The organism is Bacteroides sp. AM07-18 (assembly GCF_003602695.1).
GTDB classification, from domain to species: Bacteria; Bacteroidota; Bacteroidia; order Bacteroidales; family Bacteroidaceae; genus Bacteroides; species Bacteroides uniformis.
This window is the reverse complement of record NZ_QTLM01000017.1, coordinates 32215-87101: the sequence shown is the minus strand read 5'-3', so window position 1 is coordinate 87101 and position 54887 is coordinate 32215. Positions and strand designations below refer to the sequence as shown.

Annotated in this window: 59 protein-coding genes; 11 read left to right on the top strand and 48 right to left on the bottom strand. The window is 42.5% G+C overall.

Annotated features, from left to right (window positions below):
* Positions 1 to 6: 6 nt before the first annotated feature.
* Entirely contained in the window at positions 7 to 405 is a 399-nt protein-coding gene (locus DW096_RS16815; protein WP_005868746.1) for a single-stranded DNA-binding protein, read from the top strand.
* Positions 406 to 547: 142 nt separating this feature from the next.
* Here the strand turns inward: DW096_RS16815 and DW096_RS19465 are convergent, their stop codons facing one another.
* Positions 548 to 745: a hypothetical protein gene (locus DW096_RS19465; protein ID WP_007564681.1), complete on the bottom strand. Its 198-nt coding sequence runs from the start codon at positions 743 to 745 to the stop codon at positions 548 to 550.
* A 602-nt stretch (positions 746 to 1347) separates the two neighbouring features.
* Here DW096_RS19465 and DW096_RS16795 point away from each other — a divergent pair.
* Both DW096_RS16795 and DW096_RS16790 read left to right on the top strand, forming a co-directional pair.
* Positions 1348 to 1758, top strand: a complete 411-nt coding sequence (locus DW096_RS16795; protein ID WP_005868911.1) for a PcfK-like family protein — start codon at positions 1348 to 1350, stop codon at positions 1756 to 1758.
* Position 1759: 1 nt separating this feature from the next.
* A complete protein-coding gene (locus DW096_RS16790) occupies positions 1760 to 3007 on the top strand; it encodes a PcfJ domain-containing protein (protein WP_005868910.1) in 1248 nt (415 codons plus the stop codon).
* A 99-nt stretch (positions 3008 to 3106) separates the two neighbouring features.
* Here DW096_RS16790 and DW096_RS16785 read toward each other — a convergent pair whose 3' ends face one another.
* From DW096_RS16785 to DW096_RS16665, 25 genes are all read right to left on the bottom strand, one after another.
* The gene (locus tag DW096_RS16785) at positions 3107 to 3592 is read right to left on the bottom strand and encodes a hypothetical protein (protein WP_005868909.1); all 486 of its coding nucleotides are present in this window, start codon (positions 3590 to 3592) and stop codon (positions 3107 to 3109) included.
* Positions 3593 to 3645: 53 nt separating this feature from the next.
* Positions 3646 to 4671, bottom strand: coding sequence for a toprim domain-containing protein (locus tag DW096_RS16780; protein WP_005868908.1), 1026 nt, complete (start codon positions 4669 to 4671; stop codon positions 3646 to 3648).
* Between the two features lie 135 nt (positions 4672 to 4806).
* Entirely contained in the window at positions 4807 to 5226 is a 420-nt protein-coding gene (locus tag DW096_RS16775) for a hypothetical protein (protein ID WP_005868906.1), read from the bottom strand.
* Positions 5227 to 5248: 22 nt separating this feature from the next.
* A complete protein-coding gene (locus DW096_RS16770) occupies positions 5249 to 7195 on the bottom strand; it encodes a type IV secretory system conjugative DNA transfer family protein (protein WP_005868904.1) in 1947 nt (648 codons plus the stop codon).
* An 11-nt stretch (positions 7196 to 7206) separates the two neighbouring features.
* Positions 7207 to 7590 carry a single-stranded DNA-binding protein gene (locus DW096_RS16765; protein WP_007564694.1) on the bottom strand — a complete coding sequence of 128 codons (384 nt, stop codon included), beginning with the start codon at positions 7588 to 7590 and terminating at the stop codon, positions 7207 to 7209.
* Entirely contained in the window at positions 7568 to 8761 is a 1194-nt protein-coding gene (locus DW096_RS16760) for an ArdC family protein (protein ID WP_005868899.1), read from the bottom strand. Before DW096_RS16760 ends, DW096_RS16765 begins: the two co-directional genes overlap by 23 nt.
* Positions 8762 to 8764: 3 nt before the next feature.
* Positions 8765 to 8950, bottom strand: a complete 186-nt coding sequence (locus tag DW096_RS16755; RefSeq protein ID WP_005868897.1) for a hypothetical protein — start codon at positions 8948 to 8950, stop codon at positions 8765 to 8767.
* 18 nt (positions 8951 to 8968) lie between these two features.
* Positions 8969 to 10441, bottom strand: a complete 1473-nt coding sequence (locus DW096_RS16750) for a DUF3945 domain-containing protein (protein ID WP_005868895.1) — start codon at positions 10439 to 10441, stop codon at positions 8969 to 8971.
* On the bottom strand, positions 10438 to 11550 hold the full coding sequence (locus DW096_RS16745) for a DUF4138 domain-containing protein (RefSeq protein WP_005868893.1): 1113 nt from the start codon (positions 11548 to 11550) through the stop codon (positions 10438 to 10440). The genes DW096_RS16750 and DW096_RS16745 overlap by 4 nt, the downstream gene beginning before the upstream one ends.
* Positions 11551 to 11562: 12 nt before the next feature.
* Positions 11563 to 11748 carry a hypothetical protein gene (locus DW096_RS16740; protein ID WP_007564699.1) on the bottom strand — a complete coding sequence of 62 codons (186 nt, stop codon included), beginning with the start codon at positions 11746 to 11748 and terminating at the stop codon, positions 11563 to 11565.
* Complete coding sequence (gene traM, locus DW096_RS16735; RefSeq protein WP_005868892.1) at positions 11745 to 13028, bottom strand: conjugative transposon protein TraM; 1284 nt, start codon at positions 13026 to 13028, stop codon at positions 11745 to 11747. The genes DW096_RS16740 and traM overlap by 4 nt, the downstream gene beginning before the upstream one ends.
* Positions 13015 to 13713 carry a hypothetical protein gene (locus DW096_RS16730; protein WP_005868891.1) on the bottom strand — a complete coding sequence of 233 codons (699 nt, stop codon included), beginning with the start codon at positions 13711 to 13713 and terminating at the stop codon, positions 13015 to 13017. The genes traM and DW096_RS16730 overlap by 14 nt, the downstream gene beginning before the upstream one ends.
* Positions 13714 to 13717: 4 nt before the next feature.
* Positions 13718 to 14773 (bottom strand): hypothetical protein, encoded by a 1056-nt coding sequence (locus tag DW096_RS16725; protein ID WP_005868890.1) that lies wholly within the window; start codon positions 14771 to 14773, stop codon positions 13718 to 13720.
* Positions 14774 to 14779: 6 nt separating this feature from the next.
* Entirely contained in the window at positions 14780 to 15376 is a 597-nt protein-coding gene (locus DW096_RS16720) for a hypothetical protein (protein WP_005868889.1), read from the bottom strand.
* 5 nt (positions 15377 to 15381) lie between these two features.
* Complete coding sequence (locus DW096_RS16715) at positions 15382 to 15603, bottom strand: hypothetical protein (RefSeq protein WP_005868888.1); 222 nt, start codon at positions 15601 to 15603, stop codon at positions 15382 to 15384.
* A complete protein-coding gene (locus tag DW096_RS16710) occupies positions 15596 to 18202 on the bottom strand; it encodes a TraG family conjugative transposon ATPase (RefSeq protein ID WP_005868887.1) in 2607 nt (868 codons plus the stop codon). Before DW096_RS16710 ends, DW096_RS16715 begins: the two co-directional genes overlap by 8 nt.
* The gene (locus tag DW096_RS16705) at positions 18199 to 18510 is read right to left on the bottom strand and encodes a hypothetical protein (RefSeq protein ID WP_005868885.1); all 312 of its coding nucleotides are present in this window, start codon (positions 18508 to 18510) and stop codon (positions 18199 to 18201) included. Before DW096_RS16705 ends, DW096_RS16710 begins: the two co-directional genes overlap by 4 nt.
* A gap of 12 nt (positions 18511 to 18522) precedes the next feature.
* On the bottom strand, positions 18523 to 18867 hold the full coding sequence (locus DW096_RS16700) for a hypothetical protein (protein WP_005868883.1): 345 nt from the start codon (positions 18865 to 18867) through the stop codon (positions 18523 to 18525).
* Positions 18868 to 18885: 18 nt separating this feature from the next.
* A complete protein-coding gene (locus tag DW096_RS16695) occupies positions 18886 to 19230 on the bottom strand; it encodes a hypothetical protein (protein WP_005868881.1) in 345 nt (114 codons plus the stop codon).
* Positions 19227 to 19439, bottom strand: coding sequence for a hypothetical protein (locus DW096_RS16690; protein ID WP_005868879.1), 213 nt, complete (start codon positions 19437 to 19439; stop codon positions 19227 to 19229). The genes DW096_RS16695 and DW096_RS16690 overlap by 4 nt, the downstream gene beginning before the upstream one ends.
* Positions 19440 to 19457: 18 nt before the next feature.
* Positions 19458 to 20036: a conjugal transfer protein TraO gene (locus DW096_RS16685; RefSeq protein WP_005868877.1), complete on the bottom strand. Its 579-nt coding sequence runs from the start codon at positions 20034 to 20036 to the stop codon at positions 19458 to 19460.
* A gap of 309 nt (positions 20037 to 20345) precedes the next feature.
* A complete protein-coding gene (locus tag DW096_RS16680) occupies positions 20346 to 20939 on the bottom strand; it encodes a Crp/Fnr family transcriptional regulator (protein WP_005868875.1) in 594 nt (197 codons plus the stop codon).
* Between the two features lie 244 nt (positions 20940 to 21183).
* A complete protein-coding gene (locus DW096_RS16675; RefSeq protein WP_005868874.1) occupies positions 21184 to 22314 on the bottom strand; it encodes a hypothetical protein in 1131 nt (376 codons plus the stop codon).
* A 692-nt stretch (positions 22315 to 23006) separates the two neighbouring features.
* Positions 23007 to 23489: a DUF3408 domain-containing protein gene (locus DW096_RS16670; protein WP_005868873.1), complete on the bottom strand. Its 483-nt coding sequence runs from the start codon at positions 23487 to 23489 to the stop codon at positions 23007 to 23009.
* Between the two features lie 4 nt (positions 23490 to 23493).
* Entirely contained in the window at positions 23494 to 24192 is a 699-nt protein-coding gene (locus tag DW096_RS16665; RefSeq protein ID WP_005868872.1) for a ParA family protein, read from the bottom strand.
* Between the two features lie 403 nt (positions 24193 to 24595).
* Here DW096_RS16665 and mobC point away from each other — a divergent pair, with 403 nt between their 5' ends.
* From mobC to DW096_RS16650, 3 genes are read left to right on the top strand one after another with little or no spacing between them, the layout of a single operon-like run.
* Entirely contained in the window at positions 24596 to 24934 is a 339-nt protein-coding gene (mobC, locus tag DW096_RS16660) for a plasmid mobilization relaxosome protein MobC (protein WP_008770294.1), read from the top strand.
* Positions 24931 to 26331 (top strand): relaxase/mobilization nuclease domain-containing protein, encoded by a 1401-nt coding sequence (locus DW096_RS16655; RefSeq protein WP_005868870.1) that lies wholly within the window; start codon positions 24931 to 24933, stop codon positions 26329 to 26331. Before mobC ends, DW096_RS16655 begins: the two co-directional genes overlap by 4 nt.
* 27 nt (positions 26332 to 26358) lie before the next feature.
* On the top strand, positions 26359 to 27342 hold the full coding sequence (locus DW096_RS16650) for a hypothetical protein (protein ID WP_005868869.1): 984 nt from the start codon (positions 26359 to 26361) through the stop codon (positions 27340 to 27342).
* 44 nt (positions 27343 to 27386) lie between these two features.
* On the opposite strand, the gene DW096_RS19460 is transcribed toward DW096_RS16650, so the two are convergent.
* From DW096_RS19460 to DW096_RS16530, 21 genes are all read right to left on the bottom strand, one after another.
* Positions 27387 to 27542 carry a hypothetical protein gene (locus tag DW096_RS19460; protein ID WP_005868867.1) on the bottom strand — a complete coding sequence of 52 codons (156 nt, stop codon included), beginning with the start codon at positions 27540 to 27542 and terminating at the stop codon, positions 27387 to 27389.
* A gap of 611 nt (positions 27543 to 28153) precedes the next feature.
* Positions 28154 to 28801, bottom strand: coding sequence for a hypothetical protein (locus DW096_RS16640; protein ID WP_005868866.1), 648 nt, complete (start codon positions 28799 to 28801; stop codon positions 28154 to 28156).
* A gap of 355 nt (positions 28802 to 29156) precedes the next feature.
* Complete coding sequence (locus DW096_RS16630; protein ID WP_005868865.1) at positions 29157 to 30497, bottom strand: sugar phosphate nucleotidyltransferase; 1341 nt, start codon at positions 30495 to 30497, stop codon at positions 29157 to 29159.
* 5 nt (positions 30498 to 30502) lie between these two features.
* Positions 30503 to 31639, bottom strand: coding sequence for a glycosyltransferase family 4 protein (locus DW096_RS16625; protein WP_005868864.1), 1137 nt, complete (start codon positions 31637 to 31639; stop codon positions 30503 to 30505).
* Positions 31636 to 32214: an acyltransferase gene (locus DW096_RS16620; protein ID WP_005868863.1), complete on the bottom strand. Its 579-nt coding sequence runs from the start codon at positions 32212 to 32214 to the stop codon at positions 31636 to 31638. Before DW096_RS16620 ends, DW096_RS16625 begins: the two co-directional genes overlap by 4 nt.
* Positions 32195 to 33109, bottom strand: coding sequence for a glycosyltransferase family 2 protein (locus tag DW096_RS16615; RefSeq protein WP_005868862.1), 915 nt, complete (start codon positions 33107 to 33109; stop codon positions 32195 to 32197). The genes DW096_RS16620 and DW096_RS16615 overlap by 20 nt, the downstream gene beginning before the upstream one ends.
* Positions 33110 to 33136: 27 nt before the next feature.
* Entirely contained in the window at positions 33137 to 34225 is a 1089-nt protein-coding gene (locus DW096_RS16610; RefSeq protein ID WP_005868861.1) for an EpsG family protein, read from the bottom strand.
* Positions 34222 to 35322, bottom strand: a complete 1101-nt coding sequence (locus DW096_RS16605) for a glycosyltransferase family 4 protein (RefSeq protein WP_005868860.1) — start codon at positions 35320 to 35322, stop codon at positions 34222 to 34224. The genes DW096_RS16610 and DW096_RS16605 overlap by 4 nt, the downstream gene beginning before the upstream one ends.
* On the bottom strand, positions 35309 to 36211 hold the full coding sequence (locus tag DW096_RS16600) for a glycosyltransferase family 2 protein (RefSeq protein WP_005868858.1): 903 nt from the start codon (positions 36209 to 36211) through the stop codon (positions 35309 to 35311). Before DW096_RS16600 ends, DW096_RS16605 begins: the two co-directional genes overlap by 14 nt.
* A 234-nt stretch (positions 36212 to 36445) precedes the next feature.
* The gene (locus DW096_RS16595; RefSeq protein WP_005868857.1) at positions 36446 to 37621 is read right to left on the bottom strand and encodes a glycosyltransferase family 4 protein; all 1176 of its coding nucleotides are present in this window, start codon (positions 37619 to 37621) and stop codon (positions 36446 to 36448) included.
* Positions 37622 to 37623: 2 nt separating this feature from the next.
* Entirely contained in the window at positions 37624 to 38958 is a 1335-nt protein-coding gene (locus tag DW096_RS16590) for a glycosyltransferase (RefSeq protein ID WP_005868855.1), read from the bottom strand.
* Positions 38955 to 40487 (bottom strand): lipopolysaccharide biosynthesis protein, encoded by a 1533-nt coding sequence (locus DW096_RS16585; RefSeq protein ID WP_005868853.1) that lies wholly within the window; start codon positions 40485 to 40487, stop codon positions 38955 to 38957. The genes DW096_RS16590 and DW096_RS16585 overlap by 4 nt, the downstream gene beginning before the upstream one ends.
* 564 nt (positions 40488 to 41051) lie before the next feature.
* Positions 41052 to 41357, bottom strand: a complete 306-nt coding sequence (locus tag DW096_RS19740; protein ID WP_233519614.1) for an acyltransferase family protein — start codon at positions 41355 to 41357, stop codon at positions 41052 to 41054.
* Between the two features lie 123 nt (positions 41358 to 41480).
* Complete coding sequence (locus DW096_RS16570; protein WP_005868845.1) at positions 41481 to 42749, bottom strand: nucleotide sugar dehydrogenase; 1269 nt, start codon at positions 42747 to 42749, stop codon at positions 41481 to 41483.
* Between the two features lie 22 nt (positions 42750 to 42771).
* Entirely contained in the window at positions 42772 to 43749 is a 978-nt protein-coding gene (locus tag DW096_RS16565; protein WP_005868843.1) for an SDR family oxidoreductase, read from the bottom strand.
* A gap of 238 nt (positions 43750 to 43987) precedes the next feature.
* On the bottom strand, positions 43988 to 44704 hold the full coding sequence (locus DW096_RS16555; RefSeq protein ID WP_005868841.1) for a tyrosine-protein phosphatase: 717 nt from the start codon (positions 44702 to 44704) through the stop codon (positions 43988 to 43990).
* A gap of 87 nt (positions 44705 to 44791) precedes the next feature.
* The gene (locus DW096_RS16550; RefSeq protein ID WP_008782414.1) at positions 44792 to 47182 is read right to left on the bottom strand and encodes a polysaccharide biosynthesis tyrosine autokinase; all 2391 of its coding nucleotides are present in this window, start codon (positions 47180 to 47182) and stop codon (positions 44792 to 44794) included.
* Positions 47183 to 47198: 16 nt separating this feature from the next.
* The gene (locus DW096_RS16545; protein ID WP_005868837.1) at positions 47199 to 47990 is read right to left on the bottom strand and encodes a polysaccharide biosynthesis/export family protein; all 792 of its coding nucleotides are present in this window, start codon (positions 47988 to 47990) and stop codon (positions 47199 to 47201) included.
* A 12-nt stretch (positions 47991 to 48002) separates the two neighbouring features.
* Positions 48003 to 49124, bottom strand: a complete 1122-nt coding sequence (locus DW096_RS16540) for an MraY family glycosyltransferase (protein ID WP_005868835.1) — start codon at positions 49122 to 49124, stop codon at positions 48003 to 48005.
* A 74-nt stretch (positions 49125 to 49198) separates the two neighbouring features.
* The gene (locus tag DW096_RS16535; protein WP_005868833.1) at positions 49199 to 49777 is read right to left on the bottom strand and encodes a UpxY family transcription antiterminator; all 579 of its coding nucleotides are present in this window, start codon (positions 49775 to 49777) and stop codon (positions 49199 to 49201) included.
* 870 nt (positions 49778 to 50647) lie between these two features.
* Complete coding sequence (locus DW096_RS16530; RefSeq protein WP_005868829.1) at positions 50648 to 51868, bottom strand: site-specific integrase; 1221 nt, start codon at positions 51866 to 51868, stop codon at positions 50648 to 50650.
* Between the two features lie 566 nt (positions 51869 to 52434).
* On the opposite strand from DW096_RS16530, the gene DW096_RS16520 reads away from it, so the two are divergent.
* From DW096_RS16520 to DW096_RS16500, 5 genes are all read left to right on the top strand, one after another.
* Entirely contained in the window at positions 52435 to 52746 is a 312-nt protein-coding gene (locus DW096_RS16520; RefSeq protein WP_005868826.1) for a DUF2958 domain-containing protein, read from the top strand.
* 73 nt (positions 52747 to 52819) lie between these two features.
* The gene (locus DW096_RS16515) at positions 52820 to 53056 is read left to right on the top strand and encodes a hypothetical protein (protein WP_005868824.1); all 237 of its coding nucleotides are present in this window, start codon (positions 52820 to 52822) and stop codon (positions 53054 to 53056) included.
* 13 nt (positions 53057 to 53069) lie between these two features.
* Complete coding sequence (locus DW096_RS16510; RefSeq protein ID WP_005868823.1) at positions 53070 to 53318, top strand: hypothetical protein; 249 nt, start codon at positions 53070 to 53072, stop codon at positions 53316 to 53318.
* Between the two features lie 43 nt (positions 53319 to 53361).
* Positions 53362 to 53799 (top strand): hypothetical protein, encoded by a 438-nt coding sequence (locus DW096_RS16505; RefSeq protein WP_005868821.1) that lies wholly within the window; start codon positions 53362 to 53364, stop codon positions 53797 to 53799.
* A gap of 267 nt (positions 53800 to 54066) precedes the next feature.
* Entirely contained in the window at positions 54067 to 54576 is a 510-nt protein-coding gene (locus DW096_RS16500) for a hypothetical protein (protein WP_118929326.1), read from the top strand.
* A gap of 15 nt (positions 54577 to 54591) precedes the next feature.
* On the opposite strand, the gene DW096_RS16495 is transcribed toward DW096_RS16500, so the two are convergent.
* Positions 54592 to 54887: hypothetical protein (locus tag DW096_RS16495; protein ID WP_233555727.1), on the bottom strand; the 296-nt coding region annotated here is incomplete at its 5' end.

The window sequence follows — 54887 nt, the reverse complement described above, 5'->3', positions numbered from 1 at the left end:
AGAGATATGAAAAAGATTGAAAATTCATTCGCAGTAACAGGTTTTATCGGTAAGGATGCAGAAATCCGTAGTTTTGAAACAGCAAGCGTAGCACGCTTTTCTATCGCGGTCAGCCGTGCAGACAAGACAGGTGAAGAAACCTCTTATGTTTCCGCTTTCATGGGGATTGAAGCCTGGAGAAAGAATGAAGCACTGGATTCCTTCGATGTATTGAAAAAAGGTGAGCTGATAACCGTTGAAGGCTACTTTAAGCCGGAAGAATGGACGGATTCTAAAAGTGGGGAGAAGCGTAACCGCATTGTGATGGTAGCCACCAAGTTTTATCCGGCTCCGGAAAAAGAAGAAGAAAAACCGGATCAGCCTAAACAGAAGGCTGTCTCTAAAAAGAAAAAAGCAAGCAAATGATTGAAGCGGCCTAGTGCCGCTTTTTTTTGCTACATATCCGAGAGTGTTTTTGCGTTCACGCAGTATTCTTCCCCACCCTCCCCTTCATCGGAATGACTGTTCTCATTCCCGGTTTGCCCGTAGTCATCCGCTATGCGGCTGATTATGGGCAAACCAGAAAAGAGAAGTTCCAAACGTGGGCGGGATTGCAATGGTCATCATCCGGAGCTTCGGCATTGCCGAAACAACCTCCTTCTTCCGTATTGCAGTTCCTTCCTTTTACCGTTTGTCCCGGCAGTCCGTTGCTAACCCGTTCCCCCCCTGTCACTTGTGGCAGGGAGATAGGAATACGGTTTTGCAAGCAAAACCGTATGGTTTGTTTTACTTTCCGTACTGCCCTTTTCCTTGTTTTCTGCCTCCCCTAATGTGCTTTTTTCATAGCTCCATCTGAGATCCTTTGTTTTTGAACGGCAAATTTATTTCGGTGGATGGATACGAAAGAGTTCCGGTCTTCGCCCCTTTGTCCCGAAAAAAATAACGCCGGACGGCTTCGCTGTCCCCAACATTTTTTGTCGTCCAAAACTTTTCTTAATCCCTCCTTCCTTATTGTTGTGTGCCGTAAAAAAAAGGCTCATAAACTCAGATGGGGCATGAAAGCTCAAAAAAAAAGTCGGCAGAAAGAAAAGGCCATCCCGGAAAGGGGTTTTAAAAAAAGGTCTTTAAATCTAGCTGAAGCATAAAATTAGAAGTTTAACAAACTAAGTAGCAGAAGTATATGCAAATCATTCAATTTGTTTTTTCGGTCATCATCGCTCTTTGTGCAGTGGCTATGTTTGTCGGAGCGGTAATAACGCCAAGTCCGATAAAGGTTGTGTCGGTTACGTTGTTGGCTCTTATTTGCCTATTCTCCTTGTTTCTCGTGAAATTGGCTTATTGTGAAATGAAATCTAAAAATGATATACTATGAAAGTGTCAGAACAATTTAAAAGTACCATCAAGGCATACCTTGATAATATGGCAGCGGTGGATAGTCTGTTTGCTCCAGTCTATCAAAAACCTACAAAGAATATAGATAATTGCATTACCTATATTTTAAACCAAGTGAAGAAAAGCGGTTGCTGTGGTTTTAGTGATGATGAAATTTTTGGTATGGCGTTGCACTATTATCAGGAAGATAATATTGAGGTGGGTAGCCCATTGAAATGTAATGTAGTCGTAAATCATCATGTTGAATTGTCAGAGGAAGAAAAGAAAGCGGCTCGTGAGGCTGCTATCAAAAAATTGCAGGAGGAAGAATTGGCAAAGTTGAAGAAGCGTCAACAAGCTAAACGTGAGAACAACACCGAAGTACAAACCCAGTTAACTCTTTTTTGATATGAAACCCAAGACAAAATTACAAATGGAAATCGTGAATGGGAGCAGGAAGTTAGCTCCCGTTTCAGAGGCTCAAAAGCGTTATGCCTATAAACATTGCTTTGTGCATTATTTCAAGCGTGATGCAAAGGGGAATTGCTTTTGTTTGGATTGTGGGCATACATGGCGGGATAAGGAAGATAAGAAAAACTGTAAATGTCCTCATTGCGGTATGAACCTGAAATTGGAGAATAGCAGGAAAAGGACGGCTGTATATAAAGAATATTTTTGTGTGATTACTACATACAAGCAATATCAAGTTATCCGTTTTTTTATGGTGGACTGCCGGCTGAAAAAAGGGTCTCCGGCTAATTACTTTATAATTGAGGCGGTACAGTGTTGGATGAATAAAGAGGGCAAGACAGAAACGCTGTCTTTGCTGCGGGGCATGTCTATATTTTATTACGATGCATGGATATATGGAAGTTCTTTGGAATTGCGTAAGCGGAATGTGCATCATGACCGTATTTATGATATTTGCCCGGCAGTTATCTATCCGAGAATGAAAGTGATACCCGAACTTACGAGGAATGGATTTAAGGGTGCCTTTTATGATATTTGTCCGAGTTCCTTCTTTATGACATTATTAACTGATAATCGGATGGAGATATTATATAAGGCAGGGCAAATGAATTTGTTCTTGAGATTTTTAGAGAGAAAATATGGTATAGATAAGTATTGGACGTATGTAAAAATCTGTTTAAGACATGACTATGTGATACATGATGCGGACTTGTGGCTGGACTATGTGGATATGCTGATAGAAAATAAATTGGATGCGAGAAATCCTCATTATTTGTGTCCGTTGAATGTAGAAGAAGCGCATGATTGGGTGATGGGGAAATGTAAGAAAAAATATTCTGAAAAGGATGAAAAAGACTATATTGCTGCCAAATCACGTTTCTTTAATCTTTCGTTTGCGGATGGAAATATTATGGTTCGGGTATTGGAAAGCCTTTCGGACTTTTACAAAGAGGGAAAGTTGCTGCATCATTGTGTATTCAGCAACGCCTATTATAAGAGAGAAGATTCGTTGATAATGTCGGCAACGGTGGATGGAAGGCGCATGGAAACGGTGGAGTTTTCACTTAGCAGGATGGAGGTGTGCCAGTGTCGTGGAAAGTCTAACCAATTATCAGCCTATCATGACCGGATTCTGAATTTGGTACGGGATAATATACCGTTGATAAGGGAAAGGATGGTAGTGTAATGAATAGCCCACACATCTAAATGTGTGGGAGTTCTTTTTTGGAAGACGCCCAAAAAAGAACCCCAAAAAACGTTGTCGCTACACATCGTTACGCTCGGATTATTTGCTTGTCGGCTTTAGTTTGCCGATACATTTTTCCATGTCGGGGGACAATAGGAAAGAAGCCGTCTTTTTCTGCTGCACCCCTGAGTGTGGCTGGACGATGGCATACCTGCATTTTAATATCTTGCCGATAACTTCCGTACTGTCACGGTGCAGGTACATGGCTTTCATGGCATCCGTTGCTTTCAGGCTTTTTTCGGCTTCCATATAGGCGGAAAAGGACGGTTTGAATAAGGCACGGGGACTTTCCGCTTTCTGTATGACAGCGGATAATTGTGCGCTTTTGTTGTTCAGGTAGCACAGGCTGTCCGATACGGTGACGTCTTCTGTTTCCAACACTTCCAGTAGTTCGAACTTTAAATCCGTCCAGGTGCCGTGAGAATCTGTCTGAACCCATTCCGCAATGGCCTTCTCATAGCCGGGTTTGCTGCATGAGGAAAAGGCAATGAGCAGCATACAAAAAAATAAATGCTTGATATTCATATTGATCTGATTTTATAGGTTGTCGTATTATGTGATGGAGCAAATCTATGAGGTTACTGGCCGTCCTCCGTGGAGGAACAGATGCCACACGAGATTTTCAGATCATCGTTCCAATCCTTGTTTTCCGAAAGTTCGACGTTCTTCAGTTTCCGTACCTTGTTGCGGAGTTCATCGTTACTCAGGCTCTCGACATCAGTCGTATCGCCATGAAAGTAACGATGCAGCCATAGAGTGTACTTGTGCCCTTGTTTGTCGTTGTCAAAGATGCTCCGGAGCTCCTTTACCTGGTTCTTGTCAAGAATCAGGCGTAATAGCCTCATTTGTCCTTCCGTGAATGTCCCTTCCGTAGATACATATACAAGATTGAGGTCGTTTCCGGAATGGCGTAATTGATAGTGGGAGATACAGTCTATAAATGACTCCCCAATGTAGAGAATGTCTATCGGGCGGCTTTTGTCATGGTTGCTGGTCGCCAGACAGTCGAACTTGCCACCGATAATCCCTTTGAATGTTTCATTTCGTTGAGAAATGGCTTGCACACCGTTTTCATTGTACATCTTGATGCACACGTTGCGGTAAACACTCCCTTTGTTCTTTACCTCACGGATAAAGAAAGTGTCTTTGAAGAACCGGCTTTCAATGCTTTCTTTCAGGATACCTCTTTTCTGGAGATAATTGCCCTTGTAGGGTTGTAGCTGGCTCAAGTAGAATTGAAGTTCGTCCGCTCTCATGCTTGTGTTACCTACTTCATACCGGCTTTTTTCGGGTGTCGTGATGCGGTTGGTGTTGATGTAGTTCTGAAGGATCTCCCCCACCTCGCGCAAGGACGGCATTTTTCCGGTTGTTTCAAATAGATGTTCCTGCATCAGATCCATGATACTGCGGCCACGCACGCTGTCACTATGCACGTCCCAATAGGTGTATTGGTTCTGCGAGTTCCGCTTGATGACGATGGTATGCGTTCCGTTGCTCATTTTGGGACAGGAGTTGGAAGAGCCTTCCACGATTTTCCATCCTAGTTCCAGCAGGAAATCGGGCAGAGAAATGGTTGTTTTTATCTGATTGAAATCGACTTTCATAACGTTGACTGGATTAGTTGAATCTCATTTTATCTGAGCTTAGATTATAAATGAGAAAGATTATCTTTCATAAAGATAAGAAATATCATCTAAATATGGAAGAGAAAGTATATGTTTTTTGATTCGTCTGCATTTTTATTTCAAGGTACTGTAAACCAAATCAACAGTAGTGTCTATACCGGGAACGGCCTCCAACTGTTTGCTCTGGTTGAATACGCTTTCCCCGTCTTTTTTTATCTGCATGGTGATGATAGCACTCTCTTTTGAATAGAGAATGCCTTGCACGGTAATTTGGCTGACAGGCTTTTCCGTGCTGTATTCCGCTTTATCGGTGAAACTCTCATCTACGGAAGCTGCGGAGGTACCGGTGCGTTCGTTCCTGAATCTCACGCCGTCAAGATTATATATATGCACACTGCCTTTGGGTGAGGAACCGGTTACGGCTACGGTGATGTGATACATGCCGGCTTTGTCTGTTTCCGATTGGATTTCCTCTTTGTTGCATGAAGCGGCCAATAAGCAGGCTGCCGCTAATAATGAATGAATTTTTCTCATGGTAGGATTCTTTTGTTGAATGTTATCGGATGATTTTTTGTTCTGTCTTGTGTGTCCCGGTTGGCGGAACTGCTGACTTTTCTTTTAATTTGTCCTCTATCTTTTTGAGGATGGCGTTGACATCTTCAATGATTTTGATGTAGTTCTGCTGGATAATCTCTTCCAGGATTTCCAGTTCCATCTCTTCTTTGCCGTTGCCCAGTTTGACCGGTAAGGAGAAACGGGGTATCTCCTTCTCTTCAAAACGGCACATATCCATCTGCACGCTGAAGAATGGCGGCTTGCCTCCGGCAATCTTGCCAATGAAGTGTCCGGCTGCTTGTCCGGCAATGTCCCTTGCCTTTAAGACTTTTTCTTTTTGCAGGCTCTCCGTGACACTGTTATTGCCACCGGCTTGGTGTGAATAAGATTCTTGCGCTTCTTTCTTCTCCCCAAGCAAGTTCTCGATGTCTTTGGCGGTCTTCTCATTTCCGGTCATACCGTAAGCCTGCGTTCCGCAGGAGGCTTTCAGGATGTTGGCACTTTTCTCTCCATAGTCCCTGACCGCTTGGTTGAAGTCCTGAACGGCGAGAATGGTAGCGACATTGTGCTTCCGGGCGGTTCCGATGAAAGTGTCAATGCCTTGCAACAGGATGGTCGGAAATTCATCTACCATGAATATGCTGGTCGCTTTGCCGGGATTGTTCATCTGTGACATCAAGACGCTGCCGATGCAGGAAATAGCAGGGGAAACGGCTTCCTTGATGGTGGGCGCATTGCCTACGCATAACAGCGTTGGGTGTTCCTTGTTGGTTATATCCAAAGAGAACTCTTCTTCGGGAAGTGGCGACAACACCCAGAAGATGTATTTGTTGTTCAGGAGTACCAACGGAGTCTGTGCGGATGATACGGCTCCGGCTGTCTGCTGTTGTGCACCCAGTTTCCAGGCGGTCAGCATGGAGGACATGTTCAATGCGATTTCAGGATCTTCCGACAGCCAGTGGAATACTAGGTTGCTGTCAGAAAGGGCAAGGGCTATCACATGGGGCAGCGTACAGATACCAAGCTTCCTTTCCTTGAAACATTTATAGGCGATTGAATAGACGTAGTTGATGGCATTGTTGGCCCAAAAGTCGGTCTTTTCCTTCCAGCTTGCTTCCAGATTCTTCATCAGTGTCATGATGATATTGCGGATGAATAGCGATTCGTTTCCCTTTGACATGTATTGCGGAGAAAGTACGTTCACCCTGACCGTGCGTGACATATCCACAAAGTTGATATAGGCGAAACGGGGTGTTTCCATCCCCTTGTTCCGGAAATGTTCGATGCTTCCGTATGCGATACGTGAGAGGATGGGTGACTTGTCCTTGGTGGGATCACCCTCCCAATCGTACACGAATCCGGCATAGTTGCGCTCGGCGCACTGGTAGATGATTCCCTTGATCCAGCTCTCTGATTTACCGCTTCCCGGACCGCCGTCGATATAGACATTCTGCTGCGGCTTATGGATGACCAGCGGCCCGGAGGCGGTTTCAAAGCGGAAGTAGAAAGCCGATTCTTCCCGGCTTAACCCGAAAATGCTATCATCGGATTGGGCATGACGCCGGATGAAATAAGGCAGAGTCTTGATGACAAGCAGCGTGTACGCTACGAATAGAATGGGAAATACAAATAGGTTATACCACGCTGATAACCGGCTGAATCCGACAACCAGCATGGATGCCGTAACCAGTGTCATACTGGTGTAAACCCATTTCTTGTTTTCGTCTTTCACTTTGCCAACCGGAAAGAGAAAAGCGAGGCCTCCGATCAGGATAACGTAGAGAAACCGGAATAGGATATCCTTCTCCATCAGCCTTTCCCACATGGCCGGATTACGTAGTGGAGCGTATAATCCCGTAACGATAGCCCACTGAAACAGTACGGCTGTCCCGATGAGCGTGGATAGCAGGATCAGGATGAATGACAGGTCTTTCTTCTCTCTTTCCATGGCCGTTGCTGTTATTGGGGTTGTCCGGATGCCGTTCCGTCACCGCTCTCTTTTTTCTCTGCCTTTCCCAGTAACTCAATGCGTGAGACGGTCAGGCTGACGGATGGGATGTGGCTACCGTCATCCTTCTGGAATACATCGGCATACACATCGCCGCAGACATATACCTGTGTCCCTTTTTTCAGATACTCAAAGACTTTACTCTCGTAATTCACGAAACAGCATACCCATAGGGTCTGTTCCTCGTTGTTCACGTTCTTGTACTTGGTGGATACATGGAAGTTGAATCCTTTTCCGTTCTTGTTCTGCCGGGCATCCGCACCGACATAACCGATAATTTGTCCTGTAAACATAATGATGGTTTTTAAAAGTTTATAATCCGAGCTGTGGCTCATTCATATTTTTCATGGCTGGCTCCGCTTCCATGGAAGGCAGCGAAATGCCGAAAGTGCTGTGTAGCGTTTCAAGGTTGTCGGCTGTAGGATGGTTTGCCGCAACACTTTCCAATAACCGTGATGAAGGGGTAAAACCTTCGTTTTTCATCTGCTCCAATACCGGACGGTTGTCTTGCAGGACGGCCTGCGTGAACCGTTCCTCCGGTGTGAGGTACTGTTCCATCCGTGCGGTATGTTCCTGAATCATATTGCTGGCTTTTCCTACATCGGCAAGGATGTTGTAGATGAATTTGGGATCTTCTTTCAAGGCTCCCAGCCAGTTTTTTAGATACATGGCATTTTCTTCCCGGATATGGGTGGATATTCCCAGGCTTTGCCCGACGGTAGCGGAGGTGAGTTCGGCAACCAGTTCCTCTTTGGCATATTGCTTGTCTCCGAAAATCACGCCTTTTTCCCGGTTCAGATGCTCAGGTTCTCCAGTCGAGTGCGCCATCTCATGCAGTAGTGTGGAGTAGAAATTCTCTCCGTCCTTAAACTGCCCCTTCAGGGGTACGACGATATGGTTATCTTCTCCCCTTGCATGGTAAGCACTATTTCCTTCCTTGGAATAAATGGGGCAGATCCATTGCTGTTCCCGTACCATCGCATCAATCAGAGGCACGGTGAGCATCCCTTGCTCGTCCTTGATGGCCGGTATCTTGAATTGCTCCTTCAATGCTTCCCATTTCTCCGGTTTCGTTTCCTGAAGATTGGTCTGCTGTACGTTGAACACATTGTATGTCTTCAGAAACGGCGTGACCTTATATTCCTGCTGCTCGTTTTTATCCAGGTTCTTATATACGTCGAAAGGTATTTTCTTTCCGTTCTTGTCTCTTACTGAGAAATTCCAGTAAATGACTGGGAATGACTTTTCTCCTTTCAGTATGTTAAGGCCGTTGTCTTTGGCTTGCATGAAGGTCATATAGACCGGCAGGCTGTACTGCTCTTTTTCCGAAAGTAGAAACAACATGAAGGAATTTACTCCGTTGTAGGTTCTTCCCTCGATATTTTGCGGAAGTCCCCCACCCTTTATCCCGAACCAAGGCTTTTGCCAGTTGTCTTCCACCTGCTTTATCTTTTCGATCATCAGTTCGGCGAAACGCTGTAATGCTTTATCACTTGCTGTATCCATGATTTATTGGTATAGATTTCTGTTCTCGTAATCAAGCAGCCATTCTCTGGCCGTTTGGTTGTTTGTCTCTTGCTGCTTGGCAGCCATCTCTTCTTGATAGGCTTGTGCAAGCTCTTCCTGTGCAAGTAGAAACTCTAAGTCACTGATTTCTCCTGCAATGTTTTTCTGTACTAATTCATCGTAATCCATAATTCCTGATTTTTTAGGTTATAAGTCATTGAAAGCCCGGTTGATGGTGCTGGCTATCGGACGGGCCATTTCCTTGCTGTTGTCGGGTTTGGGTGTGCTGGCCAGTTTGACATCTCCCAGTGTCTTTGTGCTGCCTTCCATCCCGAAAATCTTTTGTACGGCTATCAGTGTGTTGGCTTGCACACCCGTTTCACGCATCCGGGTAAGGTCTTCTTGAGTGAGCCGGTACCCTTCTTTCTGTATCTCTTGGATGACATGAAAGTTGTCGGTCTGTGCGGCATCCAACAGACGTGCGGCCTGCCTTTCATGTTCGCCCTGTTCTTCCGGCTTGGTGCCGAACAGCTGGATGACTTCATGGGTTTGCCTTTCATCCAGACCGTGTTCCTTACCGATTCCTTTGATAAACTCTTCACTGGGTTTATATCCTTCCTCTTTGAGCTTCCCGATTTTTTCAAAGTCATGTTTGCCCACCGCTTCCTTAAACTCGGCTTCCATATTGCGCCCCTCTTCGTGTTTTTGCTCTTTTGCAGCTTCTATGTTGGCCGCATGGGCTTCCAGTTTGGGGGTCATGGCCTTGATCAGCTCTTGTGCCTTGCCGGGAGTGATACTCTGTATGTTCTGTATCATGACTCCTTTCCTGTCATCCGTCAGTTGGATGTCGGCAATGAAGTAGCCTTCCGGACTGTGCAGCAGCTTGTTCTCCAGTGCATGGCCGTTGGCGAGCAGGTATTTGTCGGCTTTGGTTAACTTGTAGCCGCCATATTCGCTGGTCTGCCCGATGATGTCGGGAATCTTGATTTCCTGGTTGGTGCGCAGGATGACGGAGTTCAGATCCCGGTCAACTTGCAGCAGGATGTCCTTCTTATTTACGGTGATGGGTACGATGTCACCGGCAAGCAGCTGTTCTTTCTCTTTCTTGCCCAACTTCTTTCCCAGCACCTTGTCCGGGATAACCAACGCCTCTTTGCGGTAGAATACGGAGATTCCGTCATCGTTGAAACGGAGCTTCCCCGGTTTGCCGTGTATCTCCATCAAATCAGACATGACACCCTTTTCCAGCTTGGTGCCTTTCCCGTCGAGGATGTTCCCTTGCTTGTAGGCGTATTCATAGAGCGACTGTCCGGTGTAGCATACCTTCAGGCGATGGTCGATGACGGTAAAGCCGTCCTTGTCATGTCCCTTCAGGTTCTCCCACCGCTTGATGCTGATGCCATCCTTCTCCAGCTCGGCGACATATTTAGGATCATTGGCACGTTCCTTGTCAAAAAGGGCGGATACACGTTCTTTTGATTGGTCACGAAGGCTTTCATCGTACTTTGCTCCGGCTTTTTCCCTGATTTCGCTTACGCTCATGCTCAGCTCTTCCCCGTCTTTGCGGAACCGGAAATATCCGTCCCGGTATTCGGTCTGATAGCCCAGTGATTCGGCGATGCCGCCGAACTGTCCCACGTTGTCGAACATATAGGTGTCTAATGCTTCTCTCAGTTTCATGGCTGTGGCTTGTATAAGGGTTCTGCGGAAAGGATGTATTCGTTCAACACGGCCAGCTTGATGTGCCGCCCGCCGTTTCGCTCGTAAATCTCGATCTCGAATACCTTATCATCGGGTATCGTGAATTTGTCGAAACCAAGTATCAGCCGGTTCCGGCTCTTGCCCTTGATTTTCGTATCAAAATCTTTCTGATAGATAGGTTCGATGGTCGTTTCTTGCTGGATGGCGTTCTTGCTCTTCTTTTGGTCACGCTGGAAACATTTGACAAACTCGATGTCGTAGTCGATGTATGATTTGTTTTTCAGGTCAAAGATGAAAAACATGAAGTCCTCATGCACATACAGATTGGCCATTGACAACTCAAACTTGTTCTCGATGACCCCCAGGCTGTAGATGTTGCGCTTCTTGGTGCGCAGCTCTTGGATGCATCTTTCCATTTCCTCGCTGTTCACATCCACATGGGCGGTATATTTGCGCTGGTCATCAAAATTGTAGGTGAATACGGAGGTATTGCCCCGTTTGATGGTGATGTGGTAAGTGTTCATGGCCTTATCCACCACAAACAGGTTGGAATATGCCACGGCATCTTTGGCGGTTGATACTTTCAACTGGTTGTTGTAGGCGGCCAGAGTGAAGGACACCTCGTTGCCGGGCGTTCCGTAAGCGATGTCCTCCGGAAAGAAGAACTCGGCCAGATGGAGGTCGCTGACTTCTGCCTGATAGTCATGGTGCTGCCATTTCCCGTTGTCCTCGTAAATGTTCGGGTACGAATCCGTGCCGCCTTCGGGAAGGTAGCGGATGTGATAGGTGTAAACGCTTCCGTCGATGCAGACTACGGTCAGGTTGGTCTCTTCGGTGAATCCTTCCGCTTGCGCCGAGAGCCTGACGATATGGGGCGCCTCTTCTACCCGGCTGGCCATGACAAGCTCCTGTTCGCCGATGGCGATATCAGATACTTGCACAGGAAATACCAGGTGTTTCACACAGTCGAAAGAGATAAAGATGTCTTTTTGGCTGATGGCTTGTTTCCGGGGAGTGCCGTTTTCCTGAGCGAAGAGCGGCAGACTGCACACAAAGCAGTAAAACAGTAGATAAATATATTTCTTCATGTTGTCGATATGTTAAACGGTTCTTGAAAAAAAGGCGGTGAATACGGTAATGCCCCATAGAAGAAGCAGGGTAATGCCGAAAGAAACGGTCAGCGGACGGATTTCTTTAAAGGCTCGTCCGTTCCGGCGTGATACGTAGATCCGATAGCCGAAAAAGACCGCTGACAGCGCAAGCAGGTAATTGAGAATGTCTATCATAATTTGTCTATCAATGTTTGAAGGGGATGATTTTTCTTGTTCGTTTTCTCTTGTTCCATTTGCTCATAGAGCTTCTGTAACTCCGCTTGCACGGCTTGCCTACGCAACTTCGATTCCTGACTCTCTTCTTGGATATACATTTCGTAGTTGGACTTGAGATGTACCTTCACTTGTGAGAGGCTCATGTTCAAGATTTGCTTGGCTACCTGGGTGGTGGCGTTGACTACGCTGGTCACTTCGCTGGCCATCGTGCCGATGGAAGAGAGCGGCATGTCAATGTTCTGTACAAGACCTTGTTCCATACGCTTGGCTGCACTGGCTTTCAGGTTATTGGGCAGGTTCAAACCTTCCATGGCATCATTGTCGAAGACAACCACCGATACGGGATTGAGGTTGTCTCCTACCTTCAGGTTGCTGACTACCACATCGAGGCGGTTGGCTCCCAAAGTGGCGATACCGTAAAACAGCGTGTTGGCCGGTATCTTCATGCCGGATAGGGTTACGTCCTGAAGCAACCGCATCCGTACCGTACTGCCCGTGACTACGGTCTGGTCGCCGTGGATGCAAGCCCTGAAGAGGTTGCTGTTTCCCGGTGCGGAGGTCGGTTGGCGGCGTACCCGCTTGCCGTTTTCGGCATGGTAGATCGGGCCTTTTTGCATCAGGCTGTCGGCGGATGGATGGCCGGAAGGGTTGGCAGCGGCTTTCTCCGTTTTTCCCTCTTGGTCATAATTGACAATCCGTTCATACATGCGCTTGCGGTATTTGTCGGATTCTTCCAGTTCCTTGCGGATGCGTGAGTTCTTCTTGGCTTCCCGGATAATCTCGTTGAGCGCCTGCTCGTCCTCCAGTCCGTCCAGTTGGCTTTCCAGCTGATGAGAGAAGCGTCCGTTCCGGCCACCTCCGTATTCTGCCATGACTTCGCTGTACGGATCGTTCTGCATACGGCGGATGCGCTCCAGTGTGGCACGGTCATACCGCTCCTGCTGGTTTTGCAGCTCGAAGTAAAAATCAGATCCTTTGACCTGAGACTCTTTCAGGATGCGTGCCTTCTCCTGCTCTTCCAGTTTGTCCTGCTTATAGGCTTCCATCTTGTCGTTCACCTTGTCGGCCATTTCCGACTGTGGTTCCAAAAAGGCTTGCGAGGCGGCCTGTCTGTCACTCCCTGACGGCACGTTCCCGTCCTCACGGATGAAGAATACATAAAGGAAGAGGATGCCCAGGATTACCGGGATGGCCATCAACAGCTTGTTCTTGTCTTTGATAAGTTTATTCGGTTCCATGGTCGGTTGGTTTAGAGGTTTCTGACTGGTTTTCATTCTTGCCCGGAGAAGCTGCCTGCGATGTGTTGGTGCCGTTGCTTTCCACGGGTTCGGAATAGCGGACAATCCAATCTTCTATCTTGGCTCCGTGCGCATTTTCCTCGCTGCGGGACAGCATATCATAGATGGTGAACTCCGCTTCGATATTACGTGAGATGCTTCCCCGTGCCCGGTACCCGGTCTGCGTGAAGATTATCTTTCCGGAAACGGGTATCGTTTGTGTGTTAATCTCTACATCCTTGATGCGTACCCCGTAACGGATATTCTTTTGTATGAGTGAGTTCAGCATATTCACATCGTTGTACTCGTTCAACAGCTCCTTCCCCTTGTTGCCTATGAGGTTGAGCGCAAGCGAAATGTTCTTCTCGTAGCTGCTCTCGTCAAAGGCATACCAGTGGGTTACGAAGGTCTTTACATGGTTCATGTATTCGTATTGCCGCATATCGCTGGCAGACAGGCTGCTTGCCTCATAGACTTCTCCCTGCCTGTCGATGACGAGAGCCTGGCCGTATGCTTTTTCTATTTTGTTGATAAGGAAGATGATACTGCTGGCAAAAGCGATAGTCAGAATGATGCAGTACCCGGCTGAAAGCCGGATAGTCAGCTTGACCGCATCATCTGCTCCTTTGAATTTCATCAGATTCATAGTTCTATTTTTTATTGTTGTCGTTTATGAAACTTGCCCCGATAGAGGCGGCACCGCCTACGTTGGTCAGCTTGCCGCCTGCCGCTGCGCCTCCCATCAGGGCGATGGTGGCCGCCGTGGTGACGATTGACACGGTTTTCGAAATGATTTTCCCGGCATCGCTGTGTCCTACGATTTTGGAGGATAGCCAGAAACAGCTGCAATAAGCACCAATCAGGGCGAGATCCATTCCTAAATATTGTATCTGCTGCGTAGCTGCGTCCACCATGTCGGCACTTTCCGTATAGATGGCCTTGAAGGTCTGCCATATGATTTGGTTCAGAATATTGATGACGGTGAATACCATACAGGCGGAGCAGAGCGTACCGAACCAGATACTCAACTGTTTCTGAAAGACCGGCAACATGCTTACGGCAAAGACAAACGGGCCGAGAATGACCAGTAGCTTGACAATGACCACGCCGATACCCAAGATGACTACTTGTATGATTCCTACCAATAGGGCGGAAATGCCATGAAGCACAAGGGTGGCGAGGTTGGCGGGGTTGAGCAGCTGCACAATCTTCTCCACGCTGGAGCGTACACCGGTCATTTCGTCCTCTTCCATCTTTTTATCCAGTTCGTGCTGCATGGCGCCGGTGCTGTCTTCTCCGGCTGCTACCTCCGACTGGAGGCTGTGTTTGTCGTATTCGGCAATCATCTCTCCTTGTTCGATGGCTGATTGTGCCATGAACTGGGCAAATTCCTGCGCACGCTCGGAGGTCAGCGAGGTGGCTTCGTTGATTACTTCCATCGTGCCTACGATGGTTTGGGCGATGGGGGTGTATATGCTTAGGCAGAAGAACAGTACCAGGCAACGGGCGATTTCCATCATGTCGGGAAATTTGTCCTCATTCGGGCTTAACAGCTGGCTGGCTCCGTGATAGAGATAGTTGTATGCTAGGTTGCAGATAAAGCAGATGACACCAACACCGAAGGCGATGACTGTCATTTGCGAAACGAGTTCCATCGTCAGACCGTCCGTGATCTGAAGTCCCCAGAGAAAATTATCTTGATTCATAACGCTTTAATTGGTGTGTCGTGTGAAAGCGGCCAACCGTCCCTGGTAATAGGTCTTCCGGTTATGCCCCTTCATGGATTTGTAAATGACCGTGGAACGCACGGATTCGTTAAACTCACGCATCTCTTCGGCGGCTTTTTCCACCGATTCCTTCACCTGCTCGATAAAGGACATGCGCCCTTCCGAGTTCATCGAGAAGTAACTGGTCACGGTGGCCACCTTGAACAGCAGGTCGGTACTCAGGCTCAGATTGACGGTCACACGCTGAAAGTTGAGAAATTTCAGGCAGTGGTAATTCGATCCTACGTTCAGGTAAAAGCTGTAGTCGCTGCTCAGGCAGGCTACGTCGTCCAGCAGGTCGGCAAGCTCTTTCAATGATTTGAGTTCCTTCAACTGGTCGATCTTTTGCAGGCCGAGCCGCAGTTCCTGGGCATCGATCATTTCATTGATTTGTGTAACCCATTTCTTGACATTGGCGATCCATTCCGTTGAGTTCAGCAGGGTGTGGCCGGGATCATGCACGACGAACTGGGCATGAACACTGCCGGTTCCCATCAGCCCTATCGAGGCGGCAAGTCCGAGTATGAGAATGATTCTTTTCATGACGGTTATTTGTTGGTGATGAATAATAGGGTGAATATGACACATACCAGCCAGGCTGTCAGATAGCTCTTGGCATTTTCCTTTTTCGTGGCGAGTGCCCATACCACGAAAATGAGCGCAACGCCCAAAAGTGCGGCGGCAATGCTTCCGGCAAGATTGTATGCGCTGCCGTTGAAGTCGGTTGACCAGCCTAGAAGGGCGGTCAGCCCTTGGGTGGCGTCATCCATACTTTTTCCTCCTTTCCTCCAGATAGCGGTTGATGGCCGTATAGGTCGAGCCGCTTTCGTTGAACAACTGCTTCAGTCGTACTACTGTCGCCTGGCGCGAATCGAAGGCTACGGCGGCGAAGTCGGACACCTCGTTGCGGAAGATGAAGGCATCGTTCGACATCTTGATGAAAAACTCTCTCCAGCGTTCCGTGCGCTGCAACGACTCGATCATATAGGCCTCTTCGTCCGTGATGGAAAGCACGGCTTTCACTTCCGGCAGGTTCTGCCGGTGTTCTGAATGGTCGAGGATAATCTTGGTCGCGCAGTTGATGATGATGGAGTCCTTGATACTGGACGGCATGTTTTTCAAAAACAGGATGTTCTGTGCGGCCAGCGTGATGCTTCCCTCCTTTTTACGGAAGGTTCGGTACAGGTAGGCGATGAAGTCTCCGAATTTCTCGTCTTGCAGGAAGTCGAGTGCTTCGTCGATGATTAGCTCTTTGGCAAACCCCTGGCGTTTCTTGATTTTATCCACGATCATTTGCAGGGTGATGATGGCAACGAGTGGAAAGTACTCTTTCTTAGAGGCATCTTCCATATCGAAGGCTATCAGCCGGTCATGCACGATATCCACGTTCTCGGTAGCGTTCAGCAGGAATGACAGCTCTCCGTCCGTATAGGGTTCCAGTAAAAGCAACAGCTCCTCTATCTCGAATTTCTGTTTCTCAAACTCGGTCATCCGTTTGCTGAACACTTCCTTCAGATAAGCCCGGTAAGTTATCAGCGTCGGGAAGATACGCTCATGCTTCTCTCCTATTGAAGAATTGTTCACATAGTCGTAAAATCCGATGACGGATTTCCTGAGAATGGCGTTTTCGGCAGGCAGCATGGGTTCACGTACCTTCCAAATGTAGCTGATAATGGCGACGATGGTCTTTATCTGGTCATCGGCAGACTCGGCATCCGTGGTGTCGATGTACAGGTATTTGCCGTTCTTGTCACGGTCACACAAGAAGGGGTTGAACGCAAATTTCTTCTGCTCGGTAGAGTCGAAGTATTTGCCCCGGTTCAAGGCTATCATCGAGCGGTAAGAGCCGCCGATGTCAATGATCATCACATCCCGGCCCAGCTCATAGCTTTGCAGGATGTAATTGTTCAGCCAGAAAGATTTACCGGAACCGGACGGGCCGATAACGATGCGGTTCTTGTTGTTCAGCGCCGGATAATCCCAGAGGTTTATCTTGGCGGGAGTACCGAAACGGTCATGGTAGATATGCCCTTTCTCGTCCGAAAGGTACATCCCCTCTTTTTGCAGATAGCAGATGGCCTGCTTGGTCGTGTTGACGAAGCCCCGGTAATTGGCCCTGGCATTGCCGGGTATGTTGCAGAAGAACAGGTTGCACAGCTCGGCGTTCTCCACATAGCACGAACTTTGGTTCATAAAGCTGAAGCCTTGCTGTACCAGTGCGGTTTTCCGCATGAGCGAGGTGCGGTCTGTATCGTTCAGCACGACATTGAAGGCGGTATAGGCGGTCTGGTAGTCGAACTGGGTAATCTCATCGCAGAAGGCTGCCTGCTCGCGTTGCTTCTCTGCCGCCGGAGGGTAGAAGTTGGTGATGTAGTTCAGCGCGTCTTTCTCCGCACCGATGGCCGTTACGGTGGCATCTGGATCGGTTATCTCTATCACGATGTTTACGATGTGGTTGAACGGCAGGCCAAGTCCTACGGGGTACAGCATCGAGCATTTGCTCCGTATGCTGTCCGGTATCTCTATGTTTCCCCCGTATGCCTTCGACTTGCCGGTGTGCGGCACGGCCAGTTCCTGAAGATGCTCGCCTTCGTTGGTCAGCGAAAGGATGGAAACGTGCTGCTGCCCTATTTTCATGCTTCCGCTTTCACTGACAGCCATAGGGTTGACGCTCTTCTGCGTGGCATCGTTTTCCGGTGTCTCGTAAGAGAGGTTGACGTAGTCGTAGATGGCGTTGTTCAGTTCCGTATCATCCATCTTGCGTATCTCAAACTGCTGGATGGACGACAAACCGTTCTCAAAGTTCATCAGAAAGGCTTCCATTTCTGTCAGCCGTTGCTGATATTCCTTATAAGGTTGCTTGAACGGGTAGTGCAGCTTTCGCATCAGCGAGGTGCCCGATGCGCTTTTGCGTATCTTACCGTTTCGGCTGCCGTTCGTGAACGTCACATACAGGTTGGTGTAACTGTTCAGTATCTCCTTGCCGTTGAAATGACGGTTGTTCTCCGCTATCAGGGCATTGGAAGAGTATTCTGCATGATGGTATCGCCCCGTATAGTAGAAATTCTGCTGATGGATGACCGTGCCTGCCGGAAGCAGCTTCAAAAGAGCCTCCAACCGCTCATGGATGTATTGCGCCTCGCTTTCCGACAAGGTGAACACTTCGGGCAGAAGCAGCCGGTAGCCGACGGTGATGTCACCGTTCCCGTTGATGACGGCGTTCTCCGTGATGGTCTGGATAGGCAAGACACTTTCCAGATCCACGGATTTGTCCTTCACCTCTATCTCTGTCTGCCGGATATACAGCAGAGCAATCAGCAGGCACAGCGCACAGATTAGCAGGGATATGAGTATGATGATTCCTATCATGGTTGCTGTTTTAGGATGAATTTGAAAATCTGCCGTTTGTCCGTTATCTGCCGGGGGGTGGCGTTCTTGATCCGGAGGCCGGTCAGGTAGTCCGGGTTACCGGCCTTGTGTTCCTTTTTCAAGGTTTGGAACAGCAGACCGGATAGAAACAGAATGGCGGAAATGATTCCGATGATGAGTATCGGGTGCAGCTGCTTGAATATGCTCACGATGATGATGATGGCCGTCAGCAGCATGAAGATGGCGAACTGTCCCGATGACAGACCGAAGAACTTGATCGGCTTGTTGATTTTACGCATGGTTCTCATGGCTCTTCGTTTTTAGATAATCAGGAAGGCTACCATGATGACTACCACGGCGATGATCCAGCCGAGCAGGTATTCCTTGGCATGGGGATTGTTCGTGGCAAGCGAATAGATGACAAAGACCAGAGCGATGCCGAGTACCGCCGCCAAAATGTATTTGGCTACGTCCAGAATGGTGTCCGCACCCTCTTTGGCTTTGTCTGTCACTTCGGATAGGCTGTTAATCTTCAGGCCGCTTTGTGCCTCCGCCACTTGTGCCGTTCCCAACAGCGTGAAGAATATGAGAAAGGTGAAGATAACCTTTCCATAGCGGTTAATGACTTGGTTCGCTTTTTCTCTTACATTTTCGATTGCTTTCATTTTGTTCCTATTTTTTAATTAAACATGAATCGTTTTCAGTCTCTCCCATTGCACATCCTTATACTTGATGGATATGGGCTCTTCTTTCGGCTGTTCCGGCAGTGGTTTGCCTGAGTAGTAGTAGGCTCTTCCATGCAGGTACATATCGGCTATCTCGGCAGCCAATTCCTCTTCTTCCAGCTCAGGCTGAAATACCACGCAGATGACCGGACAGGCTCTCTCCTGCCCTTCCTTGCGCACCGCCTCCCTTATCGGCTTCTCTTTCTCCTTTCCGGAAGAAAGTGCTTTCTTCTTTTTCCGAAAGTAAAAGTGAAGCGTGACACAGGCGAGTATGGCAACCAGTATCAAATCCACTACGTTCATAAGAGTTGCCAGATAATGAGCCAAGTGACCAATGCCGTGATATAGGTGATGATGGCCTCTTTGGTGCGCTCGTGGTTGCTTATCAGCTTTTTAAGTACCGCTAGTCCGGCACATAGAAAGCCTACCCCTATCAGCATGGCGCCTATTTCACGGTATAAGGAGATCAGGCCGGATACATTTGTATCGGCTAACAATATGATAATAAGCATGGTGATATGATTTGTCGGTTAGTAGAGCAGTATCTTTATTCCTACGTTCCAGACAGTGTTCCACTTGTCAATGGATAGGGGATTCCAATGTTGTTGTATGCGGGCAAGCAATGCCGTTCGGGGCAGGATGAATACTTCCAGTTCCGTTTCCAGTTTCGGGCCGATGATGAAGTTGTATTCCTTATCGGGGTGGCGGACGTATTCTGTACCGATGAATCCTCCCAGGCCGATGCCCCAGTAAACGGATTTCAGGTTGCAGGCCAGGGTTCTGTAATAACCGCCGTCCACAAAAAAGTCCTTACCCTTGTCATGTATCGTTTCGGGAATCGTTTCTTCCGGGTTCAAGGTAGAGACTTGCGGTAGGTTGGCTGTATATTCGTAAGGTTTCTCAAAATAGCTAAACCCGGCTTTCCAATAGCTTGTCCGGTTGATGTATCTGGAAAAGGACAGGTTGTAATAGTTGCCTGCATTGCCGAACAGGTTAGTGCCGTAGTTCAATTCAAGTGCCGGGATGTTCTCATAATGGCGTTGCGCAAAAGCGCTTACGGTGCATAACAGCAGGCTAAGGCTGATAGCAGTCAGTCTGATGTGTTCCATGGGAATTACTCTTTAGGTTATTAATGTTATATATTTTTCTATTTGTCTCATACGGTGTTTCCAATTTACGCGGATTCCTGTCGGCAGAACCGAATCAAGGTGCTTATCGCGTTGTTTTCGCTCCAAACATATAGATTATATACGGGAGGACAAATTTTATGAAGGGCTTTTAAAGGGCCTTTCGTGTTTATTTAATGTGCATTAAAAAATACATGTGCCGTAAACCGGCAGGTGTGGAATAATTCTACAGAAAAAAGCCGGATAGGATTAGTTGTGTAAAACTGTCCTGCCCGGCTTATAGGGTTTGGTTTATATGCGCTTTCGGATGTTGCTCAATGCTTGTGGCGTGATGCCGATATAACTTGCTATGTCTTTTAAGGGTATTGAACGTAACAGCCATTTTTCATTGGCCAAAAGCGCTTTGTAACGCGCTTCGGCATCCAGTGTGTAAAACTCCTCTTCCCTTATTATTTTGCGGTTGATGGATCTTACCAAATGTATTCTGGCCAGCTTGTTGAAATTGATGGATAACTCATATAGCTGATGAAGATCTTTTTTGGGCAATCTCCAGATCTTGCATGGCTCCAATGCCTTGATATTGTAGTGGGCATGGTGTTCTTCATGTGAAAGGAAAAAATTGATGAACTCTTTGGCTTGGATAAACCGTGCTGAAATCTCTCTATTCTCTTTGTCCGGAAACCATAACCGGACGATGCCGGATTCCAGATAATAGAGGTAGCATACTTCCTCGCCCCTGGTGACGAGGTGTTCTCCCTTTTTGATATGGATAAGCTCGAAATGAGCATCAAGATACGCCTTTTCTTCGTCTGTCATCCGCACGTGAAGATGGGCGCCCATTACCATGAGCGTCTCATCTATCAGGGTGGCAATTGTTTGAACCATTGAATTTGTTTTATGTTTATATAAGGGTACGGAAACGTACCCTCTAACATGGACGTGGCGTTCCAACAACAAAGGCACGCCCCGTACCAGTTTCATACTGGTACAGGCATGCGCCTGTTGTTGTTAATTCCTTAACGATAGATGCCACTCTTTTGTTAGACAGACGGACGTATGTAAAAAGCGGGCTGCCAATTTTCTGACAATCCGCTGCAAAGATACTATTTTATGGTTTTTGTTCCAACTTTTAGGGATTTAAGTTGACGGCAAGGTCTTCTGGACGAATGCCTACTACCTTTATATAGATATCCCGGTAGATGTTCTCCTTAATCTCCTTGTCCTCTTCAGAATAAAGCCATGCGGTAAATTCATGATAATATTCGCCGGTTCCCAATTTAAAGAAATCCTTATATTGATAATGTCTGCTCACGGGAATGCCTTTCTTGTTTAACAAGAAGCATGATTTAAGCGCATCGTGATATTGCGAGGTCAGTATCGCCTTTATCTTTTCGTCGAAATATTCCAATGTTTCCTGGTCAAAGAAAAACTGTACGGTGTAGGGCCACTTCTCCCCTTTTCCTTTGATGTACTGGTATTGGAATTTGGTTCTCTCCAGCTTTTTGTTGATACCGTTTAAGATGCTGGTCACCTTCTTCTTCCGGTCATGGTTGTCCTTTACCGTTACATCAAATTCCTTGGCAAGTTGGTCAACCGTAACGGTGAAATAAGGTGCTTGTCCTTGGTCAATCTTATACTTGATCAGGTAAATCATTTTCGCCAGGTTCAGATAAAACTTGCGGTAGCCTTTGCGGTTGGGCAGGTTACGGTAGTCTTTCAGTTCCAGCAGATTGTATTCGGTAAGCAAAGTATTCATCAGATCTTTGCTCAGATGCACGTTGTAATTCCGCTTGGTGCGCTTTTTCGTGCCGAAGTTATCCTTTATCTCAAAGCGGTCCAGTATTTGAATGAACTTATATTGCGTCTTGCCGTTCATGGCGTATGCTACACTGAGGTTGGATGTCCCTAAACGGTATAACGCCGCTTCAAAGGTGTTCTCTATCGGATGCTCTATCTTTTGGCCGTTCTGTTCGGTGATATATACCGGACGTTGGTTGCTGAACAGGAAATCAAGCTGCTTCTCGGTCAGTTTTCGTTGCAACTTGGTTCGTTCATACCCCATGACCTCACAAAAATCGTTGATGGAGAACCAGCAGTCGCCGAACAGATCTTTCATTTGTGAAGATGCCACGTAAATGATAATGTCAGACATGACAGTGCCGCCTGCATCAAATAGAACTTCCAATACTTTCGTGTTGGAAGACTCGCTGAGAGTCCTGGGGACTCTGCTCAACTCTTTTTGTGTATTACTTTCCTTCATAGGCGGACACTTGTTGTTTACTGATGCAAAGATACGTTTTTTTACGGAGATAGTGAATCTAACTCCCTATAAATGAAGATTCCAAAGCATTTTTTTCGTGCTGTTTCTTGATTTAGTTGTGTAAAAGTGTCCCGACTACGGCTGTTTCCGATCCCCCAGTTGTGTAAAAGTGTCCCGAATGGCCGGTTTAGTTGTGCAGAAGTGTCCCGGATTCCTGATTTAGTTGTGTAAAAGTGTCCCGAATGCAGATTCTAGTTGTGTAAAAGTATCCCGACTTTCCTGTTCAGTTGTGCAGAAGTGTCCCGAATAGTCGGTTAGTTGTGCAGAAGTGTCCCGGTTACGAGAAGATGCCAGTAAGTGCTAACTTGCAATAATATAGTTGATTATACGGAAAACCTCCCTTATTAGTTGTGTAAAAGTGTCCCACAAATACTTAAATCCCTAAAAACCTAAATAAAACGAAGAAATGATTTTGTTACCGTATTCTTACTTTCGGAAAAAATTTTGAGGTGGAAACAAGTAGAGGTTTGAATTCTTTAACATATTGTCCAGGATAATAGGCAAAGGGATTTTTCCGCAGTTGTGTAAAAGTGTCCCGGTTCAATGCCGGCCTTCACTAAAACGGTGTGCAAAAATAACGCCTGCCCGACGGATGCAGTCGAACAGGCGTATATATTTTTCCGAAAGTAGAATCAGATGCTCATATACTTCTTCAGTATCGCTTGAATCTCCTTGTTATGGCTGGTCAATATGTCTTCAAGAATGTTGTTTGCGATGTTGTGCATTCCTAATCCAGTGGCCATAGCAATCTGCTTCAGCTTTCTGTGGGTTTCGCTGGATATCCGGATTACTTCGGTGTTCTTTAATTTTCGCTCTTCCAGATATTCCGAGAATTTTTTTCCGCAGACTTTGCTTTCTTCTGTTTTTGGAGAAGACTGCACGGAAGGTTTGGATTCCGGCTTTTCCATTTGTTCCGGCTGAGGTTCTTGGACGGTTTCTTTGACTGGAGCCGATTCTTTCACCTCTTCATGGATGGGGTGCTCAATCGCAGGTTGGGGGATAGTGCTTTCCGCAACACTTCCGATCTGCTGGATTTCCTGCTCTTTCTTACTGGCGCTTTGCAGCAAGAGTTTTCTCATGGCGGCTGATGATGTCCTTTCTTTGTTGGTTGCCATAGCTTTATTCTCCTATATGGTTACAGATTAATTCCAATACCTCTTCACAGAAAGCATCACAGGGATGATGGTACGCTTTACTCAGCGTACTTAAATTGCGTTGATAGTCAACCCTTGAATCCTTGATGTAGTTTTGCATCAACTCGAAAGGCAAGGTTTTTTTATTTTTCAAAATTTCTTTGAACTCCAGCACATTCGGAAGAACACGGTTCATAACACCACGCACGGTAGTCTTTTTACCAATCTTTCGACGGCTTTCGATAATCCCTTCATAGATGTTATAGTAAAAGGTCAATGTAGGTCTTAAATCGGTCTGGTTCGGTTCGAAGGGAATGATGATCACGTCAACGAAGTGCAGCGTTTCAACTACACCGTTTTGTTTCAGGTTACCCGGAAAATCGACAAGTATAATGTCGTAATTGTCCTGAAGGAAATCCAGTTGGTTGATGAACTCTGAGGAAGAGATATTGATAACCTCATATTCTTCTTCCTTTTTCATGATTCCGTCCTCGGCTTCGTCCTCACGTAATTTTCCGATAGTGTTCTGCATGTCGTCGATATCCACCACGGCAATGGATAAGCCCCCCTCTTCGTTTGACTGCGAATGAATATAACCTGCAAACAAAGCTGTCAGCGTAGACTTCCCTACCCCGCCCTTGGGATTCTCAAAAGCTACGACTACTCCTGGTAATATTTGTCCCATAATGTACGTTTTTAAGTATGTGCGCAAATATATAAATAATAAATTAAATAATTGCATACTTTTATAATTAATTTATTATACACTTTTTTACTTAATTGTATAAGTAATTACATATATAAATATAAATATAAATATGTACATACTTAATCTTATAATTAAGTATGTATGTTCATACTTTGTAATAATATAATTAGTAATTATGTATTTTGTAACTAATGGCTTTCCGTTCGCCTGTTACAATGTGCGTAGTTACTTTGTAACAAAGTGAGCGGTTAATCTGGATTAAGAAATCAAGACTTTTGTCTGGTTTTGTTTCACAGCTGAGTATTATTGTATATCTTTGCTAATGCAAGGTATGTTTTTGTGGGTACAAAAAACCTTGCGACAGCCGAGCTGCCGACCAATGTTCGTTACACTCACATACTCTGTATATATGAAAGAGAATCGAGATATAAGTATAAAGATCCGCTTGACGGAAGCCGAGAAAGAACAGCTTCTTCAACGTTCAAAGGAAGAGGGAAAATCCCTTTCTTCCTTTATCAGAGAGTCTGCCTTGAAAGGCAGAAGCATATCGAAAACCGATGTGCAAATGATATATGAACTTCGTAAAATAGGAGCCAATATCAACCAGCTTGCCAAACATATCAATACGCTTCCGTCCGATGAAAATATATTGTATTCATTGGATCGGATTAACCAATACCTTTCGGATGTAGAAACCATTAACCGGAAATTGTTATGATAGCCGAGATACAACCTTCTTTCTCATCCCACCTGTCCATGAGCCGGAAAATTGAATACCAGCTTTCCAAGGTCAAGGAAGGAAACGGAAAAGTGCTTTACACCTCCACTGGTGACGAACTGGCCGCCATGCCAGCCTACATGAAACTTATCTCCCAGTTGAATGACCGGGTGAAACTACCTTATGCGGAATTTATTCTGAGCCTCTATCCGGGAGAAAGCCTTTCCGATGAACAGTGGCTTTCTCTTGCCGGGGAATATATCGAGAGGATGGGGTACGGAAAGTCCTGTTATGCCGTTGTCCTAAATACCGACAAGGCACACAGCCATGTGCATGTGCTGCTGACCACAATTGATGAAGAAGGCAAAAGCATTCCTTCCGGAAATAATTACAGCCGTTCCGAAAAGATCTCAAGGGAACTGGAGCAGAAGTACGGTCTGTTGCCTTTGGAAAGGGAAGGAGGCAAGAGAACCACGTTGGGAGAGGCGCAATACCGTAACTATTATTTCGATGCGGCCTTGAAGAAAGCCATGCGTAGTTATAATTACAAGGATAAGGTATCGGCTGTCCTGGAACAATCCGATACATACCGGTCTTTGAATAAACCCTTGCAAGAAATAAAATTGGCCAATGAAGAATGGCGTGTCCTATTGGGGGATGAAAGCTATGACAACCTTTTCGCATTGCTGGAAAAAGGAGGTTTTTTCAACCCCTTGTTCAAGGATGAACTGTTACAACAGCTTGACCGCATCTACTCTTTTTCCGAAAGTACATCCGATTTCCGAAGGAACCTGGAACAAGAAGGATTGTATATGCGTCTGGTCACCAAGAAGGACAAATCCTATTATGTCTATGGCATCAAGGATTCAGGCTTTTACCTGAAGGACGTTTCACTTCCTCAGAAATATCGTTTTGGTAATATTCGTTTTGATGGCCGGGGCATGAGCGCCGATGAACAGAAGCATTATCTCTATGACCATGTGTTTAAGGCATTGAACGCTTCTTTAGGCTATGAGGATTTTAAGAAAAGGTTGGCGGAAGAATCGATCCGTGTGACGGAACATGTAAACAGCAAAGGCGCATACGGGATTTCCTTTTATATGGAAAACGTGGAAAATGCTCATGTCTTTAAAGGTGCGGATCTTTCCCGTAAGCTCACTTATCAGAATATCCAGAAGCATTTCGATGGTGTGGCTGTCGGTCTCTCGCCACATATCGATAGGGTAGGGGAGTTCCGTGAGCGGGTGGATCGTGAGGCTTTCTATATGCAGGGTGGGGGAGTTATGGCCATTCCGGAACTTGACATTACCGGCAGCGGGAAGAAGTCGCAAGAGGATGATCTCATACCGTCCAAAAAGAAACGGAAACGCAAGAGTGGTCCCGATTTCTCATTATGATGAATACTAACTTAATATATTTGCTTTATGAATTATCAGACCGTTTTACAGAATTATCATCCCACTGAACAGGGGGATTTCATGTTGAGATATGAGATAGGTGGCCGGGGATATGTCGTTTACTCACCGGAGAAGGATGCGTTGTCTTGTATTGAATTACATGGCTTTTCCGAGCTTACTCCTTGGCAATTGGCTTTTGTTCTTTCCTTGGATATGCAGCAGATGAAAGAACAGGACGAGCTTTCTCTCTTCGTATGTTGTAAGCGAGAAAAGCTCTTGTCTTATCTTTTCGATGTGGAGGAAAGCGAAACCGTCTTGAAGACAAAGCACGTGTCCGGTTGGCAGGGCTATCTGATGATGGATATCCATAAGCCGGACAGGGTACGGAACGTGTTCCAGTTCCATCCGGAAACGAAAGAAGCCCGTTTGGTCTTTGATAACCGTTTATGTGTCGCTTCCCTTCGTGAGAAAGAAAAAGGAAAGCTCATCCATCTCTGTTGGAGTCCTTCTGTCTTTGCTGCCATCGATAAGGGAGGAGAGCGTACCGCACCGGCTTATCTGTTGGCTTCTGATGCTGCCTTGTTGCATGGGTATGCCATGAAACAGATTGCGGAATGCTTTGCCGGTACACCGGTTGAAGAACGGGTTATCGGTATTCATGTAGGGGATAATGTCTATGAGGCCTTGTCTTTTGTGTGCTATTACGTCCGTAACGTGCAGGATGAATATTTGGTTATTCCTGAGCGGAAAGATGGGATGGTGATTCTTGAAACCCCGAAATGGAATCCGATACGCCAGGCTAACTTCGTGGCTTCACTGAACAAGATGGCGGTTGACCAGGCGAAGAAACGCTATCCGGAAATGGAGGTTCCGAATGAACGGCCATTCACGTGCCTCTCTTTTGCCCGGAAGTCTTTCGTCTATTTCCCGGATCTGAAGGTGTATCAGGAGGTGTTCTTGAAGATGTATTTGGGGTTGGTGAGGTTACAGGAGGTGCATTTGCTGGGGTAAGGAACAATTGCAGTGCTGCTTATAAAATAGTGGCACTACTATTGTTAGAGTACTTCTATCATTCCTTTGGTTACGGCATCGGCCAGTAGTCTTTTTACAATCCTGCCACTGGGAGGATTGGTTATCCCAAGCGTTATCTCAACCCTGTTTGATAGAGGATGATAGTGCAGGTATTGGAGGATTTCATCTTCAATAGTCATGTTATAATTCTTTTATCGGGACAATTTTGCCTGATATTTATGCTTTTGTTTATTGTTCTGTCCCGATAGAGATTATTTTGGATGGACAAAGAAACGCTATCCAGAAATGGAGGTTCCGAATGAACGGCCATTCATGTGCCTTTCTTTTGCTGGAAGTCTTTCGTCTATTTCCCGAGTCTGAAGGTGTATCTGGAGATGTTTTTGAAGATGTATTGGGAATTGGTGAGGTTACAAGAGGCGCATTTGTTGGAATAAGGAAAAGGGTGCATCTAATGCCCAATTTGAAAGGATCACCTGCTACAGATAACTGTAACAGGGATATTATCCTTAAAAAAGTGAGTTAGATACACCATTTTAAAGTGCTTCTGTTATTTCTTTGTTTACGGTGTTGGGGAATAATCTTTTTATTACTCAGTTATAGGGAAAATAGGTCTGATATTTATGTTTGGATTATATACTTTGAGGATAAGTGAAGAAAGATATCTGAAGGTGGATTCTTTTATTTAGAGTTCCTTTTAGAATAAGATTTCGCCAAACAGAAATATATTTAGAATTGTTTCTCATAAACCTCAATGCTGCAACATTGAAGTCCAATCTGTAAGCTTGATATCTTATACATTTATTCTTATTTCCAACTTTTCATATAGCACAACTGCCTTTATCAGAGGCAGATTCTCCTTGCAGAACCATGGAAAATCGATACATCTGAAATCGACATGGCTCTCCTCCAGCAGATTGAGAAAACGGATGTCGTCTATCATCCCTTTTAAGGAAACGAACAGGAGAGGTATCTTTTTTCTTTGGCAAAAAAATAGCGCCTTCTGTAGTTCCGCATATGCGATGGCTTGTTCATCCTTGCTAGTGGAATCATTTCTCTTGTCAAAAAAAGACAACTGGACTTTTAATGAATTATGTTGTTGGAGGTATTCCGCCAGCTGTTGCTGTGCTTCAGGAGAGCTGGCATCTCCATACAGTATTATATCACTATATTGCTTCATATCGGGTATTTGTTCCGGTTGTACGCTCCTTTTTTCCAAAGGCACCCCTGCATATTCTTTCAATAGATGCTGCTTCGTGATCTTTCGGGGTTTCTCAACGGAGTAGAATGCATATCTGAATATAAACTGAGTCCCTTTCTTCTGTACGGATTCCTGTTCCAGGAAAAAAGAATTCAGGCGTATCTTGTTTTCTTGAAGGATATGTTTGGGAATATCTTCCTGATAGATATCGGTCATGTATTGAAGGATGGTCTTTTTCATTAGAAAAATCAATGAAAAGGTTCATTACCAGTATTTATAATAAGTTTTTCCAACCCATTAATTTTTGCGTAATGCTGTTTCTGCGGTTTAGAATCTGAAAACGAAGCTACTTTCGCAAGATCCTGTGTCCGGTATATATACTTACTTACATATGGATAGTGATATTTTATCATTTTACCGGCAAATACATTCCGAATGTTTTCCACATTGAGTACAATCTTGATCTTGTTGATAATAATCAATGCTATAGATTATCATTTCTTTTTCAATATGGATATCAGGTTGCCTAATTGAGGTTCGATAACTTTCTTGTAAACCAACTTCATTCTTTTGTCAGAGGTTTTAACGAAGGATTTTACCATTTATAGTCAAATTGTTCAATGTCTTCTTCTGCAAGTAGATTTCCGGACTGCACCTCGATGAACGTCAATTCAGAGATAGCCCTGACTGCATGTTTAACACCTTTCTTGATTGTAATCGTATCGCCTCTGCTGATAACCGACCTGATATCATCGAGTACCAGTTCTCCCTCGCCGTCGATAAACGTCCAGACTTCATCGCGATGGCGGTGTACCTGATAGCTGATACTCTTACCGGATTTGATTTTCAGTTGCTTGGTAAGTGATTTGTAACCGTCGGAAAACTCGGCGGTATCGACAACTTTGTATTCACCCCAGCGACGTTCTTCGAACATTGGCCGATGTTGTAGGCAGTCAGCGTAAGTTTTGATGTTCTCGCTTTTATCTTTGTCCGAAATTAGGATTCCATCATTTGATGCTGCGATAACTAGATTCCGTGTGCCAATGCACATGATTGGCAGTCCAAGTTCGTTGATGACGTGGGTATTTTCGGATTCTTCATCCATGACAACATTGCCCATGGTGTGTTCCGATAGTTCATCAGTCAACGTATTCCATGTACCAAGGTCTTTCCACTCTCCGGCAAAAGGTACGACGGCTACCGACTGCGCTTTTTCAGCGACTTCGTAGTCAAAACTGATTTTCGGAAATTCCCCATAGCGAGAACGAATTTCTGAAAAAGTGTCGGTTTTGATGTGTCGGGTTACAATATCTGTCATATACCCCAACCGAAAAGCGAATACGCCTCCGTTCCAGAAAGCACCCTCTGAAATAAGTTTCTCGGCAGTTATCATATCTGGCTTTTCCGTAAAGCGTGATACTTGAAATATTCCTTTGTTCTGTACATCATTGACTGGCACTACATATCCGTATTTTGCTGACGGATATGTGGGGTTAATTCCCATCAATACTAGTTCGGCTACATTGTTTTTCACTGCATCCGCTATCCTGCGAATCGTTTCAAAATAACCTGTTTCGGTATAAGGGTCGCAAGGCATGACGATTATAATCTCATCGGTGGAACATTTTCGTTTGTAGGCCAAATACGAGCTTGCGAGAGCGATAGCCGGGAATGTATCGCGACGCTCCGGTTCCGTAACTACAGGAATCTCTTCTCCAAGCTGGTTGATGATGATATCCCGTTGTGACTGGCTTGTTGCCACAGTAATCGAATCACAGATGCCGGTTTCTCGTAATTGCCGTACCACCCGCTGCACCATCGACTCTTTCGAGCCATCGGGCGCAGTCAACAGTTTGATAAATTGTTTTGACCGTGTATTATTGGAAAGCGGCCATAGGCGTTTACCAGAACCGCCGGATAACAGTATGATTTGCATAGATGTTATTTAATTCGATTTTTAATTTGCCGATAGTATTCTTCAAGCATCAATTTCCAAAATTTATTGCGTTCGTAACGTGATGTAATCATTGCCCTTGCATTCTTTGCCATTCTTTTTACCTCATTAGGATTATCCAAAAAATATTTCATGGCTTTATACAATGCGTGTTCGTCTTGTGGTGGAACAATTATTCCATTTTTGTTTTGAACAATTATTTCATTACAACCATTGATATCTGTAACGATTTGTGGTAATTCCAAGGCCCCAGCTTGCATGACAACATTAGGGAAACCTTCACGATAGGAGGGAAAAACAAAAGCCTCACACCCCATTAGATAGGGACGAACATCTTGTTGAAAGCCGACAAACTCAATGTGAGAATTTGTGCTAATCTCTTGTTTTACCCAATCATCAACCGGATAAAGGTTTTCTTCCATAAAGCCGATTAAACGTAATCCTATGTTAGGATAATCTTTCTGTAATCGAATAAAAGAAGCTACTAATTCATTGATTCCTTTCTCATAAAATATACGACCTACAAAACCAAACGTGAAATCGAAAGTTGAAATCTTAATATCTTGTGTAGCATTTCGCGAATAGAATGCCGTATCAATTCCATTTGAACCACCATTACCGATAACAAGCATTTTTTTAGGATTGCCGATCCCCATTGAACAAATAATATCACACATCTTTTGTGAATTGGGATATACATTTGTGGCACAAGCGTAAGTTAACCGTTCCGTAAAACGAAGAATTTGTTTTTTTATGCCCGTAGCCGTCGTCAATGGGAAGCCTGTTACCGTGTGCATACGGATCGGCACACGTGCTATCCATGCTGCTAACATACCCAAAAGACCAGCTTTGGGGGTGTGCGAGTGAACAATAGTCGGCTTCTCTTTGATAAAAAGTTTTACCAATTGGAAAAGAGTTATTAAATCGAAAATCGGATTTATGGCTCTTGACATTTTTACCGGAATACAACGTGCCTGTTGCTTCTGTAATTCCTCCCAACCTTCTCCTTTAGGGGCAACGGCAATGACATCGAAATATGCGGAAAAATAATTCAATTGACCTTGAAGTTGCCGGACTTGAAAATAAGCTGAATTTGTTATTTTGAATAATTTCTTTTTTTTCATTGAAAAGATTTTATTTTTTTTGCAGGAACTCCCCCATAAATAGAGAATGAGTCAACACTTTTATTAACCAAACTATTTGCGCCTATTATACATCTTGTATCAATGTGAACTCCACATAAAATCCTCACTCCACAACCAATCCATACATCATCATGGATAACTACCGTTTTTTTTAGGATTTCATTATATTTAATAGGTAAATTAAAATCAGAATAAGTGTGAGTACTTGTTAGTATTGAACTTGAATGGGCAATAGACACATTATTTCCGATCATCAATCCTCCGCTACATTCAAAATAACACATCGGATGAATACTGATATTATCTCCCAGTTCTAGTTTCTCTATGTTAGATATATATACATTTTCTTTAATTACAACATTATCACCGCATTTTTTTGCTAGATTTTTCACCAATATGTATCTAATCACAATACCAACTTTTCCTCCAATACCTCTTAAACTTACAAATAAAAAATTATTAAGTTTCCTAGGAAGATATGAATCTACTATAACGAATACCTTAATTAATGGTTTAATCCGTTTAAATAAAGTTCTACCGCTTAGATCCGACATGTCTAATATCTATATAATTGTTTTTTTTATCTTTCATATGAAACAAATAGCCAATAGGCATAAAAATAATATAACTAGAAATTCCTATTTGTTTTATTTTATTTTTCATTTTCAATTTAGAGCAAGGAGCAAAACGCCAGTAATTTATATGAGCTTTTATTTTTTTTAAATATGGAATATCTAGTGATGCCATTTCTGAATAAATTCTCATGGCATAATTAGGTGAATTCATTCTGTTTTTGATTGATGAAACAGATAAACCGTCTGATAAATACTCTGCGATGTATATTTTTTCATTAAAAAATAACATAAGGTAATTTTTTCCAATACGGTTTAGAACCAAACTTTCTGCACAAAATTTTTCTCCGGGTATATCGTCAAATAAATAATTTCTCAGGACTGATGTTTTAAAAACAAACGCAACATCCCCTTTTATATTTTTTATAATCCAATAGTTAATCCAAGAATCTTTTAAAATTTTCCATGTAACCTCTTTCCCTATACGAGAACCATCTGGAAAGCATTTCATACCACAAACTCCAGCAAATTTATCATTATTCTTTATATATTGATAATGAAAAACTATTCGTTCTATAGAGTCTTTTGTTAAATAGTCATCACTATCTACAATATAAAATAATTCTCCTTTTGCATGTAATACGCCATTGTTGATTGCTCTATGTTTTCCACCATTCTCTTGTTTGATGAAACGAATTAATATACGATCTTCATTTTGATAAGATTTTATAATTTCATCAATATCATCAGTGCTCCCATCGTCAACAATAATCCATTCAAAATTTTTATAGGTTTGAGACAACAAACTCTGATATAGATTTCCAATTAAATTCTTCCTATTATATACCGGTGTAAATACAGTAACTAAATCTTTCATAAAAATCTTTTTCTATTGTTTTGTATTTTATTTTATCCACATTACATAAGTGAACATATAATAACATAGAATAATCCATTTTATTCGTTCTCCCTGGTTATTTATTAAGTTATCTTTTAGCAAGGGATATATCAATACTATAGGATAAAGAAACCAAGATAGATAAGCAAATCTGTTATTATACGGTACATGAATGGTCAATAGCCAGAACGCATTACTTGCTATATAAGTATTAAATAAACGGATAAACAATTTGTCTTCGTAGCAATATGTATAGATATATTTCACTCCTGCGATAATGGGTATCAAACTATAAATAATGAAGTCCCAGCGAAATCCAATATTAGAGAACATTTGCTCCATGCCTTTATAAGACATATTCAAATATTCAGACATCCTTTTATCCTGTTCAAACCAAGGAATGTTTGTCAACAAAGTGGAGAAAGAATCACGTGCAACAAGCATAAGCAGGAAAAACGTTCCCCATAAGTATAAGTAGTGTTTGGGATTATTTGAAAGTCGGGTCAGCAAGAAACAGCCAATTGGCAACATGACGGATTGATGGAAAAGACATGCTATAATCCAAACAGGAATTCGTTTAATATCGTTGTTTGGAACAAGAAAAGAGAAGATAACTAACGATGTAGCTATTCCGTTACGCAGTCCATTTACTCCGTATCCCCAAAAACTCAAAGAACAAACGAACAACACTAGTGCTACAGCATATTGTTGTTTGAATCGTTTCTTTAAAGCAAAGAAAACAGGCAATATATATAATGAGCAAAGAACAAACCAATACCCTTTTAAATTGACGAGTTGTGAAAGCCAATAGGTAAGATACTCAAAACCAATATCTCTATCTCTTATAGCAACCGTACCATAGAAGGCTTTCTTTTGGAAAGCCATGGCATAAGCTGAAGTATCTCCAAAGTAGTGATAATCGGTCGGTCGGAAAGTTACATGAACATATACAATCAAGAGTAAAGCAAGGCTAAATATCTGGTTGTTGATATAAGGCTGTCTTACTGTTTCTGCCCTGACCGGTTGAATAGCGATGTAAACAACTAATAGCAGCAACAAGTTGTAATATAAGGCTATATATAGACTAATACTCATAAAATGACATCACAAATTTGGTCCACATAATGTTCCCACGTAATTTTAGCTTCTATGCGCCGACGTGCATTACGACCTTCATTTATAGCAAGAGATTTATCGTCGATTAACTTAATGAGTAAATTCTCCAATTCTTCGTGGGCGTCCTGATGTATCAACCAACCGCCATTATTCTCCTCGACAGCATCGGGAATGCCACCTGTACGAGTACCTATAACGGCGGTTCCACAAGCTTGCGCTTCGGCAAAAACAAGCCCGTATCCTTCTACATTCCTATTATCCGCTTCTTCACGTGTACAGAGAATGAATATATGCGAGGCTGAATAGAAATCGCAAAGTTTATTATCATCAATGAAACCTTCAAATGATACAATATCTGACAATCCTAAATCGGTAACCATCCGCTCAAGTGCACTCTTATATTTTCCTTTACCTCCGAGATGCAATCGCACTTGTTGCTTATACTTTGCCGGTAAAGAAGCTATCGTCCGGATAATAAAATCATGTCCTTTAAATTTTTCCAATCGAGAAATAGAACAGAGGTGTAGCAAGCCATCCTTATATTTTTCACAAGTAGGGCGAAAATGAATTGCATCAACCGCTAACGGAATAGCGATTGTTTTAGCATTTGGAGAACAATGTTTTACTAATGTCTCTGTATAATGACTGTTAGCAATCACGCAAGAGGCGTTTCTTAGTATAAAACGTCGATAAGTAGGCCAAATACAGCGTCGGAAAAAACTCTTTCCGGCAAGATATTCGGCTCCATGTGCCAATATATAGGTTTCTCTGTTTGACAATAGAGACAGCATTCCCTCTGGATGATAATTCCCGGTAATTACAATATCACCGGGAACAGTTTTTTTGCGTAAATACTTCAATGTACGCAACTCCAATATTCCTCTTCTTCCATGCAATCTCACCACATTATTATCCTCCTCTGCATCGGTAGAAGTACTTTGGGGACAAATGACTGTAACATTCAGTCCTTTTTTCTCTAAATATTTTTTCAGTTCAAAACAAAGCCTTGCAATACCACCATTACTTGGTGGATAATCATAGGTTACAATAAAAATGTGTTTGTTAGATGTTTGCATAATGAGTATATTTAGGAGTTAGTTTTCCTTTTTTATAACCTTCTTTATAAGTTTTTGCAAAAAGTCTAAACAGTCCGGGATTGCGGTAAGTAAAAGCGTATGATGCAACAAGACGCAACAAATAGATGTAAGCAGTCGGCCTATGATACCATTTGAGATGACGGCTAATCAATAAAGCCCGGTTATGTACTAATGAAGCAATATAGCGATTGATATCCAGAACCCTGCAACCGCCTGTATCAGCAGCCAAGTGCCATACATGAGCATCATAATTAAAAAAAACTTTGTATCCAAGTTCCTTTACTCGTAAACATATTTCGGTTTCTTCATATAGAGCAGCTCCATAATTCAAATATTCATCAACACCACCAACTTCTAAAAATATGTCTTTTTTTATGCTATAATTTCCACCTCCGCCATGATCTACATATTCTTTATGATTAATGTGGAATCCCCGTTCTGGAGTTGCCGTATAGAAATGGAACTTGCCTACATTTTTCGATTTGGGATTATTCTTATATTTTTCTGTAATTCCCCCTGCCACTACTGCGATATCAGGTTGTGACAAGAACTTGTAATGCTCTTTGAGCAGGTTGCAGTCACACTCGATATCATCATCTAGAAATAGGATGTAGGCGTATTGTGTGTGTTGCACACCGAAATTACGAGCTTCAGGTAGCCCTCTAAATTCAGTCACATGATAGTACTTAATCAATGTATCACTATCTTTTGCACGACTATACATAGTACTGTCAATGGCTGCCGATTGGTCTACAATAATTATTTCATACGGCTCCCCAAAATCTTGCTCTATTAAGCAATCAACTGTACTTGCCAGATAATCAGCCCGATTAAGTGTGGGCAAAATAATGCTTATCCCTTTTTGCATAAGGCGTTTATGAATAATATGAATCAAGAGTTAAGAAATTAATCACTTCGTTTAGGAATTATACTCTATCAGAAATTTCACTATAATGAAGCATTTCTATATTTTACGTAGTTGTACTGAAATGTTTGACTTTCTTCAAGATGGCAATACAAAAAAAGCCTTAACTCCCCTTCGTATGAATATGTGATTTTATAAATAAAAAGTCCGTTTAAATTTTCTAATAAAGCAGTTGAGTTAGGATTCTTCTACATGATGTTTGGAGCTATCTCTTATAACTCGATTGTAAAATTCGATGTTTTGTGCCACTATCTCGTTGGTGTTGAATCTAGCAGTTGCATTTAGATAAGCCCTGTCGGCTTGTTCACACCTATAAATGGGATTCGAGATTAGCCGTTGCAAAGCCTCTGCAAATTCATCGATACGTTTCACCCTGCATTTGCAAACACAGTTACTGTCTCCTATAATCTCTTGAAAACAATCGATATCGGAACAAACAATTGCCTTCCGCAGTAACATTGCCTCCAGTAAGACCAAACCGAAAGTTTCTGCATGGCTTGGAAATATGCAAATATCGGCACTGTTAGCGTATGACATAGTCTTGTCATAAGGTAAGCGACCTAAATACGATACACAACCGATCGATTGCTTTGAAAAGAGAGATTTGCATTTTTCCCATGTCGAAGAACCATTCACTACTGCATCCTGTCCGATGAGAATGAGTTTGACATTGTCGTTTTGCTCGCATATCCTGTTGAAAATAAGAGGCAAATCAAGTACCCCCTTTTTCTCAACAATTGTCCCCCAATAAAGTATCGTTATTGTATTTTTGTTCATGTCACTAGATGAAAGAGGGGGCATGTTTATATCCACAGGATTATATATTACACATTTTCTCTTATTCGAAGACAGACTGAATAATTTATCCGTCAGGTCGAGAGCCTGTCGGCTAACTCCTATATAGGCATCAGAATTACGCAAAGCATTATATTCCATAAGCCGTACGTTCCATGGAGTTTTGTTTCCAGACAAATGATCGAAATACACATTTGAACCATGTAATCTTGTAACTACTGGTACAGATAAACTACAAAAAGCCAAAGGTCCCTCCCAGTCGATAGATTCAACGAGGTCGATGCCAATCTTTGCCACTAATAGATTTAACTTTTTATTTAGATACCTTCTATTGATAAAAGAAGAAAATGGAGACTTATGAGGCTGGTTTATAGGTATCACAGATATACCATCGTCCCACACAGTTTCTGTAAACTTATTGCCCCAATACACAACTGATACCTTCACACCAGTCTCACTCTTAACGATAAGATGAGACAAATGTTTGATAAAAATTCCGATTCCGCCACATTTCATACCCAATATCGGATATTCTGTAGTTAAAAACGCTATATGCATCTCTATTGTATTTTTTGGAAAATATCAATGAAAGATTTTGTTTGTTGCGATGCCAAGTAACGGCGGCAATATTCTTTGTTTGCCGTCATTGGAAATTTTTCGCTAAATACTTGTTTGATGACAGTAACACCTTGCTGAGGAGTATCTATAAAAATACCTATGCCTGCTTTTATCAATTCGGTTCGTGCTTCGCTAGTCATGGGCACCATTGCTAATACAGGCACTTGTAATGCGATATAATCGACCATTTTTGCGAAATTAGTCCACCATAAAGCCGTGTGTCCGGGAATAAGTACTGCTGCTTTTGCATTAACTATCAATTCATACAATTTACGCTGCGGTACATGATTGATATATTCCACGTTGTTACAGATTCCCAAATCATTGACAAATTCTTCCGTTTGTTTTTGATTGATATTCTTATTACCCACAATTTTAAGGGTGCAACCCTTGCCTTTTAATTCCTTAGAATTGACAGCTTCGGCAAATATTTTCAAGAAATTATCTTTATATTCATGGAGGTATTCACCCACGAATATTATATAATTCTCTTTTTCTCTATTTTGAAAAGAAGGCAAATAATCATCATCTACTCCAGTTGGAATAAAATATGATTTATTTGAGTATCGTCCCTCATATAAATCATTAAATATATTCAGGTATGCTCCCGACAGACCAGTAATAGCATCAGCGTATTTAAAAGTATCTTGTTCAATTTTCTTTTGCTTGGCAAAAACAGGAAAATAATCAGAATACATTCGCTTAGCGTATGTGGTAGGATCCCTGAAATCAGCAACCCATTTTACTCCGGTTAGATGTTTAAGTCGCATACCGATTCTATTTGAGGTAAAAGGCAGGCAAGTGGTATATATGATAGATATATCATGTTCTTTAATTATTTTTCGTCCCATCCTCACGGCACTTCTTTCCCAGAATCTAAAGCGGTCGGGAACTTGAATCCATCGGTCTAGTATATATTTATAAAACTTACCGAATAAAGATTGCTTGTTAGAGGTGACTGTATCCGTGCTTTTTGACTGTGCACCAATAGTTTTTGCTTTGGCTGTAATGGCTTTGAGTGAAGTATCTTCTCCTCCAAGCAACATTCTAAGGCCGCGCAATGTCGGTTCTATATAATTGGCTTGATAAATAGGCACGTCTTGGACTTCGTCCAACAAATCAGGATCTTCTAAATATAGATAATTACGATTAACCGTCAGTACTATCGGATTCCAACCTGTACGTTTAAGATATTTTACAAGTTTAAATGCCCTAAATACCGCAGCATGAGTCTGTGGCGGAAAAAAAGGAGTAATTATAAGTATGTTTTTATTCATCGTTTTAATTTGTTTAAAATCAATGCTTTTACTTTTTTCTTATTTTCTTTGTCTAATAGCACATAATAGGACAGAACAACCAATATTATTGAAGAACTAAGAGCCACGATAATCACTCTTGTAAAGGACTCAACCAAGATATGTTGTATGAGTAGGATTGCGGTAAAAGAAGGAATACTTATGAAAAGATTCACTACCATCGTTGTGAAGAAAAAACGTATCGGTTTGAAATCTTCAACATAATGATGGAGTGTATATGAGCAAACGATATAAATCAATAATGTGCTCACTATAGGCAATCCAAAAGCCCAAGTCAAGCCGATACCTTTACTAAACAATAACCAAAGTATCGGAATGACTGATAATGATACTGTCCCCGCCATAAATGAATAAAATTTCAAACGTCCGACAGCTTGTATTCCAATATATATAATATTATTATTCAATGATATGAAGCTTGAGACTATCAATAAAATACAGAATTCAATTGTATATGGAGGAACTTCCACGAGCCATAAATTCATTACATAATGTATTTCAGAGATAAAAGGAATAGCAACCAACAGATATAACACATTTGCCAAACAAGTAGTTTGCTTTAGTAATTGTATCATGGCATTGAAATCGGTCAATGCGTATTGCTTTATAATTTGCGGCCTCGAAGCCATTACCAAATTGGTTGATACTTGTTCAATCATCAGTTGCACAGTTGTTGCCAATCCGGCTGCGGCATTAACAGCTGTACTGCCAAATATATTAAGCAACATATTTGTTCCCTGTTGACGAGTAGTAAAGCAAATATTGGAATAAAGATTCCATCCTGAAAAGCTAAACAGAGAACGGCCGATAACCTTATTCCATTCCCAATTAATCCGGCATTCGTCATAATGCCTAATGCAATAAATGCGATATGTCATTGCAATCAAGAATGAAGATAAGAGCATAAGTCCTCCATATAAAATGAGCTTATCACATACTGTAATAAGTAGAAGTGTAGCGATCAGCAACTTCAACAGTGATCCAACAATTTCCACAATAGCATACACGTCCATTTTTTCGTGCGAAATAAGAGTCGCATTGTATGGAACTTGAGTGATGCTGACCATTGAGGAAATTATTGAAAATTGATACACCCAAACAGCTGCACTCATTCTCTCATCTGGAATGTTCAATTTTTCGAATAACAGCCAAAGTCCGACCGTTTCAGCCAAAAACAAGACTATAATTGCAATTCCTATATGTAATATAAAGGCTGTATTGAATGTTTGTTGGAGTTGTCGAGGGTCATTTTTGGCAAGTTCGACTGTAAGAAAGCGTGAAGTCGCTCCACTCATCGTTACATTCAAAAAGCTAAATAGGACAACAATACCGCCGACAAGTCCATAAATGCCATAATCATCTACACCAAGTGCATTTAACACGATCCGTGATGTATATAGTGATACAATCATGGACAGCAACATACGTGCATAAAGTGCCACTGTATTCTTGAATATTTTTTTATTATTTACGGACGATGTCTTATTCATAGCAAGCTTATGATCTTCCTAATACAGACGGAATGTATCTTTTTATTAAGGTTGTCGCAAAATAGCATATTGCAACAATGAGTGCAAATTCCAATATGGTCCAACTGTAGTTTACAAGATGTAACTTATTGCGCACGATCCAGAATGTATCTACAAATAATATATGTAGCCCCAATAATGCCAAACTGTTAATTCCACACCAAATCAATATTTTATCCAATGGAATAAGTTTCAGCTTTCTCGAATTAAAATATGAATTGATAAACCAATAAAAATTCATAATAAAAACCATTGAAAGCAACAATAGATGCAATGGAAAATTGTTTGATTTTAAGTCAACGTAAGAGGGAAATAGAACGATGAAAACAATGGCGATAATAAGCAAGAATAATGAGTATATCGGTGAAACCTTCATGCCGTACCATTTGTTCCGCATGAAGCAAAAACCAAGATGGTAATAAATCAAGGTAGACATTGTTGTGTCAATAAAATATGGCAAATCAATGTTATTAGCATTTAACCAATATCCTACTCCATATAATAATATACATAATGCGCTGATTGTTAATGCTTTATTGTAGGGGTGATTTTATGTATCAATAAATAAACGAATGAAACCTCGAACAAACAAATTAAAAACCAAATTACATGAAATAAAATAAAAGAGTTTTCATCACCGAGAAAACCATCAAACATACTCGTTACAGGGAGCGAGATCGCTTTTGCCCAATTATGAGTTTCGTTAAGTTTCAAAACGAACAAATATGCGAACAACAAAAAGGCAAAAAAGGCCCAAGGAATCAGTAATTGTCTGGTCTTTTTTGCAAAAAACTCTCTCAAACTGATTGGACGAAAGAAACAGCCTGACACAAAAAAAAAAGGGGCATGTGAAAACTGTAAATAACGGTTTTCAACATGTAAGGGATTTGTATATGACCAAGGATGACCAATAAAATTCCTCCCCCTTTCAATATGTCAAAGGAGACAATCCGATTAGAGTCTACCATCTACAACGTTTTTTTCAAAGATAGCTTTAACATCGAATATGACGTGTTGAGCATTTAGTAACGTTTTTACATCAAAGCCTATAAACTGTTCGTGTGCTACAGCTATAATTGCCGCATCGAATTTCTTATCCAAAGGATGTTGGTTCGTTACCGAGATTCCATATTCTCGCATAACTATATCAGGATTGGCCCAAGGATCATATACGGTGATATGTACGTTATACTCTCGCAAAGCATTGTAAATATCTATAACCTTTGTGTTCCGCACATCAGGACAGTTTTCTTTAAAAGTAAACCCTAATATGAGGATATGAGAGTTGAGCACCTGTATTCCTTTCTTCAGCATCAATTTCGCAACTTGGTTGGCCACATATTCCCCCATACCGTCGTTCATTCGGCGACCGGCTAAGATTATCTCAGGATTATAACCGTGACGTTGTGCACATTGAGCCAAATAATACGGATCAACTCCAATGCAATGGCCTCCAACCAGCCCAGGCTTAAATGGCAGGAAATTCCATTTGGTAGAAGCTGCTTCCAGTACATCCTGTGTATCAATGCCCATTTTAGTAAATATCTTGGATAGCTCATTCACAAATGCGATATTGATATCACGCTGTGAGTTTTCTATTACTTTGGCTGCTTCCGCTACTTTCATCGTAGGAGCGAGATGTGTACCGGCGGTAATTACAGAAGCATATACCTCATTTACTTTCTTACCTATTTCAGGCGTAGAACCGGAAGTAACCTTTTTGATTTTTTCTACTGTATGAAGTTTATCTCCCGGATTTATACGTTCAGGGCTATAGCCAGCAAAGAAATCTTCATTAAATTTCAATCCGGACACTTTTTCCACAACCGGGATACATTCGTCTTCTGTAACACCTGGATAAACAGTAGATTCATACACCACAATATCCCCTTTGGAGATTACCTTACCAACAGTTGTGCTGGCACCGTAAAGCGGAGTCAAATCCGGATTGTTGTTTTTGTCTACCGGAGTGGGAACGGCAACTACATAAAAATTGTAATCACGGATTTCCTCTATATTGGCAGTACACTTAAAACCATTGGCAAGGGCAGATTGGAGTAGTTCATCTGACACTTCGAGTGTCGCATCATGACCTGCCATCAAAGCAGTCACACGAGCTTGGTTCATGTCAAAACCTATCGTTTTATACTTTGTCGAGAAAAGACGAGCCAAAGGGAGCCCTACGTAACCAAGACCAATTACGCAAATTTTAGTTTCATTCATAATTTCATCTGTTATTATTACTTTAAATATTCTTCCAATACCATTTGACAGCCTCTTTCAAACCGTCACGCATACTGTATTGAGGATTGTAACCTAAAAGGGATTTTGCTTTATCAATACATGCCAAGGAATGGGGAATATCCCCCAAGCGGTTGGGACCATGAATTATTTTCACGTTGGCAATTTCGGGGTCAAATTCACTCAAAAATTCTTTCAAGTAACCGACCAACTGGTTTAATGTGGTGCGTTCTCCGAAAGCAGTATTGTATACTTGGTTGGTTGCATTCGGATTTGTCGTGGTCATAGCCAGCATGTTCATTTGAATCACATTGTCTATATAAGTAAAATCGCGGCTATATTCACCATCTCCGTTAATGACAGGACTCTCATGAGCCATGAATTTCTTAACGAACAAAGGAATCACCGCAGCATATGCCCCGAATGGATCTTGACGACGACCGAAAACATTGAAATATCGTAAGCCGATACATTCCATTCCATAGGTTTTGGCAAACACATCGGCGTAAAGCTCGTTTACATACTTTGTTATGGCATAAGGCGAAAGCGGTTTACCAATCACATCTTCTACTTTGGGAAGAGACTGACTGTCTCCATATGTAGAAGAACTTGCTGCATATATAAAACGCTTTACATTGGCATCGCGAGCGGCTGTCAGCATATTTAAGAATCCCGATATATTAGTTTCATTTGTAGTTATAGGATCTTTGATAGAACGTGGAACTGAGCCTAATGCTCCTTCATGCATAACGTAATCTACATTTTCTACAGCTTTCTTACAATCGTTCAGATTCCGTATATCTCCTACGATAAGTTTAAACTTATTCGGATATCGTTGTAGAAATGGAAAAATGTTTTCAGGTTTACCTGTGGAAAAATTATCCAAACAGATTACATCATAGTCGTGAGCCAATAAATACTCACATAAATTGGAGCCGATGAATCCCGCTCCACCAGTAACTAAAACTTTTGTTAATGACATATGGATTGTTGTTTTATGTTGAAGTTGCAAGCCTATTGCTTGATAGGGGTGTAATGATTTATTTTAAGACTGGTTTGGATAAAAGAGAGATTGTGTGTATCTGCTCCAAGTCGATTGTTACAATTTCCATTGAATTCCAGCCTGTTGGATTTTTTTGTATGTATTTTATGCAAATCCACCTAGAGAGAAAAAGTTAAACAGAATCTACAGGTCTTAATAACCGATAATTATAATCTATTTAAACTATAACAGTCTGACTATCAATTAAACAGTTTTGTATATTTTTTGTAATACTCGTACAAATGAACTTTTGAAATATATTGTAATTGTGAATGTCCGTTCCTATATGAGTAATAGCCTTTTCTTTTAATAGCAGCATGGCTTTTTTCTTAATCCGGTTGCCATACATACCCGCTATTGACGGAAGATTGAACTGAAACTTCACTCCCATGTCTTTTAATTGTTGATAATCCGACTCACCCATATAAACATACCGTTCCGGATGGGCAAGAATGGGATAATAGCCTTTAGCCTTGATGCGGAGCAGAATGTTGTTCAATCCCATCGGAGGGTTAAAGTAGGAGGTTTCCACCAGTAGATGGTCACCGCTTTCACCCAAGGGCAGCAGATCGTTCTTTTCCAACCGTTCCTCGAAGAGGTTGTCAAGCATGTTCTCTGAGGCCAGATGCAGTTTTATCGGACCGCTATAGGTGGCTTGAAGTTCAGCGTAACGCTCCCGGAGGTGCAGTGTGGTGTTGGGCATATCTTCCATGATATGCGGTGTAAGCCATACGGATTTTATGCCCAACTCTTCATACAGGCGCAGTATTTCCAATGCTTCTTCCATCGTCTGCACACCGTCGTCCACACCCGGCAGAATGTGCGAGTGACAGTCGGTAAAATTCTTGAATATACCGCTATCTTTCAGCGATATACGTTTCCTGAATGGCCACACAATGATACGAGTATTTTTATATAAAACATTTTATTTTTTTTAATTAATAATCATCCATTTATCCCCACCCTGTTTTCCGTCGGAACCTTAGTGGTATCCTGAGCCGTAACCGTAGTGATAACCATATCGATAGCCATAACGGTATCCATAGCGACCGCCACTTCCCTCGGTCCCGTTCAAGATCAGGGACATGTTCTTGTATTTTTTCTCCTCGTAGATTTTCTCCAATTCAGCAAGCATACTCCGTTCAAGTAATCCTGCACGAACTACGAAAACGGTACGGTCGGCCAGTTTCTCAATAATTTGCGTGTCGGCCACCAGTTCAACGGGCGGACAGTCGATCAGCACATAGTCATATTGCTCCCTTACAGTATCGATTGTCTGCTTTAACCGCTCGTCGAACAATAATTCCGTTGGGTTAGGAGGAATCGTTCCCACGGGTAGTATATCCATAGATTTATGTTTCGGATCGGGTACGATGATCTCATCCAGATTATCGATACGACCTCCCAGATAGTCGCTCAATCCCTTGTCAGGAGAGTCGATATAGGATGATGCAGAGGCGTGGCGCAGGTCTCCGTCGATTACCAGCACTTTTTTTCCTTTGATGGCAAGGCTCACGGCGATGTTCATGGTCAGAAACGATTTGCCGCTGCCCGGATTGAATGAGGTCATGATGATGACATTCGAAGTCTTGTCCTTGCCGGTCATAAATTCCAGGTTGGTACGCAATACGCGGAATGCCTCGTTGATGATGTCACGGTTGCCCTCCTTGACGATAACGGCCTTGACTTCCTGCGGTTTCTTTCCTAATATCCCTTTTTTCTTTCTTGTGAACAGCGGAATTTCACCGATGAACGGTATAGTCAGGTTTTCCAGGTCTTTCCTTCCCCGTACACGGGTATTCATATTCTCGCGCATGAAGATAATGACTATCGGAATGAGCAGCCCCAGAGCGAATGCGACCATAAAGATATTTTTATGCACAGGGGATGTCGGCAACATGCTGCCGTGTGGCGGGGTAACAATGCGGGTATTATAAGCCGTGAACGCCTGTGAGAGTTCGTTCTCTTCACGCTTTTGCAACAGGAATAGGTAAAGAGCTTCCTTTACCTTCTGTTGGCGCTCCACCGAAAGCAGGTACTTGGCCTGTGTTGGGTTGGCCGCTATACGTGATGTCGTCTGTTGCTCCGTCTGCCGCAAACTTTTTATCTGCGAATTCAAGGTCACTATCTGATTGTCGATAGATCTGATTATCGCCCCACGCATGGATGCCAGAGCCTGATCCATATCCACGACCAGCGGATTTTCCGTGCTGCTGTTCGCAACCAGACTGTTGCGCTGCAACAGTTGCTTGTTGTATTCGGCAATCTGCGATTCAATATTGGCGCTTTCAATGCCGGAGTTGGCCGGAAGCAGTTGGGTACGGTTGGCATCGTTGGCTAAATAGTTCCGGATGTAACGGGTCATATAAAGCTGGTTGTTCAGGGACAGGATCTGCGCGTTGGCCGCACTGCTTTGAGCCATATACATACTCGATGCCGCCTGCACGTCGGGCAACAGATGTTCTGACTTGTAAGAGGAGATATCCTCGTCCACATTTCCCAGTTCCCGTTCGATTACGCCCAGACGCTCGTTGATGAACATTGAGGTGCTGACAGCGATCTGGTTTTTGTCCTTCACCCAATTCTCGTTATAAACGGAAATCAACATGCTCAATACATCTTCTGCCCGCTGTGTGGAGTTATCCTTGAATGACAAGTCTATGACTGACGCTTTCTCGCTGTTCAATGAAACGGACAGATTGGACGAGCAGGAGTTGACGGCGTTATACAGACTGGATTTGCCTACATATAATGTATATGCCTCGCCTTTCACGTAATTGGGTGTTGTATGGATAATGATTTTTCCCAATGGCGTAGTGATGGAGTCGAGCAAGCTTCCCTTTACGTCCTTTTCTTCAAGATCTGTCCCGTTACGTATAAAGTCGGATAGGTATAACGTACCGTCCGGCTGTATTTCCAACGTAAAACCGGCTGATTCATTCTCAGGCAAGTCATTTATCGTTACATCCACCGGTAATGTCAGTCCATAGGCTACCTGACGGTGGAATTTTCCCCGAACGAAGTAATTCATATCCAGACGCAACCGTTTAACCACTTCGGTCATTAAAGACGGTGATCGAAAGGTGATGAGTTCGTTATTCACATTTGTACCGGATTGAAACAGCCCGAACTCCGAGAAGGATTCCAAATCCGAGGAGACCGACTTGCCTTTGGAATCCTCTTTGATCAATACCGAAGCGGTACGTGTATATACGGCAGGAGTGCGTAACAGATAGGCAGTAGCGGCACCGATCGTTACCGCTAAAGACAAGACGAACCACTTCCATCTTGCGAGGCACAGGTATAACAGGTCCTGTATTCGCAGGAAATCATCCTGCTGCCCCGGTTTTATATTCTTTTGATTTACGGTCATCATATCTGATTCTATATTATTTTACAATCAACACGGTAATGGTCGTCAGCAACGAGGCCAATGACATCCAGAAAGAGGCTGAGCGGACGTTATTGCCGTTGACGGTCGCCTGCCGTGCTTTCATTGAGTTGGGTTCCACATAAACGATATCGTTCTGCTGCAAATAATACACAGGAGAGGCATAAAGGTCATATCCCGAATTCAGGTTGACCTGATACAGGGTTTTTTTCCCGTTTTCCTCCCGTTGTACCAGCACGTTTTCCCGTTTCCCATAGACGGTAAGGTCCCCGGCCATGCTTAAGGCCTCCAAAAGTGTCAGCTTGTCCTTTTCGATATTGAAACGTCCGGGGGTGGCAACCTCGCCCAACACTGAAACGGTCAGGTTCATAAACTCCACTGTAACAACGGGGTCTTTCACGAGATTCTTTGAAACCAATTCCTCTTTTATATACGAGGCGATCTCCGCGCGTGTCATTCCTGCCACATGGATATGTCCCAGCACAGGAAAATCAATATCCCCATCCTTATTTATTGTATATCCTGATATTCCCTGACTATTGGATGTACCTGATGTCGTACCAATCTGTCGGGATATGATCGGAAGGTTGAAAAGGTTCATTAATAAGGGGTCTTTGCTGTTGACCTGTATGGAAATCTTGTCTTCTGGACGTATCCGGATTTCCAGCGGGTTCAAGACTTGCTCTGCGGTACCCCGTTTCAGGTCCGTGAAATAAGCGACTTTCGGTGTGGCACATGATCCCAATAGAAAGGCCACGGTTAATAAGGATAAAATGTATCTGATTTTCATATTTATTGATTTTTATTTGTTGGTTTTCTGTTCCGATTGAAGTTGTGCGATAGATTTTGTCAGCCTGATGTTGGCGAGAGTCCATATCAATATATCACCCAAAACGATCCAGTTCACATTGAGATAAAGGGACAGAAGAATATTGAGCAGTATGAATATAGTTGACACGGAAACAATGATGATCATGGTATTGCGCTGCTTTATTCCGAGAGCAAGCAGCTTATGGTGGATATGGTTCTTGTCCGGCAGGAACGGGTTCTTTCCGTTGCGTACCCGATGCAGGTAAACCCTGACCACGTCACAGCATGGAACCAGCAAGGGTGAGAAGGCCAGCACCATCGGATGTACATTTCCTGTATTATCGTCTAGTCCGCACATGGTCAGTTTGAGACTGAGGAAACAGAGCATCATGCCGATGGTCAAACTGCCTGTGTCGCCCATGAAGATCTTCCTTCCGTGTTTGGCGTTCCCGAAAACATTGTAATAGAAGAATGGTACCAACACTCCCAATGTGGCAAACGCCAGCATGGCATAAACATACTGATGGAGCATAAAGAAAGTCAGTCCATAAAATAGGCAGGCGATACTGCATAGCCCGGAAGCCAGCCCGTCAATGCCGTCAATCAGGTTGATGGCATTGATGATGAAGACCACGATCAGGATGGTCAGGGGATATCCTAACCATAACGGCACCGCATGGATGCCCAGAACACCGTATAGGTTGTTGATATATACCCCACCGGCAATAAGCATCACGCCGCACAGAATCTGGATGACAAACTTGGCACGATAACGGATACCGATCAGGTCATCGGCCATGCCAACCAGATATAGTACCATGATGGAGCAGAAAGCAAAAGCCAAAGAGCACACGTCGTTCCCGATTTCGGACAATATCTCCGAATGTCCCAGCACCATATTGATTCCTAGCAACAGGGCTATGGTGAAAAACACTACCGGCTTGAATGCGATACCACCCAATCGGGGCACCGCACAATGATGTACCTTCCGCTCATCGGGAAAGTCGAACAATTTCTTACGGAAAGCGATTAGCAGAATCTGGGGAATGACGATACCCGCACAGAGAACACAAAGCAAAAATGCCAGTGAACAATTTACAATCCAAAAATACATATATTCAAATATTATTTTATTTGTGTAAGGCCACGAGGAAGGGGAACTTCATCATCTCCTTTTTGTGTCATCTCTCAAAATTTGTCACAATCGGAATCATTGATGACTTCAATCAAATCGGGATGAACTTCTACCGATATACCCATAATCCCTTCAAGCATCACAACCACCCGGCGGCGACGTTTTCCTTTCACCCGCATGAATACGCCCTTTACTCCATTGAACTTGCCACCGTAAATACATATGTGGGTACCTTTCCGTATGTCAATCTCTTCCGGTTTATAATAAATAGTGTTTTCTTCATACTGCGAGGCAATCTTGATAAAGCTCTCCATTTGCTTATCCGGCACCACGATATATTTCAGTCCCGTGCTTTTCTCCCACATCATGAATTGTAAGAAATTATATTTTTTTTTGAAATCCGTGATCTGTTTTCGGGAAGCATGCACGAAGACGAGATTCGGGATGACTGGTACAAGCCTTTTGGATTTCACTCCGTGATAGACCCTTACGGCATAGTGTTTCGGTATGAAATACTCTAGACCATCCTTGCCTTTGAGCATCTCTTCCGCCTTTTTCTCGTTTTTATAAGCGCTCATGGCGAACCATTGGATTCTAGTTAGATCTTCCCTTGTGGTTATGGGAGTACTCATTCGTCGTGTGTTTTTTAGTTATTACGGCAGGTCAAGATATACCCATAGTTCATCCCAACTTATGTATTGGTCTGTATTATAGTAATTTATGTCTTTTTTGGCTGTCATATCAACCATTCATGCCGTCTTTTATCTTGCCGCATTCCTATTTTTCTCCATAAGAGAAATAGAGGACATAAATATTTAACATATATAATTGATTTACAGGGATTATTCGCTGTAAATACAATCTAGTTTACTCAACATTTGTTATGTAACCACGACATTTAACGAGGTGGCTATTAAGGTTTTTCTTTGTTTTATGCTATTATGTTCAATAATTTATGTATTTTTGCATATTCAAAACATTTCTCTTATGGAGAAAACCGTCATTTATTCAATCTTTTTCAAGCAAGAATTTTGTACTTTCACGGGGCTTTTTCCTTTCTGAATCCATCTTGTCATACAACTGAAAGTATAGGGTATATACTTGTTCATTATATTCCTATGGCATTCGTATAGGAAATTTCTCCTATTTTCGGTGTTTCTCTTTCTGAGAGAAATGGGGTGATTGGTATTTTGATGTATATCAAATATTTATAAGATTGGTATAATCAATTTGCTCAACAAATAATCAGTTTTTTCTAATCATACCTCTTATTTTTTATGGTATGACTAATATTTTTCTTCTGATTTTTAGTGTTTTTTGTGTTATCTTTTGTACTTTTGCATTTACAAATCTTTCTCTCAGAAAGAAAACTTCAATTTGTATAACATAATTCCAACTTATTTTTTGTCAGATAAATAAAAATAATAATTGCCATAGAATAACAGCGGGCCGATTGGGCACGTATGCTGAAACCTATGGCGTAAACTGTTTTATAATGTGAATTAAAGTGTATTTAAAATAATACTGTTCGCTTTATCCACTACGGAGGTGTCTAACGATGCAAGATAAATCCGTGTAGTGCTTTCTGAATCATGTCCCATAGCTTCGCTGATGGTAGCCAACGGAATGTTTTTGCTTCTGGCGATAGAAGCCCAGGCGTGACGTGCCACATAACTCGTCAGCGGAATAGGAAGGCCGATTTGTTTTCCCAATTTCTTTAGTTTTGAATTCACCAGCTGGGCTGCATTCTTGTATTGTTTCCGTTCATCCGTTTTTGCGTCGAGAATGATCGGCAATAGATAAGAAGAACCTATGGTATCGTATTTATCTATGATTTCTTGCATGGGCTTTTCCCATTTGATTACTAGCTGTTGGTTGGTCTTTTTTCTGCGATATGATAAAAAACCGTTTTGCAAATTACTTTTCTTTAGATAAGCCATGTCTATAAATGACATCCCTCGGGTATAAAAACTGAACATAAATAGGTCTCTTGCATATTCCAAAGAGGAGTCGTGACTTAAATCCATATCGCGTATCTGTCGGATAATTTTGGCCGGAACTGCCCGTTTTACAGTTTTATCTATGCCCGTATATACATGTTTAAACGGATATCGCTGTATAACCAATTCTTTTTCTACGGCACGATTATACATGGCTCTGAGGTTTCTCATGTAATAGGAAGTACTGTTCGGACAAATGTCATTAGATTTTAGATATTGTTCATATTCCATCATCAGGTTGGAGTCTATATTGTCGAAAGGGATGTCTCTGCCTTTCTTTCTGAAATTCATGAATCGCTTGAAGCTATTGAGCGTAGTGGTATAAGTTTCTGTGGTGCGTATTTTACCTATTTGTCTCAATTCTTCAATGAGATTCTCACAAAATGACACAAAGTACTCGTTCACAGGAGGAGCGGAATAATATTCAATGATTTCGTCTGCCGTATATTTGTATCCAAGATTCTCAAATCTTATCATAATATCTTTTAGACGTGAGGTGTCTTCCTCAATACATTTTTTTAAAGAAACCAAATACCGATGCCGGTTTTCTCCTGTCTTTGCTGGTATGATTATTTGGGAATTGAAAATATCCCACTCGTCAGGATAAATCTTGTATCCTGAATTTATCTGCCTTGCTACACGATTATGAATTACTTGATAGAACAATGTTCCCGCTTTTCCTTCTATAGAGGAATGTCGATACTTTATTTTTAATGATGCCATTTTTTTGTTTAATTAATATTATATTCTCCAAAATAAATGTTTTGGCGTATTATATGTTTAATAACCAATAAATTAGATAACTGTTTGATTTTGATTATAGTTGGATTTATATTGATATGGCGAAATACTTGGCTATTATATATCAATGTGAATAATGTTGGATTTTATTCTTCTTTTATTTCCGTACTGCCCTTTTCCTTGTTTTCTGCCTCCCCTAATGTACGTTTTTTCATAGCCCCGTCTGAGAGCCTTTGTTTTTGAACGGCAAATTTATTTCGGTGGATGGATACGAAAGAGTTCCGGTCTTCGCCCTTTGTACCGAAAAAAATAACGCCGGACGGCTTCGCTGTCCCCAACATTTTTTGTCGTCCAAAACTTTTCTCAATCCCTCCTTCCTTCTTGTTGTGTGCCGTAAAAAAAAGGCTTATAAACTCAGATGGGGCATGAAAGCTCAAAAAAAAAGTCGGCAGAAAGAAAAGGCCATCCCGGAAAGGGGTTTTAAAAAAAGGTCTTTAAATCTAGCTGAAGCATAAAATTAGAAGTTTAACCCTTTAAAAATGTGACATATGATTACAGTGACGGAACAACTAAAGAATGTGTTTGAAGCCAACCCTTTGTACTCAAAAGAGGGGCAGGGGCTTAATGCGGAAGTCATCGCAAGGTTTTTCCTTCCTTTTTCTTCGGTGGTATGGTTGGTAACGGAAGCCGAACAGCAGGAAGACGGTGACTGGCTTTTTTTCGGTTATTGCCATATTCAAGAATGGGAATGGGGTTATGTGCTTCTTTCTCAAATTCAAGAGGTGAATGTTCGTGGGTTGACCGTGCAGCTGGATAAAGGACTGAAAACCGGTATAACGGTAAAAGCTTGCCTGAATTGATTAGAGAATAAACGGAGAGGGAACAACCCCTTTCCGCTTTCCAACCGGAATATTGAACTTAAAAACGGAAGTTATGGTTTACGAGACGAATTGCACGGAAATAACACAGGACAAATGGCGTGAGCTGATGAAGTACGGTAGAAAATGCTCCTATCGGCTGCTTACGGCGAGAATCAAGCGGGAATTGCCGGAATTATACCATGCGCTGGCTCTCCAGTTCTATAATCCTTATGCGGAACAGTGCAGGCAGACACCCACACATTATATATTGGTTCATTCGGCCATTGAATATTTTATCAGAAAACAATAAAGGACAAATGGTTATGAAAACAAAAAAGGTTGATAAAAAGAAAACGCTGGCTTATGCGGTGGCATTTTACTTTACGGATGTTTCCGTAAAGTTCATGATGGGGAATGCGATGTATGAGTATGTACATACCGTTTATGACAGGCGGTATGATAACGGTGGCTTTAATACGCTTGCCGTAGTCTATAATTACAAGAGGATGAAGTACGAGGTATTGGTCGTATCGGACGAGAAGGTAGGTGATAAGGAGATTCATATATTATAAGTTTCACAAACAGGGCTTTTGCCATATAAAAACGGCTTTTGAGATGAAAAAGTTATCGGCTTATACGGTTGCATCCAACTGCACCGACTTGACGGATATACGTGACGGCATCGCTGAAATACATGAAGCGATGAAGACTTGCGTTGAATCCGGGAAACATATCCCTTCATTCTATGTTTCCCGGTTGGCCAAACTGGAAACTAAAAAGAAGAAACTGGAGAAACGGACGCAGGTACACATGACCGTCACCATCCGTTTCTTTATAGATGATGATACCCTTACAATGGCAGTCAGGCATTGCCTTTTCTTCAAGCTGGAACCGACTCGGCAGAATGTGATGAAAGCCATCCGTGATGCGGTTCTTAATAACGGACGTTCCATTCTTGACTTTCCGGAAGCATGGGGAGAAGATCTTATGGATGTGTCTTTCTTTGATGTGGAGAATGCCATGAAGAAGCTGCGTTCCTCATTCGGCCTATAAACTTCATTGCATATTTTTCCGAAAGTAAAGTAACCGTTGGATTTTTGGCCAGCGGTTCTTTTTTCAAAAAAGAACCAAAAACTTTGAATACAATCTTTTTTCATCTTCTAACTTATGTATTCGGAAAAAATTCCATGGCATTCAGAAAAGGGATGATAGCGGTTTGGGGATTATAGGGTAGATTTGTGGGGTAAGCTTACAGAGACAGTTTTTATAGGCAGGTTCCGAAAAGCCTTTGAGAGAGTAGGAGAACATGAGTTATAATATATGGCTATAAGTATAAATGATAGACAATTGATTACACAATTTATTACTAATACTCAGAATTTGAATGTTAATTTACCTACAAATGGTGGAGGGTGTGCTAATTTAGTTAGAGGAATTATAGAACAGGCAACAGGAAAAAGAATTTCAGTTAATCCTTTTGGAGCTTCTTTAGAAAGTATGATACAAAAAATAAATACCTATCATGATTTAGCTAAATGTAATAATGGAGATATATTATATTTTGTGCATCTTCCTAATGCTGCTGTAAATTTACATCAAACTATTCATTATGCAATTTTTTGTAATGTTAATAATGCTGGTGTACAGAAAAATGTTATTGGGATAAATGGATTAGCAGATCTTTCTTTTTCTCCCACAGCTTATCATGGTGTTGTAGCATCTGTAATATCTCTGGGTAATTTTAATGGAGTAGGGCAGGTGATATATGATACTGTAGCATTCCCTAATATTCTTGGTGAATTGTATGTTATTGATTATGAATTGATATAGGAATAAGTTTCTTCGTTATTTTATGGCGTACAGTAGTATAGAAATAGAAAAAAACTGAAAATTGAATAGTAAATTTGTTTGCTCCATGTTACGTTTATTACCGCTTGTAATCGGGCTTTGCGCAGACTTTATGTCCTGAAGGCTTTTTAGTACCCCTTCCATTTGGAAGATTTTGACAGCAGCGATGAAGGTGGTGGAGGATATATCCGGCTGGAGGCTTTTCAGTGTGTTCTCCGATGGCTGATATCCTCTCATCTTCAGTTCCAGAATGGTATTGAAGTCATCATTTCGCATAGCCTTCATGAAAGCCT

Coding starts and splice junctions, on each gene's coding strand:
- DW096_RS16815 (WP_005868746.1), top strand. CDS start 7: ATGAAAAAGATTGAAAATTCATTCGCAGTAACAGGTTTTATCGGTAAG.
- DW096_RS16795 (WP_005868911.1), top strand. CDS start 1,348: ATGAAAGTGTCAGAACAATTTAAAAGTACCATCAAGGCATACCTTGAT.
- DW096_RS16790 (WP_005868910.1), top strand. CDS start 1,760: ATGAAACCCAAGACAAAATTACAAATGGAAATCGTGAATGGGAGCAGG.
- DW096_RS16785 (WP_005868909.1), bottom strand. CDS start 3,592: ATGAATATCAAGCATTTATTTTTTTGTATGCTGCTCATTGCCTTTTCC.
- DW096_RS16780 (WP_005868908.1), bottom strand. CDS start 4,671: ATGAAAGTCGATTTCAATCAGATAAAAACAACCATTTCTCTGCCCGAT.
- DW096_RS16775 (WP_005868906.1), bottom strand. CDS start 5,226: ATGAGAAAAATTCATTCATTATTAGCGGCAGCCTGCTTATTGGCCGCT.
- DW096_RS16770 (WP_005868904.1), bottom strand. CDS start 7,195: ATGGAAAGAGAGAAGAAAGACCTGTCATTCATCCTGATCCTGCTATCC.
- DW096_RS16765 (WP_007564694.1), bottom strand. CDS start 7,590: ATGAGCCACAGCTCGGATTATAAACTTTTAAAAACCATCATTATGTTT.
- DW096_RS16760 (WP_005868899.1), bottom strand. CDS start 8,761: ATGGATACAGCAAGTGATAAAGCATTACAGCGTTTCGCCGAACTGATG.
- DW096_RS16755 (WP_005868897.1), bottom strand. CDS start 8,950: ATGGATTACGATGAATTAGTACAGAAAAACATTGCAGGAGAAATCAGT.
- DW096_RS16750 (WP_005868895.1), bottom strand. CDS start 10,441: ATGAAACTGAGAGAAGCATTAGACACCTATATGTTCGACAACGTGGGA.
- DW096_RS16745 (WP_005868893.1), bottom strand. CDS start 11,550: ATGAAGAAATATATTTATCTACTGTTTTACTGCTTTGTGTGCAGTCTG.
- DW096_RS16740 (WP_007564699.1), bottom strand. CDS start 11,748: ATGATAGACATTCTCAATTACCTGCTTGCGCTGTCAGCGGTCTTTTTC.
- traM (WP_005868892.1), bottom strand. CDS start 13,028: ATGGAACCGAATAAACTTATCAAAGACAAGAACAAGCTGTTGATGGCC.
- DW096_RS16730 (WP_005868891.1), bottom strand. CDS start 13,713: ATGAATCTGATGAAATTCAAAGGAGCAGATGATGCGGTCAAGCTGACT.
- DW096_RS16725 (WP_005868890.1), bottom strand. CDS start 14,773: ATGAATCAAGATAATTTTCTCTGGGGACTTCAGATCACGGACGGTCTG.
- DW096_RS16720 (WP_005868889.1), bottom strand. CDS start 15,376: ATGAAAAGAATCATTCTCATACTCGGACTTGCCGCCTCGATAGGGCTG.
- DW096_RS16715 (WP_005868888.1), bottom strand. CDS start 15,603: ATGGATGACGCCACCCAAGGGCTGACCGCCCTTCTAGGCTGGTCAACC.
- DW096_RS16710 (WP_005868887.1), bottom strand. CDS start 18,202: ATGATAGGAATCATCATACTCATATCCCTGCTAATCTGTGCGCTGTGC.
- DW096_RS16705 (WP_005868885.1), bottom strand. CDS start 18,510: ATGAGAACCATGCGTAAAATCAACAAGCCGATCAAGTTCTTCGGTCTG.
- DW096_RS16700 (WP_005868883.1), bottom strand. CDS start 18,867: ATGAAAGCAATCGAAAATGTAAGAGAAAAAGCGAACCAAGTCATTAAC.
- DW096_RS16695 (WP_005868881.1), bottom strand. CDS start 19,230: ATGAACGTAGTGGATTTGATACTGGTTGCCATACTCGCCTGTGTCACG.
- DW096_RS16690 (WP_005868879.1), bottom strand. CDS start 19,439: ATGCTTATTATCATATTGTTAGCCGATACAAATGTATCCGGCCTGATC.
- DW096_RS16685 (WP_005868877.1), bottom strand. CDS start 20,036: ATGGAACACATCAGACTGACTGCTATCAGCCTTAGCCTGCTGTTATGC.
- DW096_RS16680 (WP_005868875.1), bottom strand. CDS start 20,939: ATGGTTCAAACAATTGCCACCCTGATAGATGAGACGCTCATGGTAATG.
- DW096_RS16675 (WP_005868874.1), bottom strand. CDS start 22,314: ATGAAGGAAAGTAATACACAAAAAGAGTTGAGCAGAGTCCCCAGGACT.
- DW096_RS16670 (WP_005868873.1), bottom strand. CDS start 23,489: ATGGCAACCAACAAAGAAAGGACATCATCAGCCGCCATGAGAAAACTC.
- DW096_RS16665 (WP_005868872.1), bottom strand. CDS start 24,192: ATGGGACAAATATTACCAGGAGTAGTCGTAGCTTTTGAGAATCCCAAG.
- mobC (WP_008770294.1), top strand. CDS start 24,596: ATGTTCGTTACACTCACATACTCTGTATATATGAAAGAGAATCGAGAT.
- DW096_RS16655 (WP_005868870.1), top strand. CDS start 24,931: ATGATAGCCGAGATACAACCTTCTTTCTCATCCCACCTGTCCATGAGC.
- DW096_RS16650 (WP_005868869.1), top strand. CDS start 26,359: ATGAATTATCAGACCGTTTTACAGAATTATCATCCCACTGAACAGGGG.
- DW096_RS19460 (WP_005868867.1), bottom strand. CDS start 27,542: ATGACTATTGAAGATGAAATCCTCCAATACCTGCACTATCATCCTCTA.
- DW096_RS16640 (WP_005868866.1), bottom strand. CDS start 28,801: ATGAAAAAGACCATCCTTCAATACATGACCGATATCTATCAGGAAGAT.
- DW096_RS16630 (WP_005868865.1), bottom strand. CDS start 30,497: ATGCAAATCATACTGTTATCCGGCGGTTCTGGTAAACGCCTATGGCCG.
- DW096_RS16625 (WP_005868864.1), bottom strand. CDS start 31,639: ATGAAAAAAAAGAAATTATTCAAAATAACAAATTCAGCTTATTTTCAA.
- DW096_RS16620 (WP_005868863.1), bottom strand. CDS start 32,214: ATGTCGGATCTAAGCGGTAGAACTTTATTTAAACGGATTAAACCATTA.
- DW096_RS16615 (WP_005868862.1), bottom strand. CDS start 33,109: ATGAAAGATTTAGTTACTGTATTTACACCGGTATATAATAGGAAGAAT.
- DW096_RS16610 (WP_005868861.1), bottom strand. CDS start 34,225: ATGAGTATTAGTCTATATATAGCCTTATATTACAACTTGTTGCTGCTA.
- DW096_RS16605 (WP_005868860.1), bottom strand. CDS start 35,322: ATGCAAACATCTAACAAACACATTTTTATTGTAACCTATGATTATCCA.
- DW096_RS16600 (WP_005868858.1), bottom strand. CDS start 36,211: ATGCAAAAAGGGATAAGCATTATTTTGCCCACACTTAATCGGGCTGAT.
- DW096_RS16595 (WP_005868857.1), bottom strand. CDS start 37,621: ATGCATATAGCGTTTTTAACTACAGAATATCCGATATTGGGTATGAAA.
- DW096_RS16590 (WP_005868855.1), bottom strand. CDS start 38,958: ATGAATAAAAACATACTTATAATTACTCCTTTTTTTCCGCCACAGACT.
- DW096_RS16585 (WP_005868853.1), bottom strand. CDS start 40,487: ATGAATAAGACATCGTCCGTAAATAATAAAAAAATATTCAAGAATACA.
- DW096_RS16570 (WP_005868845.1), bottom strand. CDS start 42,749: ATGAATGAAACTAAAATTTGCGTAATTGGTCTTGGTTACGTAGGGCTC.
- DW096_RS16565 (WP_005868843.1), bottom strand. CDS start 43,749: ATGTCATTAACAAAAGTTTTAGTTACTGGTGGAGCGGGATTCATCGGC.
- DW096_RS16550 (WP_008782414.1), bottom strand. CDS start 47,182: ATGACCGTAAATCAAAAGAATATAAAACCGGGGCAGCAGGATGATTTC.
- DW096_RS16545 (WP_005868837.1), bottom strand. CDS start 47,990: ATGAAAATCAGATACATTTTATCCTTATTAACCGTGGCCTTTCTATTG.
- DW096_RS16540 (WP_005868835.1), bottom strand. CDS start 49,124: ATGTATTTTTGGATTGTAAATTGTTCACTGGCATTTTTGCTTTGTGTT.
- DW096_RS16535 (WP_005868833.1), bottom strand. CDS start 49,777: ATGAGTACTCCCATAACCACAAGGGAAGATCTAACTAGAATCCAATGG.
- DW096_RS16530 (WP_005868829.1), bottom strand. CDS start 51,868: ATGGCATCATTAAAAATAAAGTATCGACATTCCTCTATAGAAGGAAAA.
- DW096_RS16520 (WP_005868826.1), top strand. CDS start 52,435: ATGATTACAGTGACGGAACAACTAAAGAATGTGTTTGAAGCCAACCCT.
- DW096_RS16515 (WP_005868824.1), top strand. CDS start 52,820: ATGGTTTACGAGACGAATTGCACGGAAATAACACAGGACAAATGGCGT.
- DW096_RS16510 (WP_005868823.1), top strand. CDS start 53,070: ATGAAAACAAAAAAGGTTGATAAAAAGAAAACGCTGGCTTATGCGGTG.
- DW096_RS16505 (WP_005868821.1), top strand. CDS start 53,362: ATGAAAAAGTTATCGGCTTATACGGTTGCATCCAACTGCACCGACTTG.
- DW096_RS16500 (WP_118929326.1), top strand. CDS start 54,067: ATGGCTATAAGTATAAATGATAGACAATTGATTACACAATTTATTACT.